Annotated in this window: 55 protein-coding genes (1 of these 55 only partly in view); 37 read left to right on the top strand and 18 right to left on the bottom strand. The window is 72.2% G+C overall.

The window, feature by feature from the left end:
* The first annotated feature begins 157 nt into the window (after nt 1–157).
* The 4 genes from ACWD0A_RS22300 to ACWD0A_RS22285 all read left to right on the top strand — a co-directional run bounded on the left by ACWD0A_RS22300 (nt 158) and on the right by ACWD0A_RS22285 (nt 3,752).
* Nucleotides 158–490 carry a hypothetical protein gene (locus tag ACWD0A_RS22300; RefSeq protein WP_451300613.1) on the top strand — a complete coding sequence of 111 codons (333 nt, stop codon included), beginning with the start codon at nt 158–160 and terminating at the stop codon, nt 488–490.
* Nucleotides 474–1,037, top strand: a complete 564-nt coding sequence (locus ACWD0A_RS22295) for a shikimate kinase (protein WP_451300611.1) — start codon at nt 474–476, stop codon at nt 1,035–1,037. Before ACWD0A_RS22300 ends, ACWD0A_RS22295 begins: the two co-directional genes overlap by 17 nt.
* 5 nt (nt 1,038–1,042) lie before the next feature.
* On the top strand, nt 1,043–2,152 hold the full coding sequence (locus tag ACWD0A_RS22290; protein WP_451300623.1) for a 3-dehydroquinate synthase family protein: 1,110 nt from the start codon (nt 1,043–1,045) through the stop codon (nt 2,150–2,152).
* 400 nt (nt 2,153–2,552) lie between these two features.
* Complete coding sequence (locus ACWD0A_RS22285; protein WP_451300609.1) at nt 2,553–3,752, top strand: IS701 family transposase; 1,200 nt, start codon at nt 2,553–2,555, stop codon at nt 3,750–3,752.
* Nucleotides 3,753–3,912: 160 nt separating this feature from the next.
* On the opposite strand, the gene ACWD0A_RS22280 is transcribed toward ACWD0A_RS22285, so the two are convergent.
* Entirely contained in the window at nt 3,913–4,752 is an 840-nt protein-coding gene (locus ACWD0A_RS22280) for a shikimate dehydrogenase (RefSeq protein WP_451300607.1), read from the bottom strand.
* Nucleotides 4,753–5,219: 467 nt separating this feature from the next.
* Between ACWD0A_RS22280 and wrbA the strand changes: the two genes are divergently transcribed.
* From wrbA to ACWD0A_RS22230, 10 genes are all read left to right on the top strand, one after another.
* Nucleotides 5,220–5,837 carry an NAD(P)H:quinone oxidoreductase gene (wrbA, locus tag ACWD0A_RS22275; protein ID WP_307714222.1) on the top strand — a complete coding sequence of 206 codons (618 nt, stop codon included), beginning with the start codon at nt 5,220–5,222 and terminating at the stop codon, nt 5,835–5,837.
* Nucleotides 5,838–6,317: 480 nt separating this feature from the next.
* Nucleotides 6,318–7,367: a DUF6081 family protein gene (locus ACWD0A_RS22270; RefSeq protein WP_451300605.1), complete on the top strand. Its 1,050-nt coding sequence runs from the start codon at nt 6,318–6,320 to the stop codon at nt 7,365–7,367.
* Between the two features lie 289 nt (nt 7,368–7,656).
* Complete coding sequence (locus ACWD0A_RS22265; protein ID WP_307714220.1) at nt 7,657–8,400, top strand: SDR family NAD(P)-dependent oxidoreductase; 744 nt, start codon at nt 7,657–7,659, stop codon at nt 8,398–8,400.
* Nucleotides 8,400–9,668: a 3-phosphoshikimate 1-carboxyvinyltransferase gene (gene aroA / locus ACWD0A_RS22260; RefSeq protein WP_451300602.1), complete on the top strand. Its 1,269-nt coding sequence runs from the start codon at nt 8,400–8,402 to the stop codon at nt 9,666–9,668. Before ACWD0A_RS22265 ends, aroA begins: the two co-directional genes overlap by 1 nt.
* Nucleotides 9,669–9,815: 147 nt before the next feature.
* Nucleotides 9,816–11,030, top strand: coding sequence for a 3-hydroxybenzoate 6-monooxygenase (locus ACWD0A_RS22255; protein ID WP_451300600.1), 1,215 nt, complete (start codon nt 9,816–9,818; stop codon nt 11,028–11,030).
* Between the two features lie 2 nt (nt 11,031–11,032).
* Nucleotides 11,033–12,217, top strand: coding sequence for a chorismate synthase (aroC, locus tag ACWD0A_RS22250; RefSeq protein ID WP_451300598.1), 1,185 nt, complete (start codon nt 11,033–11,035; stop codon nt 12,215–12,217).
* 278 nt (nt 12,218–12,495) lie between these two features.
* Nucleotides 12,496–13,584, top strand: a complete 1,089-nt coding sequence (locus tag ACWD0A_RS22245; RefSeq protein WP_451300621.1) for an LLM class flavin-dependent oxidoreductase — start codon at nt 12,496–12,498, stop codon at nt 13,582–13,584.
* A 207-nt stretch (nt 13,585–13,791) separates the two neighbouring features.
* Complete coding sequence (locus ACWD0A_RS22240) at nt 13,792–14,541, top strand: DsbA family oxidoreductase (RefSeq protein WP_451300596.1); 750 nt, start codon at nt 13,792–13,794, stop codon at nt 14,539–14,541.
* A 136-nt stretch (nt 14,542–14,677) separates the two neighbouring features.
* A complete protein-coding gene (locus tag ACWD0A_RS22235) occupies nt 14,678–15,775 on the top strand; it encodes an acyl-CoA synthetase family protein (RefSeq protein WP_177149579.1) in 1,098 nt (365 codons plus the stop codon).
* Nucleotides 15,775–17,163, top strand: a complete 1,389-nt coding sequence (locus tag ACWD0A_RS22230) for an aldehyde dehydrogenase family protein (protein WP_451300594.1) — start codon at nt 15,775–15,777, stop codon at nt 17,161–17,163. The genes ACWD0A_RS22235 and ACWD0A_RS22230 overlap by 1 nt, the downstream gene beginning before the upstream one ends.
* 94 nt (nt 17,164–17,257) lie before the next feature.
* Here the strand turns inward: ACWD0A_RS22230 and ACWD0A_RS22225 are convergent, their stop codons facing one another.
* The gene (locus tag ACWD0A_RS22225; RefSeq protein ID WP_451300592.1) at nt 17,258–18,238 is read right to left on the bottom strand and encodes a ScbA/BarX family gamma-butyrolactone biosynthesis protein; all 981 of its coding nucleotides are present in this window, start codon (nt 18,236–18,238) and stop codon (nt 17,258–17,260) included.
* A 155-nt stretch (nt 18,239–18,393) separates the two neighbouring features.
* Here ACWD0A_RS22225 and ACWD0A_RS22220 point away from each other — a divergent pair, with 155 nt between their 5' ends.
* Together ACWD0A_RS22220 and ACWD0A_RS22215 are read left to right on the top strand one after the other, a co-directional pair.
* Entirely contained in the window at nt 18,394–19,092 is a 699-nt protein-coding gene (locus tag ACWD0A_RS22220) for a ScbR family autoregulator-binding transcription factor (protein ID WP_451300590.1), read from the top strand.
* A gap of 97 nt (nt 19,093–19,189) precedes the next feature.
* Nucleotides 19,190–19,954 (top strand): SDR family oxidoreductase, encoded by a 765-nt coding sequence (locus tag ACWD0A_RS22215; RefSeq protein ID WP_451300588.1) that lies wholly within the window; start codon nt 19,190–19,192, stop codon nt 19,952–19,954.
* Between the two features lie 67 nt (nt 19,955–20,021).
* Here ACWD0A_RS22215 and ACWD0A_RS22210 read toward each other — a convergent pair whose 3' ends face one another.
* A complete protein-coding gene (locus ACWD0A_RS22210; protein ID WP_451300586.1) occupies nt 20,022–20,741 on the bottom strand; it encodes a ScbR family autoregulator-binding transcription factor in 720 nt (239 codons plus the stop codon).
* Nucleotides 20,742–21,025: 284 nt separating this feature from the next.
* On the opposite strand from ACWD0A_RS22210, the gene ACWD0A_RS22205 reads away from it, so the two are divergent.
* Nucleotides 21,026–21,934: a quinone oxidoreductase family protein gene (locus ACWD0A_RS22205; protein WP_451300584.1), complete on the top strand. Its 909-nt coding sequence runs from the start codon at nt 21,026–21,028 to the stop codon at nt 21,932–21,934.
* Nucleotides 21,935–22,132: 198 nt separating this feature from the next.
* Here the strand turns inward: ACWD0A_RS22205 and ACWD0A_RS22200 are convergent, their stop codons facing one another.
* Both ACWD0A_RS22200 and ACWD0A_RS22195 read right to left on the bottom strand, forming a co-directional pair.
* Nucleotides 22,133–23,791 (bottom strand): bifunctional 3'-5' exonuclease/DNA polymerase, encoded by a 1,659-nt coding sequence (locus tag ACWD0A_RS22200; protein ID WP_451300582.1) that lies wholly within the window; start codon nt 23,789–23,791, stop codon nt 22,133–22,135.
* A gap of 48 nt (nt 23,792–23,839) precedes the next feature.
* Nucleotides 23,840–24,400 (bottom strand): sugar O-acetyltransferase, encoded by a 561-nt coding sequence (locus tag ACWD0A_RS22195; RefSeq protein ID WP_451300580.1) that lies wholly within the window; start codon nt 24,398–24,400, stop codon nt 23,840–23,842.
* 111 nt (nt 24,401–24,511) lie between these two features.
* Here ACWD0A_RS22195 and ACWD0A_RS22190 point away from each other — a divergent pair, with 111 nt between their 5' ends.
* Nucleotides 24,512–25,174 (top strand): lipoprotein, encoded by a 663-nt coding sequence (locus tag ACWD0A_RS22190; protein WP_451300578.1) that lies wholly within the window; start codon nt 24,512–24,514, stop codon nt 25,172–25,174.
* Nucleotides 25,175–25,220: 46 nt separating this feature from the next.
* Here ACWD0A_RS22190 and ACWD0A_RS22185 read toward each other — a convergent pair whose 3' ends face one another.
* Together ACWD0A_RS22185 and ACWD0A_RS22180 are read right to left on the bottom strand one after the other, a co-directional pair.
* Nucleotides 25,221–27,353 (bottom strand): FtsX-like permease family protein, encoded by a 2,133-nt coding sequence (locus ACWD0A_RS22185; protein ID WP_451300576.1) that lies wholly within the window; start codon nt 27,351–27,353, stop codon nt 25,221–25,223.
* Complete coding sequence (locus ACWD0A_RS22180; RefSeq protein ID WP_451300574.1) at nt 27,347–28,126, bottom strand: ABC transporter ATP-binding protein; 780 nt, start codon at nt 28,124–28,126, stop codon at nt 27,347–27,349. Before ACWD0A_RS22180 ends, ACWD0A_RS22185 begins: the two co-directional genes overlap by 7 nt.
* A gap of 95 nt (nt 28,127–28,221) precedes the next feature.
* Between ACWD0A_RS22180 and ACWD0A_RS22175 the strand changes: the two genes are divergently transcribed.
* Nucleotides 28,222–29,343, top strand: coding sequence for a DUF2786 domain-containing protein (locus tag ACWD0A_RS22175; protein WP_451300572.1), 1,122 nt, complete (start codon nt 28,222–28,224; stop codon nt 29,341–29,343).
* 53 nt (nt 29,344–29,396) lie between these two features.
* On the opposite strand, the gene ACWD0A_RS22170 is transcribed toward ACWD0A_RS22175, so the two are convergent.
* The 7 genes from ACWD0A_RS22170 to rpmB form a co-directional block, all read right to left on the bottom strand.
* Nucleotides 29,397–30,047 (bottom strand): LutC/YkgG family protein, encoded by a 651-nt coding sequence (locus ACWD0A_RS22170; RefSeq protein ID WP_451300570.1) that lies wholly within the window; start codon nt 30,045–30,047, stop codon nt 29,397–29,399.
* On the bottom strand, nt 30,044–31,603 hold the full coding sequence (locus ACWD0A_RS22165) for a lactate utilization protein B (protein ID WP_451300568.1): 1,560 nt from the start codon (nt 31,601–31,603) through the stop codon (nt 30,044–30,046). Before ACWD0A_RS22165 ends, ACWD0A_RS22170 begins: the two co-directional genes overlap by 4 nt.
* The gene (locus ACWD0A_RS22160; RefSeq protein WP_451300566.1) at nt 31,600–32,367 is read right to left on the bottom strand and encodes a (Fe-S)-binding protein; all 768 of its coding nucleotides are present in this window, start codon (nt 32,365–32,367) and stop codon (nt 31,600–31,602) included. The genes ACWD0A_RS22165 and ACWD0A_RS22160 overlap by 4 nt, the downstream gene beginning before the upstream one ends.
* 53 nt (nt 32,368–32,420) lie before the next feature.
* On the bottom strand, nt 32,421–33,170 hold the full coding sequence (locus ACWD0A_RS22155; RefSeq protein ID WP_451300564.1) for a FadR/GntR family transcriptional regulator: 750 nt from the start codon (nt 33,168–33,170) through the stop codon (nt 32,421–32,423).
* 428 nt (nt 33,171–33,598) lie between these two features.
* The gene (locus ACWD0A_RS22150; protein ID WP_451300562.1) at nt 33,599–34,060 is read right to left on the bottom strand and encodes a hypothetical protein; all 462 of its coding nucleotides are present in this window, start codon (nt 34,058–34,060) and stop codon (nt 33,599–33,601) included.
* 85 nt (nt 34,061–34,145) lie between these two features.
* Nucleotides 34,146–34,451, bottom strand: coding sequence for a 30S ribosomal protein S14 (gene rpsN, locus ACWD0A_RS22145; protein WP_451300560.1), 306 nt, complete (start codon nt 34,449–34,451; stop codon nt 34,146–34,148).
* Complete coding sequence (rpmB, locus tag ACWD0A_RS22140) at nt 34,451–34,687, bottom strand: 50S ribosomal protein L28 (RefSeq protein ID WP_365992601.1); 237 nt, start codon at nt 34,685–34,687, stop codon at nt 34,451–34,453. Before rpmB ends, rpsN begins: the two co-directional genes overlap by 1 nt.
* A 61-nt stretch (nt 34,688–34,748) precedes the next feature.
* On the opposite strand from rpmB, the gene rpmG reads away from it, so the two are divergent.
* The 5 genes from rpmG (at nt 34,749) to ACWD0A_RS22115 (ending at nt 36,957) form a co-directional block, all read left to right on the top strand.
* Nucleotides 34,749–34,913 carry a 50S ribosomal protein L33 gene (rpmG, locus tag ACWD0A_RS22135; RefSeq protein WP_030361075.1) on the top strand — a complete coding sequence of 55 codons (165 nt, stop codon included), beginning with the start codon at nt 34,749–34,751 and terminating at the stop codon, nt 34,911–34,913.
* 5 nt (nt 34,914–34,918) lie between these two features.
* Entirely contained in the window at nt 34,919–35,173 is a 255-nt protein-coding gene (locus tag ACWD0A_RS22130; protein ID WP_177149561.1) for a type B 50S ribosomal protein L31, read from the top strand.
* Nucleotides 35,173–36,306, top strand: coding sequence for a CobW family GTP-binding protein (locus tag ACWD0A_RS22125; protein ID WP_451300558.1), 1,134 nt, complete (start codon nt 35,173–35,175; stop codon nt 36,304–36,306). The genes ACWD0A_RS22130 and ACWD0A_RS22125 overlap by 1 nt, the downstream gene beginning before the upstream one ends.
* A gap of 1 nt (nt 36,307) precedes the next feature.
* Nucleotides 36,308–36,550, top strand: a complete 243-nt coding sequence (gene rpsR, locus ACWD0A_RS22120) for a 30S ribosomal protein S18 (protein WP_451300556.1) — start codon at nt 36,308–36,310, stop codon at nt 36,548–36,550.
* A 170-nt stretch (nt 36,551–36,720) separates the two neighbouring features.
* Nucleotides 36,721–36,957 carry a DUF397 domain-containing protein gene (locus ACWD0A_RS22115; protein ID WP_177149558.1) on the top strand — a complete coding sequence of 79 codons (237 nt, stop codon included), beginning with the start codon at nt 36,721–36,723 and terminating at the stop codon, nt 36,955–36,957.
* 45 nt (nt 36,958–37,002) lie between these two features.
* Here the strand turns inward: ACWD0A_RS22115 and ACWD0A_RS22110 are convergent, their stop codons facing one another.
* Nucleotides 37,003–37,497 (bottom strand): ATP-binding protein, encoded by a 495-nt coding sequence (locus tag ACWD0A_RS22110; RefSeq protein WP_451300554.1) that lies wholly within the window; start codon nt 37,495–37,497, stop codon nt 37,003–37,005.
* Between the two features lie 324 nt (nt 37,498–37,821).
* Here ACWD0A_RS22110 and ACWD0A_RS22105 point away from each other — a divergent pair, with 324 nt between their 5' ends.
* The 5 genes from ACWD0A_RS22105 to ACWD0A_RS22085 all read left to right on the top strand — a co-directional run bounded on the left by ACWD0A_RS22105 (nt 37,822) and on the right by ACWD0A_RS22085 (nt 41,893).
* Entirely contained in the window at nt 37,822–38,721 is a 900-nt protein-coding gene (locus ACWD0A_RS22105) for a helix-turn-helix domain-containing protein (RefSeq protein WP_451300552.1), read from the top strand.
* A 91-nt stretch (nt 38,722–38,812) separates the two neighbouring features.
* Nucleotides 38,813–40,270, top strand: a complete 1,458-nt coding sequence (locus ACWD0A_RS22100; RefSeq protein WP_451300550.1) for an aldehyde dehydrogenase family protein — start codon at nt 38,813–38,815, stop codon at nt 40,268–40,270.
* Between the two features lie 113 nt (nt 40,271–40,383).
* Nucleotides 40,384–40,935: a DinB family protein gene (locus tag ACWD0A_RS22095; protein ID WP_451300548.1), complete on the top strand. Its 552-nt coding sequence runs from the start codon at nt 40,384–40,386 to the stop codon at nt 40,933–40,935.
* Nucleotides 40,936–40,977: 42 nt separating this feature from the next.
* On the top strand, nt 40,978–41,196 hold the full coding sequence (locus tag ACWD0A_RS22090; RefSeq protein WP_177149553.1) for a hypothetical protein: 219 nt from the start codon (nt 40,978–40,980) through the stop codon (nt 41,194–41,196).
* A gap of 55 nt (nt 41,197–41,251) precedes the next feature.
* Nucleotides 41,252–41,893, top strand: a complete 642-nt coding sequence (locus ACWD0A_RS22085) for a PadR family transcriptional regulator (RefSeq protein WP_451300546.1) — start codon at nt 41,252–41,254, stop codon at nt 41,891–41,893.
* A gap of 9 nt (nt 41,894–41,902) precedes the next feature.
* Here the strand turns inward: ACWD0A_RS22085 and ACWD0A_RS22080 are convergent, their stop codons facing one another.
* Nucleotides 41,903–43,321, bottom strand: a complete 1,419-nt coding sequence (locus ACWD0A_RS22080) for a glutamate decarboxylase (RefSeq protein ID WP_451300544.1) — start codon at nt 43,319–43,321, stop codon at nt 41,903–41,905.
* A gap of 86 nt (nt 43,322–43,407) precedes the next feature.
* Here ACWD0A_RS22080 and ACWD0A_RS22075 point away from each other — a divergent pair, with 86 nt between their 5' ends.
* Together ACWD0A_RS22075 and ACWD0A_RS22070 are read left to right on the top strand one after the other, a co-directional pair.
* Nucleotides 43,408–44,166 carry a MerR family transcriptional regulator gene (locus ACWD0A_RS22075; protein ID WP_451300542.1) on the top strand — a complete coding sequence of 253 codons (759 nt, stop codon included), beginning with the start codon at nt 43,408–43,410 and terminating at the stop codon, nt 44,164–44,166.
* 202 nt (nt 44,167–44,368) lie between these two features.
* The gene (locus tag ACWD0A_RS22070) at nt 44,369–45,061 is read left to right on the top strand and encodes a DedA family protein (RefSeq protein WP_451300540.1); all 693 of its coding nucleotides are present in this window, start codon (nt 44,369–44,371) and stop codon (nt 45,059–45,061) included.
* An 84-nt stretch (nt 45,062–45,145) separates the two neighbouring features.
* On the opposite strand, the gene ACWD0A_RS22065 is transcribed toward ACWD0A_RS22070, so the two are convergent.
* On the bottom strand, nt 45,146–46,813 hold the full coding sequence (locus tag ACWD0A_RS22065) for a threonine/serine ThrE exporter family protein (RefSeq protein WP_451300538.1): 1,668 nt from the start codon (nt 46,811–46,813) through the stop codon (nt 45,146–45,148).
* Nucleotides 46,814–46,949: 136 nt separating this feature from the next.
* Nucleotides 46,950–47,444, bottom strand: coding sequence for an inorganic diphosphatase (locus ACWD0A_RS22060; protein WP_017949744.1), 495 nt, complete (start codon nt 47,442–47,444; stop codon nt 46,950–46,952).
* Nucleotides 47,445–47,541: 97 nt separating this feature from the next.
* Between ACWD0A_RS22060 and dacB the strand changes: the two genes are divergently transcribed.
* From dacB to folE, 6 genes are all read left to right on the top strand, one after another.
* Nucleotides 47,542–48,945: a D-alanyl-D-alanine carboxypeptidase/D-alanyl-D-alanine endopeptidase gene (gene dacB, locus ACWD0A_RS22055; RefSeq protein WP_451300536.1), complete on the top strand. Its 1,404-nt coding sequence runs from the start codon at nt 47,542–47,544 to the stop codon at nt 48,943–48,945.
* A gap of 169 nt (nt 48,946–49,114) precedes the next feature.
* Nucleotides 49,115–50,260, top strand: coding sequence for a zinc-dependent metalloprotease (locus ACWD0A_RS22050; protein ID WP_451300534.1), 1,146 nt, complete (start codon nt 49,115–49,117; stop codon nt 50,258–50,260).
* Between the two features lie 210 nt (nt 50,261–50,470).
* Nucleotides 50,471–51,514 carry a tRNA lysidine(34) synthetase TilS gene (tilS, locus tag ACWD0A_RS22045; protein WP_451300532.1) on the top strand — a complete coding sequence of 348 codons (1,044 nt, stop codon included), beginning with the start codon at nt 50,471–50,473 and terminating at the stop codon, nt 51,512–51,514.
* Between the two features lie 40 nt (nt 51,515–51,554).
* A complete protein-coding gene (gene hpt / locus ACWD0A_RS22040) occupies nt 51,555–52,094 on the top strand; it encodes a hypoxanthine phosphoribosyltransferase (RefSeq protein ID WP_177149689.1) in 540 nt (179 codons plus the stop codon).
* Between the two features lie 187 nt (nt 52,095–52,281).
* Complete coding sequence (gene ftsH / locus ACWD0A_RS22035) at nt 52,282–54,315, top strand: ATP-dependent zinc metalloprotease FtsH (RefSeq protein ID WP_307714184.1); 2,034 nt, start codon at nt 52,282–52,284, stop codon at nt 54,313–54,315.
* A gap of 110 nt (nt 54,316–54,425) precedes the next feature.
* Nucleotides 54,426–54,899 carry the 5' portion of a GTP cyclohydrolase I FolE gene (folE, locus tag ACWD0A_RS22030; protein ID WP_451300530.1) on the top strand. 132 nt of this gene lie beyond the right edge of the window, so the window shows 474 of its 606 coding nt (coding positions 1–474); it begins with the start codon at nt 54,426–54,428; its stop codon lies beyond the right edge, outside the window.

Below are 54,899 nucleotides of genomic sequence, written 5' to 3'. Positions count from 1 at the left end.
TCGGCACAGGCGAAGTGCGACCACAGACCCGTGATCTCGACCAGGCCCTCGTCCTGCCTCCCCCTGGCACCGCGCCCGCGGCCGCTGCCGCCGGATCGCACACAGACCGCACAACAGACCCGACACAGGCGGGTGTTCACCGCCGAGGAGGACAGCCATGCATGCCGTAGTCGTCTGGTGGGAGCTCGCGGGCACCGGCCGCACCATCGCCGAGCTGCGCGACTTCCTCCGGGACGAGGCCGTGGACCGGTTCGCGGCCGTACCCGGACTGGTGCTCAAGACCTGGATCTCCGACGAGGCCGGCGAGCGGTGGGGAGCGATCTTCCTGTGGGAGTCCGCCGAGGCGGCCGCCCAGCCGATCCCCACCCGCGCGGCCGAGATCATCGGGGCACCGCCCGGACACCGCCACGCCTTCGAGGTGGAGGCCACCGTGCAGGGTGTGCACACCCTGGACTCGCTCTCCGGACACGGCCTTGCCTTCGCGTCCTGAGCGCCGGCCGGCCGCCGTGCTGATCGGCGCGCCCGGCGCGGGGAAGACCACGGTGGGGCGGCTGCTCGCGGGCCTGCTCGGCGTCGGCTTCCGGGACACGGACGCCGACCTGGAGGCGGCGGCGGGCACGGCGATCGCCGACATCCTGCACCGCACGGGCGAGGCGCACTTCCGGCTGCTGGAGCGGGCGGCGGTGCACCGCGCGCTCGCGCGGCACGCGGGGGTCCTCGCGCTGGGCGGGGGATCCGTCCTGGACGCCTCCGTCCAGCAGGCGCTGCGCTCGCACACGGTCGTCCATCTCGCCGTGCCGCTGGAGCAGTTGCTCGACCGGATCGGCGACGCGGCGAGCCGTCCGCTGCTGGCCGACGACCCGGCCGGCCGACTGCGCACCGTCCTCGGCGTGCGCACACCGATCTACCGCAGACTGGCCCGCCACACCGTGACGGTGGCGCCCGGGGAGCGCCCCGACGAGGTCGCCGGCCGGATCGCCGCCCTGCTGCCGGGCAGGCCCTCGGGGGCCTTCCCACGAGCGAAGGAGCCCGTGTGAGCACCATGTTCCCAGGTCTCGTGCCCGCCTCTCCCGAAGCGCTCGGCGGGCGTCATCCGCTGCGCGTGAGGGCGGGCGGTGAGCGGCCGTACGACGTCCTGATCGGCCAGAAGGCCGCCTCCGCGGTGATCGGCCTTCTTCCGGAGAAGGCGAAGACGGTCGCCCTCGTCCACGACGAGTCCCTCAGCTGTCAGGTGCGGTCGATCCGCGCGGCGCTGGACGCCGACGGCCGCCGTGTCGCCGTGCTGCAGATCCCGCAGGGCGAGGCGGCCAAGCAGATCGGTGTCCTGGCGGGTGTGTGGTCCCGGTTCGCGGCGGCCGGGATCACCGGCGCCGACGCCGTGGTCGCCTTCGGCGGCGGCGCGACCCTGGACCTCGCCGGCTTCGCCGCCGCGACCTGGCGGCGCGGTGTGCCGCTGATCCTGGTGCCGACGACGCTGCTCGGCATGGTCGACGCGGCCGTCGGCGGCGCCGCGGGCATCAACGTGCCCGAGGGCCGGGAGCTGGTCGGCGTGTGCCGCCCGCCCGCCGGGGTGGTCTGCGATCCGGACCTGCTCGGGACGGTGCCCGAGGGAGGCCATCTCGGCGGGCTCGCCGAGCTGATCAAGGCGGGCTTCGTCGGGGACCCGGTGATCCTGGACCTGATCGCCGCCGATCCGGCGCGGGCCACCCGTCCGTCCGGCTGCGACGCCGCCGGTCTGATCGAGCGCGCGGTACGGGTGAAGACCGCCGCCCTCGACCGGCCGGACGGCGAGGCGGCCTGGATCCTCGCGTACGGGCACACCCTCGGCCGCGCGATCGAGCGCGTGGGGCACTACCGCGTACCGCCGGGGCACGCCCTGGCCGTCGGCATGGTCTTCGCCGCCGAACTGGCCCGGCTCGCGAACCGGCTGGACGACGATTCCGTGGAACGCCACCGCGAGATCCTCGCCGCCGTCGGGCTGCCCACGTCCCACCCTCGTGAGGCGTGGGACGGGCTGCGGAAGGCCCTGACGGCCGGCTCCGGGGACGCCGCGGCGCCGCTGGTCGTGCTCGACGCCATCGGCAGGCCGGGTCTGCTCCACGACCCGGAGGGCGCGCTGCAGGACGAGGCGTACCGCCGGATCGGTTCCTGAGCCGTGCGCAGGCCGCCCGACCGCCGTCCCCCGGACCGCCGCCCGCCGGCCACCGGTCGGCGCGGGCACAGCACGCGCGGTACGGAAGCAGTCGACGACGACTTTCCGGTGACGAGTTGCTGACAGAAAACCGACCATCTCCCTTGTTTGTGAGCCCCGAGAGGTGCCCGTGGTGGCAGTCCTCCCGGGGCTCTCAGCTGCCCCTTCCTTGTGATTGACCTTCCTCCTCCTGCATATGCCACTGGCTTGCTCCTCTGACCTGACGGAGTGTCGTTGGCCTGTTTCGAATAAAAACCGACTGCGTGGTTTGGTATGGTGGTCGAGTTGGCCAGGTCTGGCACTCCGCGCGGCGAGCTGTGCGGTTTCGGCGGACCAGGTCGCATCCAGGGAAGGGGGCCCTGTGGAAGGGACCAGGGACAGGGAAGGACGACCGGACATCGCTTGGGGCGATGTCGACGACGACTTCGTGACCGAGTTCTCGAAGCGCATGCTCACGTCACTGCCGCGCCGGGATCAGCGCGAACGCGGTGAGTGGTACATCTCCGGACTGCTCTCGATCCCTGGGCGCAAGTCCATGCGGTCGATCGCGTCGGTGATCGGCGGCGGCGCGGCCGAACAGCGGCTGCACCACTTCATCAGCAAGTCCTCGTGGGACTGGCTGGCGGTGCGCAGAGCACTGGCCGGTCACCTGGACCGCACGCTGCTGCCGCACGCCTGGGTGGTCCGGCCGATGTACGTGGTCAAGACCGGCGAGCACACGGTGGGGGTGGAGGAGTCCTTCGTGCCGCAGCTCGGGCGGGTCGTCAACAGCCAGAAGTCGTACGGCGTCTGGCTGGCCAACGAGGAGCAGAGCGCACCCATCAACTGGCGGCTGATCCTTCCAGCGGACTGGCTGCAGGACAAGGAGAGGCGCAAGCGCGCCGAGATACCCGAGGGCGAGGGCGAGGCCGATCCCGGCGCCGTCGCCCTGCACGCCGTCCTGGAACCGCTGCGCGCCTGGGGGCTTCGCTGCCGTCCGGTGGTGATGGACGCGCGCGACCACGACGCCGCCCTGCTCGCACGGAACTTCGCGCGCAAGGGGGTCCCGTTCGTCCTGCGCATCGGCGGCACGACGCTGCTGGTGCCGAGCGAGACGCTGTCCACGGGGCACGGCGAACGCCGGCTCCAGGCACAACAGTTGATCGAGTGGGTGAAGAAGGCGTCCCGGCAGGTCGGGTGGGTCGATCCGCACAGCTCGATCAACCGCTCGGCGCTCGTGACCGGTACGCGGGTCAGCCTGCCCGCTCCGGGCGGCGGGCTGCCGCTGCAACTGGCGGGCGCCTGGTCGGGATGGGAGCGGCAGCCGGGGGAGCTGTGGCTGACCAACCTGGTCGAGGCACCGCCCGCCGTGCTCCTTCGGCTCGGCAGGCTCACCGAACGGGTCGAGCGCGACTTCGCCGAGATCAGCACGCGCGTCGGCGTACGGGACTTCGAGGGCCGTACGTTCGGGGGCTGGCACCGGCATGTCACGCTCAGCTCCGTGGCACACGCCATCGTGGCCCTCTCGGCCGCACGCGTCCGGGAAGAGCGCACCGCACGCAGTCTGATCCGCTCCGCCTGAGCGAGCGGGGCCGACGGCCCCGTGCCGGCCCGCGGCGTTCCCCACGCTGCGGCCCCGGCGTGCTCCGTGACACGAGAGCAGGCGCCGGTGCCCGGAAGCCGCACCGCTTCCGAAGCCGACCGTGCGCCGTGGTTCCGTGCGGAATGCGGCGGTCCGTGGTCTAGGCGGCCCGGAGGCCGATCTCCGCCCGCACCGCGCGACGCATCTCCTCCACCGGCACGTCCGAGCGGCCGGTCATCAACTCGACCTGGCGCACGGCCTGGTGCAGCAGCATCGCGTGCCCGCCGACCGCCCGCGCACCGCCGAAGCGGGCGGCCCTCGCGAGCCGCGTCGGCCAGTCGGCGTACACGACGTCGAAGACGTCGGCGCCGCTGCGCGCGATCGCCCCGGCGTACGGATCCGCCGCGCCGGCCGGCAGCGTGGAGAGGACGAGGCGCGCGCCGTCCAGTGCGTCGCCCAGCTCGTCGAACGAGTGGTACCGCACGGCCACCCCGAGCCGTGTGGCCGCCGCGCACACCTGCCCGCCGCGGCTGCTCTCCCGTACGACGACCGGGATGTCGGTCTGTCCGAGTTCCTTCAGCGCGGCCAGCGCCGAGCACGCGGTCGCCCCGCCGCCCAGGATCACGGCGTCGGGCCGGCTGCCGCCACCCAGACCCTCCTCGCGCAGCGCGGCGAGGATGCCGTAAACGTCGGTGTTGTGGCCGTACCGCCGGCCGTCGCGCAGGATCACCGTGTTCGCGCCGCCGACGTCGAGCGCCAGCGGCGTCACCTCGTCGACGAGCGGCAGCACCGCACGCTTCAGCGGCATGGTCAGGGACAGGCCCGCCCACGAGTCGTCGAGCGAGTCGAGCAGCGCGGGCAGGCGCCGTTCGTCGCACTCCATGGCCGTGTAGGACCACGTCAGGCCGAGGGCGGCGTAGGCGGCGCGGTGCAGGACGGGGGAGAGGGAGTGGGCGACGGGGGACCCCAGGACGGCCACGCGCATTCCGCTGCGGGGCATGGGGTCTGAGGGTTGCCGTGGGGAGAGGCGAGCGTTGCTCATCTCGTGGCTCCTTGTCGGATCGGCCGGACGGAAGACGGCGGCGGCGCGGCCGTGGGGGCGCCGGATCCGGGCGATCACAAGGTCAACGGCCGCGGGGGGACCACCCGGCGGTCGAGGGCCGGGGGTGTGCGAGCACTTCCGGGAGGCGGGAGCGACCGCACGGATTGCCGGCTTCCGTTATCTGACACAGGGTGACGCCTGCCACACGGGAGCGTGTATCCAGCACCCGATACTTCGTCAGATGAACAGCGCCGGGCCCGGTGTGCCGTCTTGACAGCGTCGGTCCGCCTGCGCGGCCGTGGACTCCCGGCGCCACACGTGACGAAATCGCCGCGAATCGATTGAGGACTCAATGACCCCTGCGGGATGGTCAGGTGCGGTTCCGAACCGTCCATGCCCCGCATTCCGACAAGGAGCGCACCACCGTGACGAATGTCGCAGTCATTTACTACTCGTCCACCGGCAACGTCCACAAGCTCGCCCTGGCCGCCGCCGAGTCGGCGGAGAAGGCGGGCGCCGAGGTCCGGCTGCGCCAGGTGGCCGAGCTCGCTCCGGAGGCCGCCATCGCCTCCAACCCGGCCTGGTCCGCGCACCGCGAGGCCACGAAGGACATCGCGGTGGCGAGCCTGGACGACCTCGAGTGGGCCGACATCATCCTCTTCGGCACGCCGACCCGTTACGGCCTGCCGGCCGCCCAGCTCAAGCAGTTCATCGACACCACGGGCGGCATCTGGGCCAAGGGCAAGCTGGTGAACAAGGTCGTCTCCTCGTTCACCTCGACCTCGCAGACCCACGGCGGCCAGGAGAGCACGATCCTGGCGCTGAACAACACCTTCTACCACTGGGGCGCGATCATCGTTCCGCCCGGTTACGCGGACGGCATCCAGTTCGACATCAAGAACGGCAACCCGTACGGCGCCAGCCACGTGGGCTACAACAACGAGGCCCCCGGGACGGAGAACCTGGCGGCGGTCGAGTTCCAGGCGCGTCGCGCGGTGGAGATCGGCACGGCGCTGAAGCGCGGCCTCGAGGCAACGGCCTGATTCACCGAGGGCTCCGCCCCCACGCCCCCACGCCCTCCGGGGCGCGGGCGTCCGCCCCCGGAGCCCGGCCCGGAACCTCGCGCCTCCGGGCCACGCGCCCCGGCCTCCGTGCCCCCGGGTCTCCGGGGCACGGGCCCGGGGCTCCTGCCGTCCTTCGGGCGGAGCGGCTTCTCCGGCTTCGCCGGGCGATCGACCGGAGGTTTGCTCGTGCCCCGGCCCCGCGCCCGCTGTGACGCCCAGGGGCTCCGCCGGTCCCCGGCTCGGCATGAACCGTCCTTCGGCCCCGTGCCGCCCCGCTTCGCGGGCACACACGCGCCGCCGTGCGCGAGGCGGCCGTAGTCCCTGCCTCGTGCCCGAACCACCGCTCGGGAGGATGGGCGGGGTCCGGGCCTTCGTCCGTGCCCTTCCGCCCGTCCTTGCCGGGCATTCGGGCCGGCTGGTCCCGGCCCTCCGGCCGACACACCACAGGGAGCCACTGCAGTGAAACGCGCCATGTTCCACCTGCCGGTCGTGCTGACGGTCGCCCTCGCCATGGCCCTCGTGCCCGCCGGCCCGGTCGGCGCCGAGACCGGAACCCGTACGACCTGGGACGACTTCAGCGGCGGATTCGACCACACCGGTGACGACGCCAAGTGGTCCGTGACGCCGCTCGGGTCGTTCCCCCACGGCGACGGCAGGACCTCCACCTCACGGGCGGGGCTGCGCGTCGTGCCCACGGGGACCGACCCCGTGACCGGCGCGCCCGCCTTCGCGTACACCACGGGCAAGGAGTCCGCCGGCGGTGACGGCGCGCTCGACCACATCAAGTGGTTCGCCCTCGCGAGCCACCGGGCCTCCAGCGGAGTCCTGGGCTTCGACGCCACTCCCGGGACCGTGCTCACGTTCCACTCCTCGCTCAGCGCCCGGACGTTCGGGACCGAGCGGCATCCGTTCGGCGACGCGGTGGCCGACCCGCGCGCCGACCTGCGGCTCGCGGCGGGCGCGATGACCACGATCGACCAGGAGTCGAACATGGTCTTCGACTTCTTCGTCACCAACAGCCGGATCTACGCGCTCTACGAGCGGCTGCCCACCCCGGGCGCCGACCACGCGGCCTTCTCCTACGCCCTCCCGGTGGCCCGGCGCTCCAGCCCCGACCAGGCCGACGACCTGGCCATCTCCTACGACCGGGCCGCGGGCACGGTGGTGTGGACGGTGAACGGCCGCGAGGTCCACAAGGTCGACAGGATCGGCTTCCGCCCCACGGACCGCACCCATCTCGTCATCGACCTGGGCGGCCGCGAAGAGCTCGTGACCCCGCGTCAACTCGCGCCCGGCTTCGGCATGTTCACGCTCCTGGACGCCGAAGGACCGCAGGCCGACGGCGCCCTCGTGAAGCTCACCGACACCACCGCCTACCACGACCCCGATGCGGGCGCGCCGGCGCCGCAGACCTTCGCCGACCCGGACAGCCGGCCCGGCAGCCGGCTCTGGGGGCAGGGGGCGCGGCTGGACGTGCGCCGTCTGAGCGTCACCGGCGCCCGGTTCTGACGACGGGCAGCTGCTCCCGCGCCGAGCCCCGCATTCTCTATCCACGGTCCGCCCGGGAAAGAGAATGCGGGGCTTTCGCATGGCCACGGGCATATCCCGTCAACTGACGAAGTAGCCGGACGCACATTGATCGGTGGCCACGGCACCGCGCAGAGTTAAGGGGACTCCAGAGGTGATTCGCATCGCGTTCTTGTGAACGGAATGAATTGCTCGCGGTAATCCATCGACGGGGAACCTTTTTCCCGTCCGCCGAGCATCGCCCCTTCAGCCCGCTACCAGGAGAATCCTGATGACAGCACGATTCACCGGCAAGGTCGCACTCGTCACCGGAGGCGGCTCCGGCACCGGCAGAGCGACCGCGCTGGCCTTCGCCAGGGAGGGCGCCACCGTGGTGGTCGCCGGGCGGGAACCCCGGGACCTGACGGACACCGTCACCCTGATCGAGAAGGAAGGCGGCAAGGCCGACGCCGTCATGGCCGACGTGACGCACGCACTGGACGTCATCCGGCTCGTGAAAACGACGGTGGAACGCCACGGCGGACTGCACATCGCGTTCAACAACGCCTGCTGGGTCCCCCACCCCCATATGATCGCGGAAACCTGCGAAGCCGTATGGGGCGAAGTCCTTTCCACCAATCTCACCGGCGTCTGGCTGCTGATGAAGCACGAGATCGCCCATATGCGGGAACACGGTGGCGGTGTGATCGTCAATCACTCCACGAATGTCAGCGTGAACGGCCGTCGGCTCGGATTCGGCGCCTACGCCTCGACGAAAGCGGCGCTGTCCGCGCTCACCCGCACCGCCGCGCAGGAACACATCGGCGACGGCATCCGGATCAACTCCATCAGCCCCGGCGACGTGGAGGCCACCAACGGCCGTGCCGAGTGGGAGGAGCACGTGAAGACGTCGGCCCCGGCCGGCCGGGTCGCGCGCACCGAGGAGATCGCCGACACCGTGGCGTGGCTCGCGAGCCCCGAGTCGAAGTTCGTCGTCGGCCACGACCTGGTGCTGGACGGCGGGGTGACCCTCTGATGTCCGGGATACGTGCCCGCGCGGCCCGTATCCCAGGGTCCAAGTCGCTGACCAACCGGGCCCTGCTGCTGGCCGCCGCCGCCCAGGGGACGAGCGTCCTGACCGCCCCCCTGGTCAGCGACGACACGGTCGCCTTCCGCGAGGCGCTCACCGCCCTCGGCGTCGACGTCGACGTGCGCGACGACCGCTGGACGGTGACCGGACTCGGCCGCGCGCCGCGGACCGGAGCGGCCGTGTGGTGCGCCGACGCGGGCACCGCGGCACGCTTCCTCCCCGTCCTTGCGGCGGCGGGCGAGGGCGAGTTCCACTTCGACGGCTCCGACCAGCTCCGGGCCCGGCCGCTCGGCCCGCTGACCCGCGCCCTGGTCGACCTGGGCGCCCGCGTGGAGGCGGGCGACGGCGGCGGGCTGCCGCTGCGCATCACCGCGCGCGGCCTGGCGGGCGGCGAGCTCGCGCTGGACTCCTCCGTCAGCAGCCAGTACCTCACGGGCCTGCTGCTGTCGGCGCCGCTGATGCGCGAGCCGCTGACCGTCGCCGCGCACGGGCTGGTCAGCCGCCCGTACATCGACATGACGACGGCGCTGATGCGCCGGTTCGGGGCCGAGGTCGGTATCGACGCCGAGGGCCGGCTGCGGGTGGGGCGCGGGGGCTACACCGGCACCGGGCTGCGCATCGAACCGGACGCCTCCACCGCCTCGTACGTCTTCGCCGCCGCCGCCGTCACCGGTACGTCCGTCACCGTGCCCCACCTGGGCAAGGACAGCCTGCAGGGCGATCTGCGCTTCGCCGAGGTGCTGGCCCGCACCGGCGCCGAGGTCGAGATCGGTCGGGACGCCACCACGGTCACCGGCACCGGACGGCTGCGCGGCGGCTTCGACGTCGACATGGGCGACATCTCGGACACCTTCATGACCCTGGCGGCCGTGGCCCCGCTCGCCGACGGTCCGATCACCGTCCACGGCATCCGCCACGCGCGGTTCAAGGAGTCCGACCGGATCACCGCGATCGCGGCGAACCTGCGCGCGGGCGGCGTCCGGGTCGAGGAGGGCGAGGACCGGATCACCGTCCACCCCGGACGGATGGCGCCGACCGAGATCGCCTGCCACCGCGACCACCGCATCGCCATGGCCTTCTCGGTCCTCGGGCTGTGCACCCCGGGCATCACCCTCGACGACCCGGGCTGCGTCGCCAAGACCTTCCCCGGCTTCCACGAGGAGCTGTCGAGGCTCTTCGGACCGCAGGCGAGCTTTCCCCCGCCGGCCGGCTGAGCACCGAGCAGCACCGAGCAGCACCGAGCAGCATTGCGCGGCACGCACGCGCGCGGCACGCACGCGCGCGGCACGGCCCGTACGGCATTGCACGGCACAGCAGCGCCCAACGACCAGCAGACACACGTAGCGAGAAATGAGAGCGAGATGTCGGACATCATCATTGCGGGCGGCGGGATCGGCGGTCTGGCGGCGGCCCTGAGCATCTCCCGTCGCGGCCACCGGGTCACCGTCCTGGAGGCCCGCGACACCTTCACCGAGATCGGCGCCGGCATCCAGCTCGGCCCGAACGCCTTCCAGGCCCTCGACCAGCTCGGCGTCGGCGACGAGGTCCGCGCCCGCGCCGTGCACATCGACGAACTGCGCTTCATGGACGGCACCACGGGGGAGAAGGTCGCCTCCATGCCGCTCACCGGCGACTACCGCCGCCGGTTCGGCAACCCGTACGCCGTCGTCCACCGCATCGACCTCTACGCGCCGCTGCTGGAGGCGTGCCGCGGCGTCGACACGATCGAGCTGCGCACCGAGGCGTCGGTGGTGAGCTACGAGCAGAACGACGGCTCGGTCACCGTGCGTCTCACCTCCGGCGAGGAGGTCACCGGCGCGGCGCTCATCGGCGCCGACGGCATCAACTCCTTCGTCCGCAAGAAGCTCGTCGGCGACGGCTTCCCGCGCGTGTCCGGGCACACGATCTACCGCTCGGTGATCCCGATGGAGCAGGTCCCCGAGGAGCTGCGCTGGAACACCGTCACGCTGTGGGCCGGGCCCAAGTGGCACTTCGTCCACTACCCCATCGGCGAGGGCAAGTTCCTCAACCTGGCCGCCACCCGCGACGACGGCGCCACGAAGGCCGTCCTCGGCGAGCCGGTCGCCAAGGACCATGTGCTCGGCGAGTTCCCCGAGCTGGGCGACACCGCGCGGCGCCTGCTGAACCTCGGCGAGGACTGGCGCAGCTGGGTCCTGTGCGACCGCGACCCGGTCGACACCTGGGCCGACGGCCGGGTCGTCCTCGTCGGCGACGCCGCCCACCCGATGCTCCAGTACGCGGCCCAGGGCGCCTGCCAGGCGGTCGAGGACGCGGTCGTGCTCGGCGAGCTGATCGGCACCGAGGAGTCCGAGTTCGAGGTGAACTTCCAGAAGTTCAACGCCGAGCGCCGCGAGCGCACGGCCGCGACCCAGCTCGTCGCGCGCGAGATGGGCCGGCAGCTGTACCACCCGGCGGGCGAGGCGGCCAAGGAGCGCAACGCGATGCTGGCCTCCCTCAGCGCCGAGGACATGTACGACAAGGTCGCCTGGCTGCACGGCAGCAAGGTCGGCGTCGCCGGCCACGTCGCCCCGCCCGTGCCCGCCGGACTGGTCTGATCATGGGTGGTCTGCGCTGGCTCACCGCGGGTGAGTCGCACGGCCCCGCGCTGGTCGCGACGCTGGAGGGGCTGCCCGCCGGTGTGCCGGTCACCACGGACGTGGTGGCGGACGCCCTGGCGCGGCGGCGCCTCGGGTACGGACGCGGCGCGCGGATGAAGTTCGAGCGGGACGAGGTGTCCTTCCTCGGAGGCGTCCGGCACGGCCTGACCCAGGGCGGGCCCGTCGCCGTCATGGTCGGCAACACCGAGTGGCCCAAGTGGGAACAGGTGATGTCGGCGGACCCGGTCGATCCGGAGATCCTGGCGGGTATGGCCCGCAACGCTCCGCTGACCCGGCCGCGGCCCGGTCACGCCGATCTGGCCGGCATGCAGAAGTACGGCTTCGACGACGCCCGCCCGGTGCTGGAGCGGGCGAGTGCCCGGGAGACCGCGGCGCGCGTCGCGCTCGGCGCGGTCGCCCGCGCGTTCCTCGCCGAGACGGCCGGGATCGAGATCCTGTCCCATGTCGTCGAGCTGGGAGCGGCGCGGACCCCGTCCGGGCTGCTGCCGGTCCCCGGGGACGTGGAGCGGCTGGACGCCGACCCGGTGCGCTGCCTGGACGCGGCCGGGAGCCGGGCGATGGTCGCCGAGATCGACCAGGCCCACAAGGACGGCGACACGCTCGGCGGCGTCGTGGAGGTGCTGGCGTACGGGGTGCCGGTCGGCCTGGGCAGCCATGTCCACTGGGACCGGCGCCTGGACGCACGGCTGGCCGCCGCGCTGATGGGCGTCCAGGCGATCAAGGGCGTCGAGGTGGGCGACGGGTTCGAGCTGGCCCGGGTGCCCGGCTCCAAGGCGCACGACGAGATCGTGGCCACGGAGCAGGGCGTTCGGCGCACGTCGGGCCGTTCGGGCGGCACCGAGGGCGGCATGTCGACGGGCGAGGTGCTGCGGGTACGGGCGGCGATGAAGCCGATCGCGACCGTGCCGCGTGCGCTCGCCACGTTCGACGTCCGCACCGGTGAGCCGGCGCAGGCGCACCACCAGCGCTCCGACGTGTGCGCGGTGCCCGCGGCCGGGATCGTCGCCGAGGCGATGGTCGCGCTGGTGCTGGCGGACGCCGTCGTCGAGAAGTTCGGCGGCGACAGCGTCACCGAGACCCGCCGCAACGTCGGCTCGTACCTCGACGCGCTCGCGGTCCGCTGACGTAGGGCAACAGGCCGGATATGTAACCGACCTGACGGAGTAGCAGCGCCGCGGTTCGGTGCGGGGACCCGCGCGGGAACACTGGGCGCCGTGAGGCAGACGGCGGAGGAAGGGCGGCGAGCCCTTCCTCCCGCGGGTACCCGGACCGGCAGGCCGGCCACCGCACGGGCCGGCGGACGGGCGCATGCGGGCCCGGCCCGGTCCGGGAAGCCGGAGGAAGCGGCCGCCGGGACCGGCGGCATCTCTCAGTGAGTCCGGGCGGAGATGGGATGGACAGCATGCAGTTCGGCATATTCAGCATCGGGGACGTGGGCAGGGACCCGCACACCGGCCGCACGCCCGGCGAGCACGAGCGCATCAAGGCGATGGTCGCGCTCGCCGAGAAGGCGGAGGAGATCGGCCTGGACGTGTTCGCCACCGGCGAGCACCACAACCCGCCGTTCGTGCCGTCGTCCCCGACGACGCTGCTCGGCCACATCGCCGCGCGGACGCAGCGGATCATCCTGTCCACGGCCACCACGCTGATCACCACCAACGACCCGGTGAAGATCGCCGAGGACTACGCGATGCTCCAGCACCTCGCGGACGGCCGGGTCGACCTGATGATGGGCCGGGGCAACACGGCTCCCGTGTACCCCTGGTTCGGCAAGGACATCCGGCAGGGCATCCCGCTCGCCGTCGAGAACTACGCGCTGCTGCACCGGCTGTGGCGCGAGGAGACGGTGGACTGGGAGGGCCGGTTCCGTACGCCGCTGCAGAGCTTCACGGCGACGCCCCGGCCGCTGGACGGGGTGCCGCCGTTCGTCTGGCACGGCTCCATCCGCTCCCCGGAGATCGCCGAGCAGGCCGCGTACTACGGCGACGGCTTCTTCGCGAACCACATCTTCTGGCCGAAGGACCATTTCGTCCGGCTGGTCAACCTGTACCGGGAGCGTTACGCGCACCACGGACACGGCGCGCCCGAGCAGGCGATCGTCGGGCTGGGCGGCCAGTTCTTCCTGCGGAGGAATTCCCAGGACGCGGTCCGGGAATTCCGTCCCTACTTCGACAACGCCCCGCTGTACGGCGGCGCCCGTCTGGAAGATTTCATGGAGCAGACACCGCTGAGCGTCGGCTCCCCGCAGGAGGTCATCGACAAGACGCTGGGATTCCGGGAGACGTTCGGCGACTACCAGCGGCAGTTGTTCATCGTCGACGCGCACTCGATTCCGCTGAAGACCGCGCTGGAGCAGCTCGACCTGTTCGGCGAGGAGGTCCTCCCGGTGCTCCGCAAGGAGTTCGCGTCGGGCCGCGCCGCCGATGTGCCGGCCGGGCCGACGCACGCGGAGCGCGTCGCCCGCCGGGACCAGGAGCGTGCCGCGCGGTGAGCCGCGACGTCCGCACGTGAGAGGGGCCCGCCGGACAACCGGCGGGCCCCTCTTGCCTGTTCACCGCGGGGAAGTGACGAAGTCCCCCGCGCGCGCTGCGCACCGCGGCGTGCCGCCCGTCACACTGACGGTGCCGCGCCACGGCCGGCGGCGGTGGTTCTCCCCGGCCTCTGGGCACGGCCCGGACTCCAGGAAAGAGGACCCCTGATGAACCCCTTGGCCGACGCTCGGACCCTGCCCGTGACGGCGGACGACTCGCTCTTCTCCTCCGACGCCCGCACCGTGACCGTGTGGTCGGACATCGGCTGCCCCTGGGCCACACTGGCCCTGCATACGCTGCACGCGGCCGCCGAGCGGCGCGGCGCCGAACTCGTCGTGGACCACCGGGTGTTCCCGCTGGAGCTGTTCAACAGCCAGTCGACGCCGAAGCCGATCATCGACGCCGAGGTGGTCGCGATCGGGGCCAAGGTGCCCGCGCTGGGCTGGCGCCTGTGGACCTCCCCCGAGTACACCTACCCGGTGACGACCCTGCCGGCGATGGAGGCCGTCCAGGCGGCCAAGGACCCGGCCGTCGGCGGCCTGCGCGCGTCCGACCAGCTCGACACCGCGCTGCGGCACGCCTTCTACGGCGAGGGCCGCTGCATCAGCCTCACGGCCGAGATACTCGCCGTCGCCGCCGCATGCCCCCTCGTCGACGAGAAGGCCCTCGCCTCGGCCGTCGAGCGGGGCGAGGGGCGTGCCGCCGTGTACCGCGACTGGGCGGTGGCGCGCGGTCCGCGGGTGCAGGGCAGCCCGCACCTGTTCACGGCGGCCGGCGTCGACGTGCACAACCCCGGCGCCGACTTCCGCTGGACGGCAGACCCGCAGCAGGGCGGCTTCCCGGACTTCCGTGCCTACACCGCGGACTGGGCGGACGGTGTCCTCGATTCCGTTTCCCTTTCGGCGCAGGACCGATGACGCTCCGTCAATTCAATTCGCCGGTCACATGACAGAGTAAAACGGCTGCCTTTGCGGGGTCGATGCGCGGGCATTTGAATGATGTGGACAAGCTGACTTCTTCTTTCTCTTGTTGTTTCCCGAAGGGAGCACATCGGTGTCCGCCATCGATCCCATTCTCGAGCTGCCGTACGGTGTCACGCCGGACCCGGACGAATTCCTCCGCGCGGCGCTCCGCTGGCACTTCTCGCCGGAGACCGGTTCGCCGTTCTGGCTGGCACAGGCGCAGAAGCTGGAGTTCGACCCCATAGCCGATGTGCGCGGGTTCGACGACCTCAAGCTGTTCCCCAACGTGGCGAACTCGCTGCGCGACGTCCGCGCGGAGGACCTGATCCCCCGGGGCTACGGCCCCCGCCCGAAGGTCGTCGGTGTCTTCGACAGCGGCGGCACGACGGGCGCGCCGAAGCGCGTGGTCATGCTCCAGGAGTGGCTGGAGATGCTGATCGCGCACAGCAACGCGCAGCTCGACGCCCACGGCGTGCCGCGCGATGTGAACTGGCTGCTGTCGATCCCGTCCGGCCCGCACATGGTCGGCGCGACCTTCCAGCAGCTGGTGGCGGCCCGCGGCGGCCTGTCGTTCACGATCGACGTGGACCCGCGCTGGGTGAAGAAGATCATCGCCCGTGGCGCCGAGACCGAGGCCGACCTCTACACCGACCACCTGGTCGACCAGCTCTCCCACGCGCTGGCCTCCCAGGACATCGGCGTCCTGATGCTGACGCCGCCGGTGCTGGAGCGGCTGAGCCGGCGCGACGACCTCGTCGAGCTGGTCCGCAAGAAGGTCAAGGCGATCATGTGGGTCGGCACCCAGCTCGACCCCGACACCCGTCATCTGTACCGCACCGAGCTGTACCCGGGCATCGCCCTCTACAGCGGCTTCGGCAACACGATGACCCTCGGCCACGTCAGCGAGCGCCCCGGTCTGAGCGACGACGAGCCCTGCGTCTACGACCCGTTCTCGCCGTACATGACCTACAACGTGATCGACCTGGAGGCCCGCAAGCCCGTCGAGTACGGCGAGCGCGGCCGGGTCGTCATGAACTACGTCGGCAAGAGCCTGTTCCTGCCGAACAACCTGGAGCGGGACTTCGCCACCCGTATCCGCCCGCTGGAGGGGCAGGTCGGCGACTCGGTCGCGGACATCGCACCGGTGCGCGAGTTCGACGACGAGAAGGTCATCGAGGGGGTTTACTGATGACCGCCGAACCGGTCGCCCTCGACGCGCTCGGCCCGAACGGGCCCTACCGGTCCCGCAAGCGGCTCACCATCCCCGACGTGGCCGGCGCCCCCACCGCCGAACTGAGCCTCGTCCCCGCGCTGTTCGTCGGCCGCGCCATGGTCGCGCTGCGCAAGGCGCGTCCGCTGCCGCAGGAGCAGCGGCTCGCCGCCCTCTCCCGCGCGGGCCGCGTCTTCCGCGAGCAGGAGGTCGGCGGCCTGTCGTACGAGGAGTACGAGCGGACCGTCTCGCGGATCTGCGGTGTGCCCCTGCAGGCCGTGCGGTCGGCGGCCGACGAGATCGCCGACTCCGCCGAGCGCGTGCTGACCCCGTCGTACAACGCGCGCCCCACGGGCGCCGTCTCCGACTGGCGACACCCGCTGACCCGCATCGGCCGCGCGGTGTGGACGCGGCGCGGCGAGGTCCTCGCCGTCAACGCGGCGGGCAACCACCCGGCCCCGCACGCCCTGTGGCTGGAGGCACTGGCCCTCGGTTACCGGGTCGCCGTACGGCCCTCGCGCCGTGAGCCGTTCACCCCCCACCGGCTGGTGACCGCGCTGCGGGCCGCGGGCTTCGGCGACGACCAGGTCGTCCTGCTGCCCACGGACCACTCGGTCGCGGACGAGGTCATGGCCGGGGCCGACCTGAGCATCAGCTACGGCGGCGACGACGTGGTCCAGAAGTACGCGGCCGACACGACGGTGCTCGCCCAGGGCCCCGGACGTTCCAAGATCCTCGTCACCGCGGACGCCGACTGGCGCGAGCATCTGGACACGATCGTGGACTCGGTGGCCCACCACGGCGGCGTCAAGTGCGTCAACACGACCGCCGTGTTCGTCGAGGGCGACCCGGCACCGCTGGCCGCGGCGATCGCCGAGCGGCTGGCCGCGCTGCCGTCGCTGCCGCCCGAGGACGAGAAGGCCGTCCTGCCCGTGCAGCCGGCCGAGACCGCGCGGAACCTCGAGCGCTACCTGCTGGCCCAGGCCGCCGGGACCACCGCGCACCTCGGCGGGGACGGTGTCGTCGAGGAACTGCCGGACGGCAGTGCGGTGCTGCGGCCCGCCGTGCACGAACTCACCGGAACCGAGGGCGGTCAGCACCGTGTCGAACTGCCCTTCCCCTGCGTGTGGGTGGCGCCGTGGAGCCCCGCCGACGGCATCGCGTCGCTGCGCGAGACCCTCGTGCTCGGCGTGATCACCGGGGACGAGGAGGCACACGCCGGCCTCATCGACGCGCTGGTGGAGGACCCGAGCATCTGCAACGTCCACCTGGGGGACCACCCGACCCACTGGATGGACCGCAGCGTGCCGCACGACGGCTACCTGGGCGAGTTCCTGATGCGCACCAAGACCGTCATCCGCGGCTGAGGGGCACCCCCCCAGGCCGGAGGCCCTGTCCATACCCCGGACAGGGCCTCCTCCTTGTCGTCGGTCACACACCTGACCGACAGGTCGTGCGCTCCTACCACTCGCCCACGGCGGGAGGCCACTTGACGCAGGACGTGAGGACACAGCGGAAGGTGAGTTCACCGTGCTGGATCCCGGTCACCTCGATCGCCCTGCTGCCGGGGAGCGCGCTCTGGACGTCGCGCGCCTCGATCCAGCAGGGGGTGTCGAACTCCACGTACTTCGTGGGCACGATGGAGGTCGACGTCGGCACGAAGCCGTCGGGCCCCGCGTGGGCGAACGCCGCCTGGTGGGCGGCCTCGACCAGAACCAGGCCCGGCACGTGGTCGACCGGGTGGTCCAGCAGGGCCAGATGTCCGGTGTCGCCGCGCAGTTCCCACCGGCTGGTCCTGTCGGTGGGGGCGAGCGTCACCTCGTCCTCGGCGCGCCGGCCCACGAGGGCCGGAGCGACGGGGGCCGGGGCACCGGCCGGCCGGGCGGAGGCGTACGCTCCACGCAGCCGTCCGTACACGTTCGCCGGCACCCAGCTGAACGCGGCGCTGCAGGTCACGAAGATCGTGCCCTCGTGCGAGAACACGAAGTGCATGTCCAGGCTGCGGCGTCCGGACGGGACGCACCGGACGTCGATCTCGATGGCATCCATGGTCCGGTCCACCGTGGGGTAGTCCGGATCCGAGGAATACTGGAGCTTGTTCATGAGGTACTGGTCGGCGGTGGGGGTCTCGAACCCCGCGTGCGCCAGCAGCAGACCCGCCTGACGGATGGTCTGCACCACGAGCATTTCGTTGTGCCGTGCCCTCGGTGCGGGGGTGAAGAACCCGTGGGCCACCGTCCAGTCGGCGGAGAGGTGGAATCGGTCCTCGCCCAGTCGCGTCCACGAGGTGATCAGGATGTCGTCCTCGGCGACGCGGTGCACGAACTTCGGAGTGATCGGTCCGCTCGGCCGGGTGCCGACCGTGGAGACCACCGCGGAGGTCGGCGACGAAACCGACCGGCGGATCTTGCGCGTGGTCCTTTTTCGGGCATGGATGGACAACTGAGACATAGAACCCCCCAGGCTCGTAGACCTTCTACGTGGGAACGGCCGTCCGTTCCCCTGCTAAGATACGGACTGCCCGGTTTGTTTTGTCAATCGATCCGCGGCAAACTCAAGAAGAACTTGAAAGCGAACGGGGAGTGAGAGGAGGCCTGATGGCACGTCAGGAACGCGCGACCAGGACTCGCGCGACCATCCTTGAGGCAGCCGCCACCGTCTTCGCGGAGCGGGGCTACGAGGCCGCGACCATCGCGGACATCCTGGCCCGCGCCGATGTGACGAAAGGCGCGCTGTACTTCCACTTCTCGTCCAAGGAAGACCTGGCCAGAGGGGTCCTCGCCTACGCGGTGACCACCGAGGGCGTCCCCGAGCAGCCGTCCAAGCTCCAGGAAGTCGTGGACGTCAGCATGGTGCTGGCCTACCGGCTGCCCCGCGAGGTCGTCCTGCGCGCGGCCGCACGCCTCGCCGCCGACCAGAGCTCGCGGGACCTCTTCGGCGCCCCGTACAGCGAGTGGACCGAACTGATCGCGAGCCTGCTCGGCCAGGCCAAGGCGCAGGGCGAACTGCTCCCGCACGTGCTGCCCGAGGAGACGGCCGGGATCCTCGTCGGCGCCTTCACCGGCCTGTCGCTCACCTCGCAGGCGTCGTCGGACATCTCGTGTCTGGAGCGCCAGGTGGGCCTGATGTACGACCACATGCTGCCCGCCATCGCCGTCCCCGGGATCCTCGGCCGGCTGGACACCGGTCCCGACCGCGGCGCCAGGGTGTCCGCCCAGGCCACCGAGGAGGACGGACCGGCCGAGGGGGACGGCGAGGGTGCGGCACTCACGGCGGGTGCTTCGGCGGGCGCCTAGGCACTGCAGCCAGGCCTTGCGGCGGGCTCACGCCGGCCGGAAGGCCGCCACAACATCACGCGCGAAATCGATCACTTCGAAGGGGAGGGGCGGTCGCATGACTGCTTCGGGTGCAAGGACAGCGCTGGTCACGGGAGCGAGCAGGGGGATCGGCCGCGGCATAGCGCAGCGGCTGGCGAGGGACGGATTCCTCGTCGCGGTCCACTACGGGAGCAACGACGCGGCCGCGAAGGAGACGGTCGAGTCGATCATCGCGGAGGGCGGGCAAGCCTTCGCCGTGCGCGCCGATCTGGCCGCCGGCGACGGTGTGGCCGCGCTCTACGAGGGGTTCGGCGAGGGCCTGGCGGCCCAGGGAGCCGAGCCGGGGCTCGACGTGCTGGTCAACAACGCCGCGCTCGGGCCGACGGCCCGGATCGACGAGGTGACCGAGGCCGACTTCGACCTGCTGTTCGCGGTGAACGTCAAGGCGCCGTTCTTCCTGGTCCAGCGGGGTCTCGGGCTGCTGCGCGACGGCGGGCGCGTGGTCAACATCTCCTCGGGCGTGACCCGGATGGCGTTCCCCGAGGCCATCGCGTACTCGATGACCAAGGGCGCCGTGGACACCTTCACCCTGGCCCTGGCCAAGGAACTCGCCGGACGCGGGATCACCGTGAACACGGTCGCGCCGGGCTTCGTCGAGACGGACATGAACGCGCCACTGCGCTCGACCCCGGAGGGCGCCGCCTTCCTGGAGAGCTTCTCCGCCTTCGGCCGCATCGGGCAGCCGGCCGACATCGCGGACGTCGTGGGCTTCCTGGCGTCCGAGGAGTCCCGCTGGGTCACCGGGCAGTACATCGACGCCACGGGCGGCTCACGGCTCTGACGCGGGTCCGTCAGGCCCCTGTCACGGCCTGACGGGGCAGGGGGCGGGATGCGGTGGCCGCGGGCTTTCAGGGCTCCGCCGCGTGCGGTCCCAGCGGGCACAGGGCGGTGTCCCGGCCGTCCCTGGTACGGGTGCCGTCCGCCATCAGCACCGGCAGGTGCCCGGCGGCGGCGACCTCCGGCAGCACGAGCTCCCAGATCCGGCTGAGCCACGCGCGGGGCGGCTCGGGGGGATCATCGGCGCCCTGCGGCGGTACCAGTTCGGCCAGGACGCCGTGGTCGCGCACGGTCGTCTCCAGACCTGACATCAGGTACGCCACGAGTACGGCGACCGTGTGGACGTTCGCATCAGGGATCAGGGACCCGTCGGTCCGGGCGTGGCGCAGCAGCCGGCGTACGGCCTCCGCCCAGGCCGCGTTCCAGTGGTGCGGGAGCTCGGTGCTCGCGGGACGCTCCCGGGCCAGCCGGGCACCCGCCCGCGCGACGGGGTCCCTCTCCAGCAGGGCGGCGAGCTCGTGCGTGATGTCGATGACGGACTGCAATGCCGGGCCGGGGCGGCGGCGGACGTCGTCGACGACGGTCCGGGCGGCGAGGTGGGCGGACTCCTGGACGGCGTCCGCGAGTTCGTCCTTGGAGGCGAAGTGGAACGACAGCGCGCCCTTGGACACACCGGCGGCCTCGCTGATCCGGGTGAGGGAGGAGCGCTCGTAGCCGACGTCGTCGAAGGTCAGGGCCGCCGCGCGGATCAAGGACCGCCGGGTCTGTTCCGCCCGCTCCTGCTTGGCCACCGCCGCCACCCCTTCCTCGCGATCAGCAATACGAGGGACATCTCCCACCACAGAAACCTACCATGCGGTTTCTTTACTGGCCCTTGGCGTGCGTGGTCCGACTGGATTTCGCTCTCATTGGCCGCTGAAACTACCCCGAATCGGGAGGTGGGAGCCGTCTCGAGGCCCAGACATTGTCATCTCCACAGGCGTACATGAAGAAAGAAACCGTTTAGTCGGTTGTTTATTCGAGCCCGCGCTCCCTCGGTGGGCGGGCACACCGGACAGAAGGGTGGGAATCGAGAGTGCGTGCGATCCAGTTCAGTCGATTCGGCGGTCCCGAGGTGCTGGAGACCGTCGAGGTGCCCGATCCCGTACCGGGACCGGGCGAGCTGTTGCTCACGGTGGAGGCGGCCGGCGTGAACTACGCCGACACCCTTGTCGTCGACGGCTCCTACGCCGTAGCGGAATCGCTGCCGCGCATCCCGGGCAGCGAGGTCGTCGGCCGCACCGAGGACGGCCGCCGGGTGCTCGCCCGGGTGGCGAACGGGTACGCCGAGCTGGCCGTCGCCAAGGAGCCGGCCGTCATCGCGATACCGGACGAACTCGACGCCGGACAGGCGCTGGCCCTGTTGATGCAGGGCCTGACCGCGTGGCACCTGCTGACATCGGCGGCTCGCCTCCAGCAGGGGGAGACGGTGGTCGTGCACGCGGCGGGCGGGGGTGTGGGCAGTCTCGCCGTACAACTCGCCGGGATCTTCGGCGCCGGCCGGGTCCTGGCCCAGGCGTCGACACCCGAGAAGCGCGAACTCGCCCTGAAACTGGGGGCGGACGCGGTGGCGGAGTACCCGCTCGCGGAGCGCGCGGACGTGATCCTGGACGCGACGGGCGGGGAGCTGTTCGCGCAGGCGCTGTCGTCCCTCGCGGACTTCGGCCGCCTGGTGACGTACGGGGACGCGCGGGGGGAGGGGCTGCCGCCCCTGGACCCGGCGCGTCTGCTGCGGCTGAACGCGGCCGTGGTCGGCTTCTGGCTCCGCCCGACGCTGGCGCGGCCGGGGGCGGTGTCGGGCCCGCTGGCGGAGATGCTGCGCCTGGTGTCGGAGGGACGCCTGAGACCGGTGACGTCGCCGCCGTACGCGCTCGGCGAGGCGCGCCGCGCCTTCGAGGACCTGCGCGGGCGGCGCACGACGGGCAAGGTGCTGCTCGTGCCGTGACGCCTTTTCAGCCCGTCCGGCATGACCGCCGGCCTCGCCGGCGTTTGAGGCGCGGGGTCCGGCAGAGCCCGGGCGACCCGGTCGAGGCATCGGGCCCTGCCGCCCCCCGGTGGCACGGCACGCCCCTGGATCGGCCCGGTCCGCCGGCGCAGCGGTCCGGCGGGGCTGGATCGGCCCGGTCCGCCGGCGCAGCGCGAACTACTTCGCGTCCGCGTAGCGCTCCACCACCGCCACCGTGAACGGGAACCGCACCGGGGTGTCGCCGAAGGCGAGGCGGCCCGCGAGGGTGCCCGCCTCGCGGATCGCGCGGGTCACCGCTTCCGTCTCCTCCAGCGGGCAGTGCACGATCACCTCGTCGTGCTGGAAGAACACCAGCTCCGCCCGCATCCCCGCCGTCGACCGCCGCAGCGCCGCCAGCATCAGCAGGGCCCAGTCCGCGGCGCTGCCCTGCACCACGAAGTTCCTCGTGAAGCGGCCCCTCGCGCGGGCGTCCGAGGAGGAGAAGCGGCCGCGGTCCTCGTCGTCCTCCTGGGGGATGCCCGCCTCCTCCGCCCCCGCCTCCTCCGCCCCCGGGCTCGTCCGGCCGAGCCAGGTGCGGACGCGGCGGCCCTCCTCGCCCGCCTTCGCCGCCTCGTCCACGTACGCCACGGCTCGCGGGAACCGGCGCCGCAGGGCCGCCAGGTTCTTCAGGCCGTCGCCCGACGTCTGCCCGTAGATCGCGCCGAGCAGCGCGAGCTTCGCGTGCGCGCGGTCGCCGGAGAACCCGCGGTCGGACAGCGCGGTGTACAGGTCGCCGTCGTGACCGGCGACCTCCATCAGCCCCTGGTCACGGGAGATCGCGGCCAGCACCCGCGGCTCCATCTGGTCCGCGTCGGCCACCACCAGCCGCCAGCCCTCGTCCGCGACCACCGCCCGCCGGATCACCTTGGGGATCTGCAGCGCCCCGCCGCCGTTGGTCGTCCACCGCCCCGACACGGTGCCGCCGGGCTGGTACTCCGGCCGGAACCGCCCGTCGCGCACCCAGTCCTGGAGCCAGCTCCAGCCGTGCGCGGTCCAGATGCGGTACAGCTTCTTGTACCGGATCAGCGGATCGACCGCCGGATGGTCGATCTCCGCCAGCTCCCAGCGGCGGGTCGACCTCACTTTGATCCCGGCCCCCGCGAACGCCTTCACCACGTCCGCCGGCAGATCCGGCCTCACCCGCCGTCCGAACGCCGCCGAGACCTCGTCCGCCAGCTCCGCGAGGCGGCGCGGCTCGCCGCCGCCCGCGTACCGCTCGCCGAGCAGTTCGTGCAGGACCTCGCGGTGCACGTCGGCCCGCCACGGCAGGCCCGCCCGGTGCATCTCGGCGGCCACCAGCATCCCCGCCGACTCGGCGGCCGTCAGCAGCCGCATCCGCCCCGGGTGTTCGGCGGCGTCGTGCCGTCTCTGCTGGCCGGCGTAGACCTCCAGCAGCGCCTCCAGCGGCAGGGGCGCCGGCTGCGGCTCGAACAGCGGGGCCTGGGAGCCCGGGACGGCCGCGCGCGCCGGGGGATCGGGAGGCACGGGCGCGTTCCGCAGGCGCGCCCACGCGGCCGCCGCCGAGCGCGGCTCGCCCAGCCGCCCCGCGTGGCCGAGCAGCAGCAGCTCCGCGTCCTCGATGTCGTAGCACCGCTCGACCCTGACGCCCGCCGCGAGCAGGCGGGGATAGATCTCCGCCGTGGACCGCCACACCCACCGGCCCACGGCGGGCCGGGAGCGGACCGCCTCGACGAGGTCGGGCTCGGTGACGACCGGCCCCGCGGGCAGGCCGTCGGGGCCGAGGGGGACGAGCCGTGCCCCGTCCCCGTCCGCCGCCACGGCCCACCGCTCGCTCACGGGTTCGAGTGTGGCAGCAGGGGCGGACAATGCGCCGTGCCGCCGCCGTCAGCCGGTGAGACGGCGGACGACGCGGGCCGGGCTGCCGACCGCGAGCACCCCGGCCGGCAGGTCCCTGGTGACGACGGCCCCGGCGCCGACCACGGTGTTCTCGCCGATCGTCACCCCCGGGCACACGATCACGCCGCCGCCCAGCCACACGTTGTCGCCCACGGTCACCGGGTCCGCCCGCTCCCAGCCGGCGCGGCGGCGTTCGGTGTCCAGCTCGTGGGCGGGCGTGAGGAGCTGGACGTTCGGACCGATCTGCACGTCGGCGCCGATCGTGATGGGGGCGGCGTCCAGGAAGACCGCGTTGAAGTTGACGAACGTCCGGTCGCCGATGCGGATGTTGTAGCCGTAGTCGCACTGGAACGGCGGCCGGATGCGCACCTCCCGGCCCAGGCCGCCGAGCAGTTCGGCGAGGATCCGCTCCCGGTCCGCGGGCGCAGCGCCGCCGCCCGCGTTGTACGCGGCACACAGCGCGAAGCGCCGCCCCGTGTCCTCGGTCAGCTCGGGATCGTCGGGCAGATACCACTCGCCGGCCAGCATCCGGTCCTTGTTCACGCCCATGCGCGGTCCGCCCCTCGGCTCCGGTCGTCGCCTCCGTACGATTGGTCCTTACTACGCGGACGGTCATGGCCGCGAGCACATTCACAGGGTGGGGATCCTCCGGTGCGAGAAGTGAGGCAGGGGCGTGCGCGCGGCGCGGCCCTCAAGGCGGCGACGGCGGTCCTGGCGCTGGGCGCGGTGACCGGCTGCTCGTCGGAGCAGGCGGCGGACGCCGAGGCAGGGGCCAAGAGCACGGCGGACGCCACGGCGACGCCCGCCGCGGCGGGCTCCGCGAAGAAGGGGGCCACGATCGGCGGCCCCGGCTCGCCGTGCCCGATGCCGGTCACCTTCGACGTCGCGGCCGACTGGAAGCCCGAAGCGGTCGAGAGCGGCGGCGCGGACGACGAATTCGGCGCTCTCCTGCGGCAGGGTCCCGTCACGCTCGTCTGCGAGATCGACGCGAAGCCCGCCGGGAACATCGGCTTCCTCCGCGTCTGGGCGGGCGGCAAGGCGGGCGACGACGCCCGTGAGGCGCTGCGGGCGTTCGTCGCGGACGCGGCGAAGAGCCGCGAGAAGGAGACGTACACCGCCACGAAGGCGGGCGAGCGGGACGCCGTCGAGGTCACGTACGTCAACACCGACGACCTCCTCGACGAGCCGAAGAAGGAGCGCGCCTTCGCCGTGGCGACGCCCGAGGGCGTCGTGGTCGTGGACCTCGGCGGACTCGACACCCAGGAGCACGAGGAGATGCTTCCCGCGTACGAGCTGGCCAGGAAGAGCCTGCGCACGGGCTGACGCCGATGCCGAGCAGAACATCGCCCCGTAGGCGCGTCCGGCCGGCTCACCGCCGGACCGCCCGCGGGCAGCCGGCCACCGCCGAGAGCACCGCGACCACTGCGCACGCACCGAGCGCGAGCCCGGCCGTCCCCCACGGCACCGTGACCGCCACCGGCGCCGACAGCGCCCGCAACGCCCCTGCGAGACCGGCGAGGTTGACGGCGGTGACCGCCGCTCCCAGCACCGCGCCGACGGCGACCGAGAGCAGCGCCTCGCCCGCGACGACGCGCAGCACCTGGGTGCGGGTCGCGCCCGCCATGCGCAGCGAGGCCAGTTCGCCGGTCCGGGCGGACGTGGCCATGAGCAGCGTGCCCGCGAGCGCGATCGCCGTGTAGACGAGGGCGATGCCGAGGACGACGAGCAGGCCCGTCCGGGTCTGCGGGTTCGTGCGCGGATGGGCCGCCGCCGCCCAGGCGTCCCGGTCGCGGACCGAACCGCCGGTGGCGCGCCGCAGTTCCGCCGCCGCGGCCGCGGGCCGCACGCCGGACCCGAGCCGTACGTCGATGCGGTCGACGGCCGCCCCCGGTGCGTTCGCGGCGGTCACGTACGTCGTGTCGCCGCCCGCCCCGACCGCGAGCACGGCGGCGATCCGCAGCCGGGCGGGCCGCCCGTCGCCGAGCCACACGTCGACGCTCTCGCCGACGGTGTGCCGCTCCCACTCCTCGCTGACGACGATCGACCGGTCGTCGAGGTCGCGCACATCGCCCGCCACGACCGCCGGTCTCGCCAGAGCCGCGAACGCCGCATGGTCGGCCACCGCCCGCGCCGCGGACCTCACCAGCGCGGTGCCCTCCTCGCGGACGAAGACGGAGGTGGCCGCGGTCGCCGAGAGCGTCATCCCGTCCCGCGGCGCGGGCACGGTCACCTCCTCGCCCGTGACGACCAGGTGGGCGGCGGTCCCGGCGCGTGCCTCGGCCGCCCGCGACGCGGTCACCGTCTCCGCCGAACCGAGCAGCGACCCGGCGAGCGCGACGGTGACCAGCACGGGCGCCGCGACGGCGCAGGTCCGGCGCACGGAGGCGGCCGTGTTCTCCCGCACGAGCAGCCCCGCCGCACCGCCCGGCACCGGCAGCAGCCGGGCCGCGCGGCGTACGAGCAGCGGGGCGAGGAGCGCCACGGCGGTGATCAGGACCATCGGCCGGGTCGTGTACGTCTTGCGTTTCAGCAGGTCGGCCGGGTCCGTCGCCAGACCCCACAGCAGCAGCCCGGTACCGGCCGCGGCCAGGAGGAGGCCGGTGACCAGCCGCCCGCGCCCCAGCACCCCCGTGTCGACGTCGGCCTCGCGCAGCGCCTCGGCCGGTGCGACGCGTCCCGCCCGCCGCGAGGCCGCCCACACCCCGGCGAGGGAGACGGCCTGACCGGTCCAGAAGGCGGCGTGGAACGGCCAGTGCACACCGGACCTGATGGCGAACCACTCCGGGGCCGCCTGACCGTCGACGAGCAGCCGCGCCAGCGGGGGCGCGCCCCAGGCGCCGATCGCGCAGCCCGCGGCCGAGGCGAGGACGCCGACGACCAGCGACTCGGTCAGCAGCAGCCGCCGGACCTGGCCGGGCGTCGCACCGGCCGTCCGCAGCAGCCCGAACTCCCTGCGGCGCAGCGCGACCGCGAACGCGAACGTCGAGGCGACGACGAAGACGGAGACGAACGCGGCCACGCCGCCGGCGGTCCCGAGCAGCGCGTTGACCGAGACGAGCGCCTGCGCGTCGCGGTCCGCGCCGGGGTCGGCCCGTCGGCGGTCGTCGCCGGTGAGCACCTGCGCCCGCCCGCCCACGGCCTCCCGTACGGCCTCCACGGGCGCGTCGACGCCGACGGCGTCGGGCCCGCCCCGGACCACCACCGGTCCGAGCCTGCGCAGGTCCCGCAGCACTGCGGCGTCCACAGGCTGTGGACGGTCGAGCTTCTTCGACACCTCGGCGGTCTCCGGTCCGCGCCGCACCGTCACGGTGAGGCTGTCGCGGCCCATCACCACGACCGGTGACGCGGCGAACCGCTGCGGCGCCCGCTCCGGCGGGTCGAGGGTCGAGGCGAGCCCCAGTCCCATCGTGGTGAGCAGCCCGACGCCGAGCGCGAGGGCCACGGCACCGGCGACGAAGGTCGCCCACCGGGCACGCAGCGCGGCCCACGCGACGATCAGCATGCTCGGGCTCCCGTCCCCGTGACCGTCCTGGCCACGGCATCCGGCCCGGCGCCCCGTGTGGGGTCCAGGGCGGCGAGCCGGGCCGCGACCTGTCCGGCGGACGGTGTCGTGAGCTCCCCGGCGACCCGGCCGTCGACCAGGAAGACGACCCGGTCGGCGAACGAGGCGGCGCCCGGATCGTGCGTGACCATCACGACCGTCTGGCCCTCCCCGTCCACCAGCCGCCTCAGCATCGTCAGCACCTCCCGGCCGGTGACGGTGTCGAGCGCGCCGGTCGGTTCGTCGGCGAACAGCACCGCGGGCCGCGTGATCAGGGCCCTCGCCAGGGCCACGCGCTGCTGCTGCCCGCCGGACATCTGCGCGGGCCGGTGCCCGGCGCGCCCTTCGAGACCGACCCGGGCCAGCGCCTCGCGCACCGCCGCACGCGACGGCCGCCGGCCGGCCAGCCGGAGCGGCAGCGCCACGTTCTGCGCCGCCGTCAGCGAGGGGATCAGGTTGTACGCCTGGAAGACGAAGCCGATCCGGTCCCGCCGCAGCAGGGTGAGGCGGCGCTCGCTCAGCCCGCCCAGCTCGGTCCCGTCGATCTCGACCCGTCCGGACGTGGGCCGGTCGAGACCGGCGGCGCAGTTCAGCAGCGTGGACTTGCCGGAGCCGGAGGGCCCCATGACGGCGGTGAAGGACCCGTGGGCGAAGGCGAGGTCCACGCCGTCGAGGGCGGTGACGTCGCGGTGGACGCGGCGGAGCGCGGTGAGTCGTACGGCAGTCGGTTCCATGCCCTCAAGGCTTCCGCCCGCCCGCCCGCCGGTCACGGCCACCAAGGGGCGTCCAGGAGGTGGGGCAGGCACTACCCCGTGACACCATCTGGTGTGTGAGCACGGTCGAGAAGGCGCTGGCGGCGGCGCTGTACGCGGACGGCGACGAGTCGCTGGACACCGCCGCCTCCCTCCTCGCCGCCGACCCGTCCGCCGACGCGGAACTGCGCCGGCGCGGCGAGGAGTTGCTGCGCCGCGCCTGGGAGCGCGGCTGGCAGCCCGCCGACGTCCTGCGCCTGGTCCGGCGCGACCTCGACGACGCCCACGAGCGCCTGGCCGCCGGTCTGGTCACCGCCGAGTCGCGGGCCTACGGCGACCGGCTCGCACCGCGCTGGCGGGCCCAGCTCGCCGACGTCGCGGACCACGAGCCGTACCGGGCCGACCGGTTCACGCAGGCGACCTCCGTCCTGGAGCTGTACCGCCTGCTCGCGCGTCTCCCCGCGATCGAGCCCGTCGCCCCGCCGCCGGGTGCGCCCCTGACAGCGATCGCCTCCGCGCACGAGCCGCGCATGCTCACCCGCGTCCGCGCCCTGCTGGCCAAGGCGGAGGCGACGGGCTACCCGGAGGAGGCCGAGGCGCTCACCGCCAAGGCGCAGGAACTGATGGCCCGTCACAGCATCGACGAGGCCGTCCTCGCCCACGGCGCGCACAGCAAGGACGCGCCGTCCGCCTGCCGCATCGGCGTGGACGCCCCGTACGAGACGGCCAAGGCGGTGCTGCTCGACGCGGTCGCCTCCGCGAACCGCTGCCGCGCGGTCTGGAACAGCGCCTTCGGCTTCAGCACCGTCGTGGGCTTCGAGGGCGACCTCGAAGCGGTGGAACTGCTCTACACCTCGCTGCTCGTCCAGGGCGCCGGAGCCATGACGAAGGCGGAGTCCGCCCAGCGCGCGGGCGGGCGCAGGCGCACCAAGACCTTCCGGCAGTCGTTCTGGACGGCGTACGCCTCCCGCCTGGGCGAGCATCTGGCGGCGGTGGCCGGGGAACAGGTCACGGCGGACCTGCTCCCGGTCCTGGCGACCCGCGACGTGGCGGTGGCGGACCACGCGGACCGGATGTTCCCGGAGACGACCAGGACCCGTGTCCGCGGCGCGACGGACCTCGACGGCTGGCGCGACGGCACGTCGGCGGCCGACCGGGCCCGCCGGGAGCCGCACTCGCCCCGCAAGCCGCTGCGCTAGGCCCTCCCAAGGTGGCGGGTCCACCCGCAGCCCTCCGACCGCCCCCGGACGTCTCAGACGTCGGTGCGGACGATCACGTCCAGGGTGCGCGGACCGTGGACGCCCTCCACGCGCTCCAGCTCGATGTCGGAAGTGGCCGACGGGCCGCTGATCAGCGTGGTCGGCCGTCCCGGCACGAGCCGGGCGAGGGCCTCGGGAACTCCCGCCTCCACCGTGGACAGGTCGACCACGCAGACATGGAGGTCCGGTACGAGCGACAGCGCCCGGCGGCCCTGGTCCGGCGAACCGTCCAGGAAGACGGTGCCGGTCTCCGCGCAGCCGGCGGCGGACGCCGTGACCACCGCGTCCAGCGCGTCCAGTCCGGCCGCCGGCACGTCGGCGGAGTCGACGCGCACCTCGCCGTCGTGGCCGGTCAGCCAGCCCGGGTCGAGCCCCGCCGGGACGCCGATCATGCGGGCGCCCCGCTCGCGCAGGACGCGGGCGACGACCCCGGCGGTCCGGCCGGCCGTGCAGGGGTGGACCCGCGCCCGGTAGTCGGTCAGCCGGTCGGTGAAGAGCGCCAGGCGCTCCCCGTCGGGCAGGGTGCGGCCGGTGCGGTAGTCCCGGGGCACCGTCACCTCCCGCCGGGGCGCCAGCGCGCGGGCGTCGCGGACCCGGCCGAGCACGATGTCGCGGGCCGACGGCCCGCCGGCCGGTGCGGTCACTGGTCCTCCTCGGGGCGGGCGGGGCCGGCCGGCCGCGGCCGTTCGCCTTCGCGGGCCGCCTCGCGCAGGGCCTCGCCGCCCTCCTGCGAGGCGAACCAGGCACGGAACGTCTGCTTCGGCGGGGCGGGTGTGTCCCGGCTGTCGCTCCAGCCCGAGAACGGCGGGGGAAGACGCCGGATCGTGCCGTCGCGTCCGGCGGCCATCCGGCCGAGCCGGGCCGCCTTCTGCGCGGCGGTGTAGAGCGTCGGCCGCTTCATCACGGCCGCGGCCGCCTTCATTGCCAGCCGCTCCCCGCCGCCCCGCGACTGCTCGGTCTTCTGGTGGCGCAGCTCGACCAGCAGCGACGGGATGTCGATCTTCACGGGGCAGGCGTCGAAGCAGGCTCCGCAGAGGCTGGAGGCGTACGGCAGCGAGGCGTTCGGGTCGTCGTCGACGGCGTGCATCCCGGCGAGCTGCGGGGTGAGCACCGCGCCGATCGGGCCGGGATACGTCGATCCGTAGGCGTGGCCGCCGACGCGCTCGTACACCGGGCAGACGTTCAGACAGGCCGAGCAGCGGATGCAGTTGAGCGCCTCGCGGCCGGCCTGGTCGGCGAGGGCGGCGGTGCGCCCGTTGTCGAGGAGGACGAGATGGAAGTCCTGCGGCCCGTCGCCCTCGGTCACGCCCGTCCACAGCGAGGTGTACGGGTTCATCCGCTCTCCGGTCGAGGAGCGCGGCAGCAACTGGAGGAAGACCTCCAGGTCCTGATGGCGCGGCAGAACCTTCTCGATGCCCATGACGGTGATCAGCGTCTCGGGCAGGGTCAGGCACATCCGGCCGTTGCCCTCGGACTCCACGACGCACAGCGTGCCGGTCTCGGCGATGCCGAAGTTGGCGCCGGACACGGCGACCTTGGTCGTCATGAACTTGTGCCGCAGATACGCGCGGGCGGCGGCCGCCAGGTGCTCCGGCCGGGAGTCGAGGTCCGGGTCGACGCCCGGGATCTCGCGCAGGAAGATGTCCCGGATCTCGTCGCGGTTGCGGTGGATCGCGGGGACCAGGATGTGCGAGGGCCGGTCGTGGCCGAGCTGCACGATCAGTTCGGCGAGGTCGGTCTCCCAGGCGGTGACGCCCTCGGCGGCCAGGTGCTCGTTGAGGCCGATCTCCTGGGTAGCCATCGACTTGACCTTGATGATCTCGTCGCTGCCGGCCGCCTTGACCAGGCGGGTGACGATCGCGTTGGCCTCGGCGCCGTCACGGGCCCAGTGGACGGTGCCGCCGCGTTCGGTGACCTTCCGCTCCAGCTCCTCCAGCAGCTCCGGGAGCCGGTTCATGGTGTCGGTCTTGATCGCGGAGCCCGCGTCGCGCAGCCGCTCCCAGTCCGGCAGTTCACCGGTGACCGCGAGCCGCTTGGCGCGGATGGTGCGGGTGGCCCTGCCGAGGTTGCGGCGCAGCTGCGCGTTGTGCAGCTCGCCCTCGGCCGCCTCGGGGAACGGGACGTCGCCGCGCAGGTTTCCGGCGCCGTAGGGGACGCGGGGCGGCCTGGCGGGCATGCCGAGGAAGGTGCTGCTGCTCATCGGGCGGCCTCCGAGGGGGCGTACGGCGAGGTGCGGGTGGCGGCGAGGATCTGGGCGAGGTGCAGCGTGCGTGTGCCCGCCCCGGTACGGGAGAGCCCGCCGCCGATGTGCATCAGGCAGGACGAGTCGCCGGCGGTGCAGACGTCCGCGTCGGTCGAGACGACGTGGCGCATCTTGTCCTGGAGCATGGCGGTGGAGGTCCCGGCGTTCTTCAGGGCGAACGTCCCGCCGAAGCCGCAGCACGCGTCGGCCTCCGGAAGCTCCACGAGGTCGATGCCCTCCACGGCGCGCAGCAGCCGCAGCGGCTTGTCGCCGACGCGCAGCATCCGCAACGAGTGACAGGTGGGGTGGTAGGTGACGCGGTGCGGGAAGTACGCCCCCACGTCCGTGACGCCGAGCACGTCGACGAGGAGCTCCGACAGCTCGTACGTCTTCGCCTTCACCCCGGCGACCGCCGTGACGAGCGCCGGGTCGCCGTACCGCCGGGCGACGGTCTCGTGCTGGTGGCGCACCGATCCGGCGCACGAGCCGGAGGGCATGACCACGGCGTCCATGGAGGAGTCGCCGAACCGGTCGGCGAAGTTCCGTACGAGCGGGAGGGATTCGCGCTGGTAGCCGGTGTTGATGTGCATCTGGCCGCAGCAGGTCTGCTCGGGCGGGAAGGCGATCTCGTGGCCGAGGCGGGCGAGCAGGAGGGCGGTCGACCGCACCGCGTCGGGGAAGAGCGTGTCTCCCAGGCAGGTGGCGAACAGTCCGATGCGCATCGAGCGAGCCCTCCTGGGGTCGGTATGGTCCGACCATACTGACGACGGGCCGCTCAGGGCGAGAGCTGTGCGCCGTCCTCGTCCGAGTCGTCGACCAGGGAACCGTGGAAACCGCGGATGTGCCGCTCGGCGAGATCGGCGGCCGCGCCGCCCTCGCCCTCCCGCACCAGCCGCAGCAGCTCCGCGTGCTCGGCGCCCAGCGTGGCGGCCGTGGCGGGCCAGTCCTCCACCGCCTCCAGGGCGCGCAGGATCAGCGGCCGCACCGACTCGCGCACCGCCGAGGTGAGCGTCGAGGTGAGCCGGTTGCCGGAGCCGCGGGCGATCAGGACGTGGAAGCGGGTGTCCAGGTCGTTGAACTCCGTGACGTCGATGCCCGGTTCCCGCAGGCGGGCCAGGAGGGCTTCTGCCTCCGCCAGCACCTCCCGCGAGGCGTGCCGCGCCGCGGCCTCGAAGCTGGAACGCTCCAGGACGACCCGGGCCTCCAGCATGTCCTGGAGGGTGTAGCTGCCGAGCGCGAAGTGCAGCCGCAGCAGCCGGCCGAGCGCGTCGTCCGGGTTGCGCACCATCCGGGCGCCGGAGTCGGGGCCCCGTCCGGCCTGTGCGGACAGCACGCCGATCGTCTCCAGCACCCGCAGCGCCTCCCGCAGCGCGGACCGGCTGACCCCGAGCACGGGAGCCAGCTCACGTTCCGGCGGCAGCCGGTCGCCGGCCTTGAGCTCGCCGGAGAGTACCCGCTCCTCGATGCTCTCCAGGACGAGCTCGTGCGTGCGGGACTGCCGTACGGGGCGCCACTCGGCAGTCATCGGTCGGCTCCTCGGCTCGGTGACAGGGGTCGGCCACCACGCTAGGCCACACCCGGCCGATGATCCGACCGCTCCCGCTCCCGCCCGCGGGGCCGGCCGGTCACGCCGCGTCCAGCCACCCCTCGTCCGCGTCCTCGGCCTCGTCGTCGGCGGCGTGCCGCCCGTCCCGAGGCCGCCGCCTCGGCCCGCGCGCTGCAGGTGACAGGCGGCGAAGGCGGTCCGGGAAGCGCAGGACCCCCGGGCCTGGGCCCGGTCCGCGACGCGCCTCGCCGCGCTGGAGGACGTGTCGGAGGCCCTGGACGAGGAAGGGCCGCGGACCCGTGAGGGTCCGCGGCCCGCCAGGGGTGTCCGGCAGTTCGGGCCGGACCGCCCCTCGACCCGTGCATCGGGAGGCCGGCGGCCCGGCCGCCGCGCCGGAGCCCGGTGCGTCAGGGGGACGGCACGCCCGTCGGCAGACCGGTGGGCAGCCCCGCCGGAGGCTCGCCGGCATCGCTCTTCTTCAGCGTGTCCTTCTTGCCCGCGTCCCAGGAGATGACCAGCGTCGTCCCGTCGTTGGACTCGACCGAGCCCGTCGTGCGGTCGGTGTTCCCGTCCGCGCACTTCAGCGACAGCGTCTGCCTGCCCGTGTCCTGCACCTCGCCGGTGCAGGCGTGACCGTCGGCGAGCAGCGCCGCCTTGCCCTGCGTGACGGACAGGGCGACCGGCTTGCCGTCGCTGAGGCCCGTCCAGGTGCCCTCGATGTCCCGGGGCCTGCCTTCGCCGCCGCCGGTGTCGCCGGACTCGGTGGGCGCGGCCGACGCCTTGTCGCCGCCGCCGGTGTCGTCACTCTCACTGCTGCCGCAGCCGGTCAGGGCGAGGGCGGCGACGAGGCCCGCCGCGGCGGCCGACATGCGTACGAGGTTGTGCACTGATCTGTCCCCCTGCGGCCACGGGCGACGCGCCCGCGTACCTGGTTGGTTGCAAGACCGCGCCAAGCTACCAGGACGATTTGCGCACCCCCGGGAGGAAGCCGGCGTGGGCCTGCTCACGCATCCGGACCCTGGACAGCCCGAACCTCCGCAGGTGGCCGCGCGGCCGTCCGTCGGCGCTGTCGCGGTTGCGCACCCGGGTCGCGCTGGCGTCCCGGGGCTGACGCCTCAACTCGGCCTGCGCGGCGGCGCGTTCGGCGCCGCTGCTGGAGGGCCTGCGGATGATCTCCTTCAGCTCCGCGCGGCGCTCGGCGTACCGCTCGACGACGCTCCTGCGGTGCTCGTTGCGGGCGACCTTGCTCTTCTTCGCCATCAGACCTTCACTCCCCGGGCGCGGATGCGGGCCACGGCGGCCTCGATGCCGATGGTGTCGACCGTCTTCACGGCGCGGGCGCTGAGCGTGAGGCGCACATGGCGTCCCTCGCTCGGCAGCCAGTAGCGCTTGCGCTGGATGTTGGGGTCGAAGCGGCGCGATGTGCGCCGGTGGGAGTGGGAGATCCGGTTGCCGAAGCCGGGCTTCGACCCGGTCAGCATGCAGTGGGCGGACATGGGTGATGCACCTCTCGTCGAGCTCATTTGGTAATGGAAACCATTTCCATATACTACCGGTATGGCTCGCAACGAACTCCGCCCGGTCATCAAGCTCCGCTCCACCGCGGGCACCGGCTACACCTACGTCACCCGCAAGAACCGCCGTAACGACCCCGACCGCCTGACGCTGCGCAAGTACGACCCGGTCGCCGGCCGCCACGTCGACTTCCGAGAGGAGCGCTGAGCTCGATGAAGCCCGGCATCCACCCCCCGTACGCGCCTGTCGTCTTCCGCGACAAGGTCGCGAACTTCGCGATCCTCACGCGCTCGACCGCCACCAGCGACAAGACGATCGACTGGGAGGACGGCAACACGTATCCGGTCATCGACGTCGAGATCTCCTCGGCGAGCCACCCCTTCTACACGGGCCAGGCCCGCGTCCTCGACACCGCCGGACGCGTCGAGCGCTTCGAGCGCCGCTACGGCCGGCGCGAGGCCCGCTGATGCTGCCCGTCGCGATCGTCGCCGGACTGCACGCCGACGCCCGCCGCGAGACCGTGGAGCGGCTGCTCGCCTCGGTGCCCGGCAGCGTCGCGCTCCACCACGACCTCTCCACGGCGGAGCGGGGCACCGTCGTGCGCACGGTGCGTGACGCGTTCCGTCTCCGCGACACCGGCGAGACGCCGCTGGTCAACGACTGCGCCTGCTGCGCACTGCGCGAGGACCTGGTGCCCGAGCTCGTGCGGCTCGCCGAGGACGGGGCGACCCGCCTCGCGATCGTCGAGCTGTGGGACTCCGTGGAGCCCAAGGCCATGGCCGAGGTCGTCGCCGCGCACGGCGGTGAACGGCTCGCCGTCACCTCGGTGATGTGCGCCGTCGACCCGGCGCTGCTCCTGCCCTGCCTCGGCAACGGCGACGACCTCGCCGAGGCCGGGCTCGCCGCGGCCGCGACGGACCGCCGCACGATCGCCGACACCTGGGCGCGCCAGCTGGAGTACGCGCCCGTGATCGCCGTGGTCGAGAGCGAGGACGCCGACGAGGAGGACCGCGCGCTGCTGACCCAGCTGCACCCGACCGCTCGCCGCGTCCCCGTCGGCTCGGACGAACTCGCCGCCGCGGCCACGGCCGGCTTCGACGTGGAGGCGGCCGCCGCCGCCCAGCACCCGGCCTGCGCGCTGCTGCCGCAGGAGGCGGACGACTGCGGTGTCACCACCTACGTCTGGCACCGCGCACGCCCCTTCCACCCGGGGCGGCTGTACGCGGCTCTGGAGGACCTGACCTGTGCGGCCGCCCGCAGCCGGGGCCGGTTCTGGCTCGCCGACCGGCCGGACACCCTGCTGGCGTGGGACGCCGCCGGCGGCGCGCTGTGCGTCGAGAGCGCGGGCCCCTGGCTCGCCTCGCTGCCGGACGCCGCCTGGGAGATGGTGCCGCCGGTGCGCCGGGCGGCCGCGGCCCTGGACTGGCACCCCGAGCACGGGGACTGCTGCCAGCACCTGGTCTTCACCTCGCCGGGCCTCGACCGCGACGGCCTGGAACTGCTCCTCGAATCCTGTCTGCTGACCGACGCCGAGTACGCCGCGGGCCGCGAGGCCTGGAAGCGGCTGCCGCCCGCCTTCGACTCCCTCCTGGAGGTCTGACATGTCCCCCCGTCGCACCGACCCGCGCAAGCCCGCGAAATCCCGCCCGAATCCCCTGGATCAGGCCGGCATCACCTACATCGACTACAAGGACACCGATCTGCTGCGGAAGTTCATCTCCGACCGCGGCAAGATCCGCAGCCGCCGGGTGACCCGGGTGACGGCGCAGCAGCAGCGGCTGCTGGCCCGCGCGATCAAGAACGCCCGGGAGATGGCCCTGTTGCCGTACTCGTCCACGCGCTGAGACCACCTCGCCTGGCACGCGTGCCGCCGGCGCGCGAGAGCGCTTCCGTAGTTGCGACACCACTGCCCGTGCACGTGCATCTGCCGGTGCATCCGCCCATGCATCGGCATACCAACACAGCTATGATCCCGGATGGTTGACACCTGCACCTTGCACCCCGGGAGCGACTTGTGCACCACGTGTACAACGGCATGACCGCCACGGAGCTTCAGGGAGTCGTCTGGCAGAAGAGCAGACACAGCAACTCCCAGGGCTCCTGCGTGGAATTCGCCAAGCTGCCCGGCGGTGATGTGGCGATGCGCAACTCACGGCACCCGGACGGTCCCGCACTCGTATACACGCCCGCGGAGATAGAAGCGTTGCTTCTGGGAGTCAAGGACGGGGAATTCGACCACCTGGTCGCGTGAATGGCCGGGGCGGGCCGGCCCCCGATCCGGCCCGCCCCCGCGAGGTCAGCCCAGGCGGAACAGCGCCCAGACGACCTTGCCGCGCAGCGAACCGGCGAGCGGGTGCCAGCCCCAGCCGTCGCTGAAGGAATCGACGAGAAACAGACCGCGCCCCGATTCCGCCGAGAAGTCCTCCTCGGACTCCCGGGCCATGGGCCCGTCGTGGCTGGGGTCGCGCACCGCGCAGACCAGCCGGCCCGTCCAGCGCATCAGATGCAGCCGCACCGGCGGCTCCTTGGCGTTCTCGCGCGGTGCCGTGTCGGAGGGCAGCGCGTGGCGCAGGGCGTTGGTCACGAGCTCGGAGACGACCAGGGCGACGTCGTCGAAGCGGTGGTTCAGCTCCCACTGGCCGAGCGTGGCCCGGGTGAACTGGCGTGCGCCGCGCACCGCTTCGTAACGGGCCGGCAGAGCGCAGGAGACGGAGCTGGAAACGGCCGAGGGATCGATCGGCGGAAGGCCCTGCCGTAACGGCTCGAGCATGGTCGATCCATTCGTCCCCATGCGAGGCACTCCCGGGAATCGCGGCTGTGACGCTACAACACGAACGAGCACGCAGGTGCGCGAGCACCATGGTTCCCAATGCGCAGGGCAGATGCAAGGGCAGATGCACGTGCACGCGCCGGACGTGTCCGACCCCGTGCCGGTTCTTGCTCATTTCTTCTGCGGGTTTCTTCCGCTCCGCCGTTCACCGGTTTCTCATTTCCGTAACCGGACGAGTACGGGCTGAAGCATTTTGGTGGCAGAATCCGGCTCTTGGGTTCGGGGGGACCCTCGTGGAGGATCGGTCCGCGCCGAACGGCGCGAGGAGTGGGGAGGGTTGGAGTCGTGGCAGCAGGCGAGGCGGCGCCGTGGGCGCACCCCGGCGGTGAGGGTCCGGGCGGAGGCTCGGTGGTGCGGCGCATCCTGCTGGGCTCCCAGCTCAGAAGGCTGAGGGAGTCCCGCGGCATCACCCGGGAGGCCGCCGGATACTCCATCCGCGCGTCCGAGTCCAAGATCAGCCGTATGGAGTTGGGCCGCGTGAGCTTCAAGGCGCGGGACGTCGAGGACCTGCTCACGCTCTACGGGGTGGCCGACGAGGCCGAGCGCAGGTCCCTCCTCGGCCTCGCCAAGGAGGCCAACGTCGCCGGCTGGTGGCACAGCTTCGGCGACGTGCTGCCCGGCTGGTTCCAGACGTACATCGGCCTCGAGGGAGCCGCCTCCCTCATCCGCATCTACGAGGTGCAGTTCGTGCACGGACTGCTGCAGACCGAGTCGTACGCGCACGCCGTCGTCACCCGCGGCATGCCCGACGCCCCCGCGGCCGAGATCGACCGCCGCGTCGCCCTGCGCCTGGAGAGGCAGAAGGCCCTCGTCTCCGAGCACGCCCCCCGCCTCCACGTGGTGCTCGACGAGGCGGCGCTGCGCCGGCCCTACGGCGACCGTGCGGTGATGCAGGCGCAGCTGAGGCATCTCATCGAGGTCTCCGAGCAGCCGAACATCACGCTGCAGGTGATGCCGTTCAGTTTCGGCGGGCACGCGGGCGAGAGCGGCGCGTTCACGATGCTGCGCTTCCCCGAGTCGGACCTCTCCGACATCGTCTACCTGGAGCAGCTGACGAGCGCCCTCTATCTGGACAAGCGCGAGGAAGTGGCCCACTACGAGCGGGTGATGAGGCGGCTCGAGGAGGACAGCCCGGACGCCGCGGAGACCCGCGACCTTCTCCGGGGTCTCCTTCAACTCACCTGAAACACAAGTACGATGACGCCACATCAGTCCCGGACCATCTGACTTCTGTGCTTCTGCCGGCCACAGCCGCGTATGCCTCTGGAGCGATCACATGTCCTTCTTCAGTGAACTGGCACTTCAGTACATAGACGGCGAGTGGAGGCAGGGCAGCGGCTCCTGGGACATCATCGACTTCAACCCGTTCGACGGCGAGAAGCTGGCGTCCGTCACCGTGGCCACCGCGGCCGAGGTCGATCAGGCGTACCGCGCCGCCGAGCGCGCGCAGGAAGCCTGGGCCGAGACCAACCCGTACACCCGCCGCCTGGTCTTCGAGCGCGCCCTGCGGATCATCGAGGACCGCGAGAAGGAGATCACCGAGACGATCATCGCGGAGCTCGGCGGCACGCATCTGAAGGCAGGCTTCGAGCTGCACCTCGCCAAGGAGTTCCTGCGCGAGGCGATCCAGCTCGCCCTGCGTCCCGAGGGCCGCATCCTGCCCTCGCCGATCGACGGCAAGGAGAACAGGGTCTACCGCGTCCCGGTCGGGGTCGTCGGTGTCATCAGCCCGTTCAACTTCCCGTTCCTGCTCTCCCTCAAGTCGGTCGCACCGGCGCTCGCGCTCGGCAACGCCGTCGTCCTCAAGCCGCACCAGAACACGCCGATCTGCGGCGGCTCCCTGGTCGCCAAGGTCTTCGAGGAGGCGGGCCTGCCCGCCGGTCTGCTGAACGTGGTCATCACGGACATCGCCGAGATCGGCGACGCCCTGCTGGAGCACCCGGTGCCCAAGGCCATCTCCTTCACCGGCTCCGACAAGGTGGGCCGCCACGTGGCCACCGTCTGCGCGGCCAACTTCAAGCACGCCATCCTCGAACTGGGCGGCAACAGCGCGCTGATCGTCCTCGACGACGCCGACATCGACTACGCGGTCGACGCCGCGGTCTTCAGCCGCTACGTGCACCAGGGCCAGGTCTGCATGGCGGCCAACCGCATCCTGGTCGACCGCTCGGTGCAGCAGGAGTTCACCGAGAAGTTCGTCGCCAAGGTGAAGACGCTGAAGGTGGGCGACCCGGCCGACCCGACGACCCACATCGGCCCGCTGATCAACGCCTCGCAGGCCGACGCGGTGACCTCGCTCGTCGAGCAGACCGTCGAGGCGGGCGCGACCGCGCTGCTGCACGGTGCGACCGACGGCAACCTGGTCGCGCCCTCGGTCCTGACCGACCTGCCGGCCGGCTCGCCCGTGCTCAGCCAGGAGATCTTCGGCCCGGTCGCCCTGGTGATCCCCTTCGACGGGGAGGACGAGGCGGTACGGATCGCCAACGACACCCCGTACGGCCTCAGCGGCGCCGTGCACACGGGCGACATCGAGCGTGGTGTCCGGCTCGCCAAGCGGGTCCGCACCGGCATGATCCACATCAACGACGGCACCGTGCACGACGAGCCGATCGTCCCCTTCGGAGGCGAGAAGCACTCCGGTGTCGGGCGGCTGAACGGCGACTCGATGCTCGACGCGTTCACCACCCAGAAGTGGATCTCGGTGCAGCACGGCCGCTCGCAGTTCCCCTTCTGACATTTTCCCGTGCCCCCGGACCTTTGAGGACAGAAGCTGTCCTCAAGGGTCCGTAGCGTGAGTCGTGTCGAAAGGGGAGAGGCCCTCTCCTCGCGGACCGGAAGGCGGACACCATGGTCACTCACGTTCCCGCGGAGGCCCACGGCGACGAGCGCGGCGCGCTGCTGAGCTTCGTCGAGGCACAGCGCGGCGCCATCCGGCGTTCCGTGCTCGGACTGACCGAGGAGCAGGCCGCGAGCCGCCCGAGCGCCAGCGAACTCTCGCTGTCGGGACTGCTCAAGCACGTCGCCGAGATGGAGCTCAACTGGCTGCGGATGGCGCAGCAGAAGCCGAACGAGAGGCAGCGCTCGGAGGAGACCTGGGGTGACAGCTTCCGTCTCGTGGACGGTGAGACGATCCATGCGACGCTGACCTTCTGGGCCTCGGTCTCGAAGGAGACCGAGGAGTTCGTCCGCTCGGTGCCGAGCCTGGACGACACCTTCCCGCTGCCGCCCGCACCCTGGTTTCCCAAGGACGGGAGGGTGTCCATGCGCTGGCTGCTGATCCACCTGGTCGAGGAGATCGCCCGCCACGCCGGCCACGCCGACATCATCCGCGAGTCCCTGGACGGCAACGGCGCCTTCGACCTGGTGGCCCTGGAGCAGGGCGGCGGCCCGGGCGCGTAGCCCCGACATGTGCCCGCCGTCGTGTCGGCACACCCTGGAAGCATGGCCCATGACGAGAGGACCCCGATCGTCGTCCACGCCGTCACGCCCGCCGATCCGCCGTTCCGCCTGGTGGAGATCAACGGCATCGTGGCCGGGACCGCCCGCGATCTGCTGGACGTGGTCCACCTGGCGCACGAGGCCGGTCTGCCCCACGTCGACCTCGACGATCCCGGGGTCGTGAGGTGGGTCGGCGGCGGCAAGTACAAGTGGACGCGCTGACCGGCGGATCGGGTCGCCCGCGTACCCTGGTCAAACTTGAACAGGAGGGACGCGGATGTCGGCGATCCGGCTGCTGGTCCTGGGGGCGGTGCGCCAGCACGGGCGGGCGCACGGCTACCAGGTCCGCAACGACCTGGAGTACTGGGGCGCGCACGAGTGGTCCAACGCCAAGCCGGGATCGATCTACCACGCGCTCAAGCACATGGCGAAGCAGGGACTGCTGTACGCGCACGAGACGGCGCCGTCGACAGCGGGCGGCCCGCCGCGCACCGAGTACGAGATCACCGACAAGGGCACGGAGGAGTTCTTCGCCCTCCTGCGCGCGTCCCTGACCGCCTACGACCAGAAGCCGGACGTGCTCTCGGCGGCGCTCGGCTTCATCGTGGACCTGCCGCGCTCCGAGGCGGTGGAGCTGCTCGGGCAGCGGGTGCGGAGCATCGAGGAGTGGCGCTCGTCGGTCACGGACTACTACACGCCCGAGGAGGGGCCCGAATCCCTCGGCCACATCGGCGAGATCATGAACCTGTGGGTGACGCAGGCCGACTCCGGCGCCCAGTGGACCCGGGGCCTGATCGAGCGGATCGAGTCCGGCGCGTACACGTTCGCGGGGGAGGGCGCCCCCTTCGTCGGCGTCCTCGCCGAGGGCGAGGAGAACCCCTACGCGACGGGCGAGCACCACGAGGGCGACTCGCGCTGACGCGACCCCTCAGTGGTGGAACGAGGTCGCCTTCGCCGTGTCCTTCTTCAGCGGCCCCGGCTGTTCCCGCAGCTCCGGCAGCAGCATCCGCAGATCCTCCAGCAGCAGTTCCGCCAGGTCCGCCGAGAAGCCGTTGCGGCACACCACCCGCAGCACCGACAGGTCCTCCCGGTTGGCCGGGAAGGTGTACGCGGGCACCAGCCACCCCCGCTCCCGCAGCCGCCGCGACACGTCGAACACGTCGAAGAGCGTGACGTCCGGTGCCGTCGTGAACGCGAACACCGGCAGTTCGTCGCCGTGCGTCAGGAGCCGGAAGTCGCCCAGCTCCCCGATCCGCCGCGCGAGCCTCCTCGCCACGTCCCGCGCCGTCTGCTGAACCGCCCGGTATCCCTCCCGCCCCAGACGCAGGAACGTGTAGTACTGCGCGACCACCTGCGCGCCCGGCCGGGAGAAGTTGAGCGCGAAGGTCGGCATGTCGCCGCCCAGGTAGGTGACCCGGAAGACCAGTTCCTCCGGCAGCTCGGCCGGCGAGCGCCACAGCGCCCAGCCCACCCCCGGGTAGACCAGCCCGTACTTGTGCCCGGAGGTGTTGATCGAGGACACCCGCGGCAGCCGGAAGTCCCAGACCAGCTCCTCGTCGAGGAACGGCGCCACCATCGCCCCGGACGCGCCGTCGACATGGACGGGGATGTCGAGGCCCGTGCGCTCCTGGAGCGCGTCCAGCGCGGCGCAGACGTCGGCGACGGGCTCGTAGGAACCGTCGAAGGTCGAGCCCAGGACGGCGACGACCCCAATGGTGTTCTCGTCGCACAGCGCGGCGGCGGCCTGCGGATCGAGGTGGAAACGGTCACCGTCCATCGGCACCTGCCGCGCCTCCACCTCCCAGAAGGTGCAGAACTTCTCCCAGCAGACCTGCACGTTCACGCCCATCACCAGATTGGGCCTGGCGCTCGCCGGATAGCGGTCGGCGTTCCTCGTCGCCCAGCGCCGCTTGAGCGCCATCCCCGCGAGCATGCACGCCTCGCTCGACCCGGTCGTCGAGCACCCCACGACCGCGGCCGGGTCCGGGGCGTGCCACAGGTCCGCGAGCATCGCCACGCAGCGGCGTTCCAGCTCCGCGGTTCGCGGGTACTCGTCCTTGTCGATCATGTTCTTGTCCCGGCACTCGCCCATCAGAACCCCTGCCTGGGGCTCCATCCAGGTGGTGACGAACGTGGCGAGGTTGAGCCGGGAGTTCCCGTCGAGCATCAGCTCGTCGTGCACGAGCTGGTACGCGGTGGAGGGCGGCAGCGGCCCGTCCGGGAGGCGGTGCGTGGGCGGGGCCGCCGTCATGCCGCCGACCGGATCCGCCTCGCCGAAGAACGGGTTGAGCGACAGCCTGCGCCGTTCCGGTCCGCCGTCACCGGACGCGCCCTGATGGAGTGCCATGGGACTCAGGCTCACCCGGGCTTGCACCTCACGCAACGTGAGGCAGCAGCCTGGGAGGCGTCACGGAAACGAAGGAGCGGAAGGCGATGAGCTACTCCGTGGGACAGGTCGCCCGTTTCGCCGGCGTCACGGTGCGCACCCTGCACCACTACGACGAGATCGGCCTGCTCAGCCCGGGCGGGCGCAGCCACGCGGGTCACCGGCTGTACGACGACGCCGACCTGGACCGGCTGCAGCAGATCCTGTTCTACCGGGAACTCGGCTTCCCGCTCGACGAGGTGGCGGCACTCCTCGACGACCCGGACGCGGACCCGCAGGCCCACCTGCGGCGGCAGCACGAGCTGCTGACCGCCCGGATCACCAAGCTGAAGGAGATGGCAGCCGCCGTTGAGCGAGCCATGGAGGCGAAGAAGATGGGCATCAACCTCACGCCCGAGGAGAAGTTCGAGGTCTTCGGGGACTTCGACCCCGAGGACTACGCGGAGGAGACCGAGCAGCGCTGGGGCGGCACCGACGCCTACAAGGAGTCGGCGCGGCGTAGCGCGTCGTACACGAAGGAGGACTGGCAGCGCATCCAGGCCGAGGCCGAGGAGATCACCCGGCGCTTCGTGGCGCTGATGGAGGCCGGTGAGGAGCCGGGCTCCGAGGCCGCGACGGACGTCGCGGAGGAGCACCGCCGGTGGATCTCCCGCAACCACTACGAGTGCACCCACGAGATGCACACCTGCCTGGCGGAGATGTACGTCTCCGACGAGCGCTTCACCCGCAACATCGACAAGGCGAAGCCGGGACTGGCCGCCTACGAGCGCGAGGCGATCATCGCCAACGCCGCGCGGCGCGCCTGATTCGAGTCGCCGGCCGTCCACCCGTCCGTCGCCCACCGGCCATGTGCCCCGGCCGGGACTTTGTCCCGGTCGGGGCACAGTGCATCCTGGGCGGGCCGGTGGAACGCTGCGGGGCCCGGTGCGTTGATAGCTTTGGCTCGTCCCCGCACGCTGTACGCCGCCCGGCGCATCGCCCGACTACCGACTCAGGAGCCCGGACCTCGTGAACACCCTTGCGCTCGGACCGAGCTGGCTCGACCCGGACTATCTGATCACCACCTTCGGGCTGATCGGTGTCCTGGTCATCGTCTTCGCCGAGTCCGGCCTGCTGATCGGCTTCTTCCTGCCGGGCGACTCGCTGCTGTTCACCACGGGCCTGCTGGTGACCACCGATGTGATCAAGCAGCCGCTGTGGGTGGTCTGTACCCTCGTCGTGCTGGCCGCGATCATCGGCGACCAGGTCGGCTATCTCTTCGGCCGCAAGGTCGGTCCTGCCCTCTTCAAGCGCCCCGACTCCAAGCTCTTCAAGCAGGAGAACGTGGAGAAGGCGCACGAGTTCTTCGAGAAGTACGGCCCGAAGTCCCTGGTCCTGGCCCGCTTCGTGCCCATCGTGCGGACGTTCACGCCGATCGTCGCCGGTGTGAGCCGGATGAACTACCGCTCGTTCATCACCTTCAACGTCGTCGGCGGTGTGCTGTGGGGCGCGGGAGTGACGCTGCTCGGCGCCGCGCTCGGCAAGGTCGAGTTCGTCCACAAGAACATCGAGGCGATCCTGATCCTGATCGTGCTGATCTCGGTGCTCCCGATCGTGATCGAGTTCCTGCGGGCCCGCTCCAAGAACAAGAAGGAGGCCGCCGCCTCCGCCGACGCCGCCGAAGCGCCGTCGACCGCGCGCGGCCGCCACGCCAAGCGCTGACCCCGGCGCCCCGGGCCTGACCGCCCGTTCCGCCGAGCGCTGAGCCTCGCGCCCAGGGCCCGACCGCCCGCCCCGCACCCGCCGTCAGAAGCCGCGCGTCCGCTTGGCCGCGCGGCGGCCGCCCGGGGCCTCCGCGCCCGGCACGCCCGCGGCTCCGGGCACCCGCAGGAAGAGCCGGGAGATCTCCCCGCCCAGGTTCACCCCGATCGCGATGGCCAGCGCCAGCGCCGCCGCCTTGCTGAGCGAGGCGAGCCCCGTGTTCAGCTCGCCCCGGGCGATCGACAGCAGCCCGAAGTACGTGGCGCTGCCCGGCAGCAGCGGCCCGATCGCGGCCGTGACGTACGGCAGGGCCGACGCGAAGCGGTAGCGGGAGAGCATCTGGCCGAAGAGGCCCACCAGCCCCGCCGCGGCGGCCGTGGCGGCGACCGGCGAGACGTCGGCGGTGTCGGCGAGAGCCGCGTAGACGACCCAGGCCACCCCGCCGTTGAGGGTCGCCAGCCACACCGTGTTGCGCTCCTGCTGGAGCATCACGGCGAAGCACAGGGACAGCATCATCGCCGCCAGTGTCTGGACCACCGGGCGCTCCACCGTGTGGATGGCCGTCTCCGGCTGGAGCCCGGCGTCGAGCGCGAAGCCGAGGTACAGCACGCTCAGCACGCCGACGACGATGCCGACCACCAGGTAGCCGACCTCCAGCAGACGGGCCGCGGCCGTGATGTAGAAGCCGGTCAGACCGTCCTGCACACCGGCGACGAGCGCCCGCCCGGGGATCAGCGCGAACAGCCCACCGGTGATCACCGCCGACGCCCGCACGTCCAGCGGCGACAGCGTCAGCGCCACGCCCACCGCGGCGGGCGGCATCGCCGCCGCCACGAACTGGTAGAACTCCGGCAGTCCGCGCCCGGCCGCCAGCCAGGCCAGCCGGTCGCCGAGCATCGCGCTGACCGCGGCCGCGAGGAACACCACGATGTCGCCGCCGACCAGCACGGACGCCGCACCGGCCAGCACGCCGCCGGCCAGGGTGAGCGCCCAGCCGGGGTACGGGTGCCGGTTCCTGCGGATCTCCGCCAGCCGCCGGTACGCCTCCTCCAGCGTGACGTCCGACTCGTCGACGCTGATGTCGTGGACCAGCCGGTAGACCGCGGCGAGCCGGGTGTAGTCGGTGCCCCGCCGCCGCACCGTGCGGTTGGCCGTCACAGGGTCGTCGACGAGGGACGGCTGATACGTGATCGACAGCAGCGTGAAGGTGACGGTCGGCTCGCAGCGGTCCAGACCGTACGCGCGCGTGATCGCGAACATCGCCGCCTCGACGTCCTCGGCCCCCTCGCCGCCCGCGAGCAGCAGCTCGCCGATACGCAGCGTCAGGTCGAGCACGCGCGGCACGGCGGGGCCGGCCTCGTCCTGCCGGTGCGCGGTCTCCGGCACGGGCCGTTCGCCCACGGGCATCCGCAGCATGGCCCGCATCCGGTCCTGCCAGGGCGCGTCCTTGGTGAGCCGCACCACGGGGACGCCGTGCGCGGGGGTGAAGGCCGGCGGGGAGCTCCTGGCGCTGTACGTGCTCGGCGGCGCGAAAGCCGACCCCTCCGGCTCCGGCGGCGGTTCCGGCAGCAGCCCCTCGGGAACCGCGAACTCCGAGCTGGGATGATCCTCTTCCGGTGCTCCCGGCTGCTCCACCCCAGGAGGCGGAGCGAAGGCGCTGTGCGCCTCGTCGGACTGAGGCTTCCGGTCTTCCGGACCCTCGGGCTCCGCCATATGTCGCCGTCCTCGCTCCCTCTCGTACCAGCCCTGTGTCCGGCCCTCCTGCCCAGTATGGGCACGCCCAAGGGTTGCTACGCGACGCGGGCGGACCGAGGTGTCCCGCCCGCGTCAGGGGTTCGTGCAAGCGGCGTCAGTGCGCGCCGCCCTGCGCCTCCAGGCGCTTGAAGGAGGCCTCGATCTCGGCCTCGGCCTCGGCGCGGCCGACCCAGTTGGCGCCCTCGACGGACTTGCCGGGCTCCAGGTCCTTGTAGACCTCGAAGAAGTGCTGGATCTCCAGGCGGTCGAACTCGGACACGTGGTGGATGTCGCGCAGGTGCTCCACGCGCGGGTCGGACGCCGGCACGCACAGCAGCTTGTCGTCGCCGCCCGCCTCGTCCGTCATCCGGAACATGCCGATGGCGCGGCACTTGATCAGGCAGCCCGGGAAGGTCGGCTCGTCGAGGATGACCAGCGCGTCCAGCGGGTCGCCGTCCTCGCCGAGGGTGTTCTCGACGAAGCCGTAGTCCGCCGGGTAGCTGGTCGAGGTGAAGAGTCGACGGTCCAGGCGGATCCGACCGGTCTCGTGGTCCACCTCGTACTTGTTCCGCGAACCCTTCGGGATCTCGATGGTGACGTCGAACTCCACGGGTGGCTCCTCCATGATCAAGACATAGCAAGACGTGATTGACGGTGATTAAGTGTCCCTCACGCACTTGGGTGATCGCGAAAGGGGCTGGTGCGGGGTGCCGAAGGTCACGACGTGGCAGCTCGCAGCGGGCGCCGCCGTTGCCGGCCTCGCCCTCGCCGCCGGGGCGGTGGCCGCGGCGGGTCCTTGGGACTCGGGCCAGCGTAAGGCCGAGAAGGAGTGGGCGGTGGCCCACGGGCGTACGGGTGGCGTACATCACGGGCGCCCGGCGCCCCGGCGCCCCGCCCCCGCGCCCAGCGCCCCTGTCGTGCTCGCCGCCGCCGACAGCCCGCGCACCGCGTCCGCGAAGGACCCCGCGACCGCCCCGGCCGACCTCGCGAAGGCCCTCGGACCGCTGCTCGGCGCCCCGGGCCTCGGCCCGTCGCCGACCGCCTGCGTCGTCGACCTCGGCACGGGGGAGCGGCTGTACGGGAAGGGGGCGACGGCCCCCATGACCCCCGCGTCCACCGTGAAGATAGCCACGGCCGCCGCCGCCCTGACCGCGCTCGGACCCGACCACCGCATAGCCACCACGGTCGTCGCGACCGCCGGGGCGAAGGAGATCACCCTCGTCGGCGGCGGTGACGCCACTCTCGACCGGGGCCGTCTGGCCACGCTCGCCGACCGCACGGCCCGCGCCCTGCGCGGCCGCGGCGCAGGCGCCGTCCGCCTCGTCCACGACACCTCGCTCTACACCGGCCCCCTGCTGCACCCCATCGGCCCCAACGACAACATCGCCCCGGTCAGCGCCCTGATGGTCGACCAGGGGCGGAACGACCCGCGGAGCACCGGCGCCGCGACCCGCACCGCCGACCCGGCCGGCGAGGCCGCCCGCGTCTTCGCCACGATGCTGGAGGAGCGGGGCGTGCACGTGAGCGGCGTCCCCCGGCCCGGCCGGGCGGCCGCGGAGGCCGTCCCGCTCGCGCAGGTCCTCTCCGATCCCCTCTCCGCGGTCGTCGAGCGGATGCTGACCAGCAGCGACAACGACATAGCCGAGTCGCTCGCCCGGCAGACCGCGACAGCCACCGGTGAGAAGGCGGACTTCGCGGGCGCCGGACGGGCCGTGACCGGACAGCTGCGCCGTCTCCAGCTGCCGCTGGCCGGCGCCCGGTTCGCCGACGGCAGCGGCCTCAACAGACAGGACAAGGTCTCCGCCGCCTTCCTGACGGCGCTGCTCGCCCGCTCAGGCGACCCGGCCCACCCCGAACTGCGCCCGGTCCTCACCGGCCTCCCCGTCGCCGGATTCACCGGCACCCTGGAGAACCGCTACGCACCGTCCTCGGCCGGCTCCGGCCTCGTCCGCGCCAAGACCGGCACGCTCACCGGCGTCAACACCCTCGCCGGCACCGTCGTCGGCCCGGGCGGCCGACTCCTCGGCTTCGCGTTCCTCGCGGGCGGCACCCCCTCGCGGGACGCGGCGCAGGACGCCCTCGACCGCCTGGCGTCGGCCCTCGCGAAGTAGCCACCCGACCGGCGTCCACCCGGGCGGGTCCTGCCGTTCCGCTTGGGCCTGGGGGGCCGGCGGCCCGTGCAGGACACCGCGGACGCCCGCGACCCGGCGCGGCCAGGGCGGGGCCGGCGGGCCACCCGACACCTGCACGTCCCGGCGGTCGAGAACGTACGGTTGTCGCATGACGAGCATCGGTGGTGCCGAGATGGTCGACTGGAACCTCGCCGCGGCGACCGCGACCCGCTTCGTGCGGCCCGGTCCCGACGTGAGCCGTGACGAGGCGCGAGCCGTCGTCGCCGAGCTGCGCCGGCACGCCAAGGCCTCCGAGGAGCACGTGCGCGGCTTCACCGCGATGATCCCCGCGGGCTCGCAGCCGCAGGACACCCCCGTCCTCGTCGTGGACCGGGCCGGCTGGATCAAGGCGAACGTCGCGGGCTTCCGCGAACTGCTGCGCCCCCTGCTGGACAAGATGCAGGAGCGCCGGTCCGGCACGCCGGGCGGTGCGGTGCTGGGCGCGGTCGGCGGCAAGGTGACCGGCGTCGAGCTCGGGATGCTGCTGTCGTTCCTCGCCTCGCGGGTCCTCGGGCAGTACGAGACCTTCGCCCCCGCCACCCGCGACCTGCCGGCCGGCGACCCGAACGGCAACGGCGGCGGCAGGCTGCTCCTCGTCGCCCCCAATATCGTCCACGTCGAGCGCGAGCTGGAGGTCGACCCGCACGACTTCCGGCTCTGGGTCTGCCTCCACGAGGAGACCCACCGCACCCAGTTCACCGGCGTGCCGTGGCTGCGCGACCATCTCGAGGGCGAGATCCAGTCATTCCTGGGCGAGACCGAGATGGACCCGATGACCGTCCTCGAACGGTTCCGGGAGGCCGCGCAGTCGCTCGTCGGGGCCCGCCCCGAGGGCGAGGACGACGAGGGCGGCCACTCCATCGTCGAACTGGTCCAGACGCCCGCCCAGCGGGAGATCCTCGGCCGGCTGACCGCCGTCATGTCCCTGCTGGAGGGCCACGCGGACTACGTGATGGACGGCGTCGGACCGGACGTGGTGGCCTCCGTGACCGAGATCCGGGAGAAGTTCCAGCAGCGCAGGGCCCGTGGCGCGAGCCGCCTCGACGTCGCGCTGCGCAAGCTGCTCGGCCTGGACGCCAAGCTGCGGCAGTACCGCGACGGCGAGCGTTTCGTGCGCTCCGTCGTGGACCAGGTCGGGATGGACGGGTTCAACCGGGTCTGGACGTCCCCCAACACGCTCCCGACCAAGGCGGAGATCGCCAAACCGGCGGACTGGGTCGCACGGGTGCACCGCAAGGCCGAGGGCGCACCGTAGAACAGTGTCGTGAAGGACGGGTCCATGACGGCAGAAGGGCGCCCCTCCAATCACCCGTCCGAGGGACCGTGGGGCATTGGGCAGGCGTGCAATGCTCGGACATTGGCTCGGTTCTGTCACCATCGACGCACTCTGAGTGACTGATTTCCCGTCGCTCTCGTTCACCTCGGACCGAGACACCCCTCCCGAACTTCACGAAGGGCACCGGACATGGGTCCCCATCCTGCGGTCGCGGCGATACGCCTGGCGGTCCGCCGCGTACTCCACGAAGTCCTCACTCAGCACGCAGAGCACGCAAAGCACGCCGACAGCGCCGAAGCCGCCGCCCGCGCCACGCGAGAGCGCCCGCTCGTCCTCGTCGCCTGCTCGGGCGGCGCCGACTCCATGGCGCTCGCCTCCGCCCTCGCCTTCGAGGCCCCCAAACTCTCCCTCCGCGCCGGCGGCATCACCGTCGACCACGGCCTCCAGGACGGTTCCGCGCAGCGCGCGGCCGACGTCGTCGCCCGCCTCACCGCCATGGACCTCGACCCCGTCGAGTCCGTCGCCGTGCGCGTCGGCCGCGAGGGAGGGCCCGAGGCCGCCGCCCGCGACGCCCGCTACGCCGCACTCGACGAGGCCGCCGAGCGCCTCGGCGCCTCGGCCGTGCTGCTCGGCCACACCCGTGACGACCAGGCGGAAACCGTTCTGCTCGGTCTCGCCCGCGGCTCCGGCATCCGCTCGCTGTCCGGTATGGCCGCCGTCTCGGGGACGGACGGCCGCTACCGCCGCCCCTTCCTCCAGATCGACCGCCAGACCGCCCGCAAGGCCTGCATGGTCCAGTCGCTGCCTGTCTGGGACGACCCGCACAACGCCGACCCGGCCTACACCCGCTCCCGGCTGCGCCACGAGGGCCTGCCCGCTCTGGAGAAGGCGCTCGGCAAAGGCGTCGTCGAAGCCCTGGCCCGTACCGCGAGCCTCTCCCGCGACGACGCCGACGCGCTCGACGACTGGGCCGCCGACGCGGCCGCCCGGGTACGGGACGAGAGCGGCGCCCTGGAGTGCGCCAAGCTCTTCGACCTGCCCGCCGCCGTACGGCGGCGGGTACTGCGCCGGGCCGCCATCGAGGCCGGTGCGCCGGCCGGTTCCCTGTTCGCCCGACACGTCGAAGAGGTCGACCGGCTGATCACCGGCTGGCGCGGTCAGCGGGCCATCAATCTGCCCGGCCGGGTGGAGGCGCGTCGCCAGGGTGGCAGACTGGTCATTCGGCAAGGCTGAACCGCCGAGACAGAAAGCGACGCGGGTGAACGAGAAGGACATGGGCAGCGACCTTCAGTCGGTGCTCATCACCAAGGAAGAGATCGACGCCAAGCTCGCCGAGCTTGCCGCCAAGATCGACGCGGAGTACGCGGGCAAGGACCTGCTCATCGTCGGTGTCCTCAAGGGCGCCGTGATGGTGATGGCGGACCTGGCGCGTGCGCTCGCCACCCCCGTCACGATGGACTGGATGGCCGTGTCCTCGTACGGCGCGGGCACGCAGTCGTCCGGCGTCGTCCGGATCCTCAAGGACCTGGACACCGACATCAAGGGCAAGCACGTCCTGATCGTCGAGGACATCATCGACTCGGGCCTGACCCTGTCGTGGCTGCTGACCAACCTCGGCTCGCGTGAGCCGGCCTCCCTGGAGGTCTGCACGCTGCTGAGGAAGCCGGACGCCGCGAAGGTCGCGATCGACGTGAAGTGGATCGGCTTCGACATTCCGAACGAGTTCGTCGTCGGGTACGGCCTGGACTACGCGGAGAAGTACCGCAATCTCCCCTTCGTCGGCACGCTCGCGCCGCACGTCTACGGGGGCTGAGGCACCGGCACGTCCCGGGGAACCCAGGCCGCCTTTCCGCCGTTGGAGCATGGGAAGGCGGTCTCCGGTGACAATGCTGAGGTACCGTCCGAAGAACAGTTGTCTTTTCTCATAGCAGTCTCATAGCAAGTCCCACAGCAGCATTTACCTACGGGCAGGAGGGACGGAGCGGATTCGCTCCGTATGGATGGACGTGAAGCGATACTTCCGTGGGCCGGTCATGTGGATCGTGCTGGCCGTCCTCGCCGTGGTCGTGCTGATGCAGGTCGTCGGCTCGTCCGGCGGCTACAAGACGGTTGACACCGGCGAGGTCGTCCAGGCGATCGACAAGAACCAGGTCAAGCAGGCAAAGCTGACCACCGGCGACGAGCAGATCATCAAGATCGAGCTCAAGAAGGGCCAGAAGGTCGACGGCGGCACCAAGGTGCAGGCCAGCTACATCGGCACCCAGGGCGCCGACCTGGCCGACAAGCTGCAGGAGAAGTTCGAGGCCGGTGAGATCGAGAAGGGCTACACGGTCTCGCCGTCGAAGCAGAGCCCGTTCGTCTCGGTGCTGCTCTCGCTCCTGCCCTTCGTCCTGATCGTCGTGGTCTTCCTCTTCCTGATGAATCAGATGCAGGGCGGCGGCTCCCGAGTGATGAACTTCGGGAAGTCCAAGGCCAAGCTCATCACCAAGGACACCCCCAAGACGACCTTCGCCGACGTGGCCGGATCCGACGAGGCGGTCGAGGAGCTCCACGAGATCAAGGAGTTCCTCCAGGAGCCCGCCAAGTTCCAGGCCGTCGGCGCCAAGATCCCCAAGGGCGTGCTGCTCTACGGCCCGCCCGGCACCGGCAAGACGCTGCTCGCGCGCGCCGTCGCGGGCGAGGCGGGCGTCCCGTTCTACTCGATCTCCGGTTCCGACTTCGTCGAGATGTTCGTCGGTGTCGGCGCCTCCCGTGTCCGGGACCTGTTCGAGCAGGCCAAGGCGAACGCTCCGGCGATCGTCTTCGTCGACGAGATCGACGCCGTCGGCCGGCACCGCGGCGCGGGTCTCGGCGGCGGCCACGACGAACGCGAGCAGACGCTGAACCAGCTGCTCGTCGAGATGGACGGCTTCGACGTGAAGGGCGGCGTCATCCTGATCGCCGCCACCAACCGGCCCGACATCCTCGACCCGGCGCTGCTGCGTCCGGGCCGCTTCGACCGGCAGATCGCCGTCGACCGTCCCGACATGCAGGGCCGGCTGGAGATCCTCAAGGTCCACCAGAAGGGCAAGCCGGTCGCCCCGGACGTCGACCTGTCCGCCGTGGCGCGTCGTACGCCGGGCTTCACCGGCGCCGACCTGTCGAACGTGCTGAACGAAGCCGCGCTGCTCACCGCGCGCAGCGACAAGAAGCTCATCGACAACCACATGCTGGACGAGGCGATCGACCGCGTCGTGGCGGGCCCGCAGAAGCGGACCCGGATCATGTCCGACAAGGAGAAGAAGATCACCGCGTACCACGAGGGCGGACACGCCCTGGTCGCGGCGGCCTCACCGAACTCCGACCCGGTCCACAAGATCACGATCCTGTCCCGCGGCCGGGCCCTGGGCTACACGATGGTGCTCCCGGACGAGGACAAGTACTCCACCACGCGCAACGAGATGCTCGACCAGCTGGCGTACATGCTGGGCGGCCGCGCGGCTGAGGAGCTCGTCTTCCACGACCCGACCACGGGCGCGGCGAACGACATCGAGAAGGCCACGGCCACGGCCCGCGCGATGGTCACGCAGTACGGCATGACCGAGCGGCTCGGCGCGATCAAGTTCGGCGGCGACAACACCGAGCCCTTCCTGGGCCGTGAGATGGCGCACCAGCGCGACTACTCGGAAGAGGTCGCGGCGCTCGTCGACGAAGAGGTCAAGAAGCTCATCGAGACGGCGCACAACGAGGCCTGGGAGATCCTCGTCGAGAACCGCGACGTCCTCGACAACCTGGTCCTCCAGCTGCTGGAGAAGGAGACCCTCGGCAAGGAGGAGATCGCGGAGATCTTCGCCCCGATCGTGAAGCGCCCGGCCCGCCCGGCGTGGACCGGTTCCTCCCGCCGTACGCCCTCCACCCGTCCGCCGGTGCTCTCCCCCAAGGAGCTCGCCCTGACGAACGGTGCCAACGGCAGCACGCCGACGGTCGCGGACGTGACCAAGGCGGTCCCGGCGGAGACCGTCGAGGCGGTCCCCGAGGAGCGCCCGGAGGCCTGAGCCCCCGGCTCGGCGCCGCCCCGGAATGAATGCCGCGTCCCCCAGGTTTTAGCCTGGGGGACGCGGCATTTTCGTATGCCCGCAGCCCGAGCAAGAGGAACGAGGCACAGATGACCGACCCGGTGACGCTGGAAGGCGAGCGCGCGATCGCCGAGTTCGACGAGAAGCGGGCGGAGAACGCCGTACGCGAGCTGCTGCTGGCGGTGGGCGAGGACCCGGACCGCGAGGGGCTGCAGGAGACGCCGGCGCGGGTGGCGCGGGCGTACAAGGAGATCTTCGCCGGGCTGTGGCAGCGGCCGGAGGACGTGCTGACGACGACGTTCGATCTCGGCCACGACGAGATGGTCCTCGTCAAGGACATCGAGGTGTACTCGACGTGCGAGCACCACCTGGTCCCCTTCCGGGGCGTGGCGCACGTCGGCTACATCCCCTCGACGACCGGGAAGATCACGGGCCTGTCGAAGCTGGCCCGGCTGGTGGACGTCTACGCCCGCCGCCCGCAGGTCCAGGAGCGGATGACGACCCAGATAGCCGACTCGCTGATGGACATCCTGGAGCCGCGCGGCGTGATCGTCGTCGTCGAG

This window comes from Streptomyces sp. NPDC002867, from assembly GCF_053591895.1.
Note: the sequence above shows the minus strand (reverse complement) of the source record. Positions and strands in the feature narration are given on the sequence as shown.

Coding starts and splice junctions, on each gene's coding strand:
- ACWD0A_RS22300 (WP_451300613.1), top strand. CDS start 158: ATGCATGCCGTAGTCGTCTGGTGGGAGCTCGCGGGCACCGGCCGCACC.
- ACWD0A_RS22290 (WP_451300623.1), top strand. CDS start 1,043: ATGTTCCCAGGTCTCGTGCCCGCCTCTCCCGAAGCGCTCGGCGGGCGT.
- ACWD0A_RS22280 (WP_451300607.1), bottom strand. CDS start 4,752: ATGCCCCGCAGCGGAATGCGCGTGGCCGTCCTGGGGTCCCCCGTCGCC.
- ACWD0A_RS22265 (WP_307714220.1), top strand. CDS start 7,657: ATGACAGCACGATTCACCGGCAAGGTCGCACTCGTCACCGGAGGCGGC.
- aroA (WP_451300602.1), top strand. CDS start 8,400: ATGTCCGGGATACGTGCCCGCGCGGCCCGTATCCCAGGGTCCAAGTCG.
- ACWD0A_RS22255 (WP_451300600.1), top strand. CDS start 9,816: ATGTCGGACATCATCATTGCGGGCGGCGGGATCGGCGGTCTGGCGGCG.
- aroC (WP_451300598.1), top strand. CDS start 11,033: ATGGGTGGTCTGCGCTGGCTCACCGCGGGTGAGTCGCACGGCCCCGCG.
- ACWD0A_RS22245 (WP_451300621.1), top strand. CDS start 12,496: ATGCAGTTCGGCATATTCAGCATCGGGGACGTGGGCAGGGACCCGCAC.
- ACWD0A_RS22240 (WP_451300596.1), top strand. CDS start 13,792: ATGAACCCCTTGGCCGACGCTCGGACCCTGCCCGTGACGGCGGACGAC.
- ACWD0A_RS22230 (WP_451300594.1), top strand. CDS start 15,775: ATGACCGCCGAACCGGTCGCCCTCGACGCGCTCGGCCCGAACGGGCCC.
- ACWD0A_RS22220 (WP_451300590.1), top strand. CDS start 18,394: ATGGCACGTCAGGAACGCGCGACCAGGACTCGCGCGACCATCCTTGAG.
- ACWD0A_RS22215 (WP_451300588.1), top strand. CDS start 19,190: ATGACTGCTTCGGGTGCAAGGACAGCGCTGGTCACGGGAGCGAGCAGG.
- ACWD0A_RS22195 (WP_451300580.1), bottom strand. CDS start 24,400: ATGGGCGTGAACAAGGACCGGATGCTGGCCGGCGAGTGGTATCTGCCC.
- ACWD0A_RS22185 (WP_451300576.1), bottom strand. CDS start 27,353: ATGCTGATCGTCGCGTGGGCCGCGCTGCGTGCCCGGTGGGCGACCTTC.
- ACWD0A_RS22180 (WP_451300574.1), bottom strand. CDS start 28,126: ATGGAACCGACTGCCGTACGACTCACCGCGCTCCGCCGCGTCCACCGC.
- ACWD0A_RS22165 (WP_451300568.1), bottom strand. CDS start 31,603: ATGAGCAGCAGCACCTTCCTCGGCATGCCCGCCAGGCCGCCCCGCGTC.
- ACWD0A_RS22160 (WP_451300566.1), bottom strand. CDS start 32,367: ATGCGCATCGGACTGTTCGCCACCTGCCTGGGAGACACGCTCTTCCCC.
- ACWD0A_RS22155 (WP_451300564.1), bottom strand. CDS start 33,170: ATGACTGCCGAGTGGCGCCCCGTACGGCAGTCCCGCACGCACGAGCTC.
- ACWD0A_RS22150 (WP_451300562.1), bottom strand. CDS start 34,060: ATGTCGGCCGCCGCGGCGGGCCTCGTCGCCGCCCTCGCCCTGACCGGC.
- rpsN (WP_451300560.1), bottom strand. CDS start 34,451: ATGGCGAAGAAGAGCAAGGTCGCCCGCAACGAGCACCGCAGGAGCGTC.
- rpmB (WP_365992601.1), bottom strand. CDS start 34,687: ATGTCCGCCCACTGCATGCTGACCGGGTCGAAGCCCGGCTTCGGCAAC.
- rpmG (WP_030361075.1), top strand. CDS start 34,749: ATGGCTCGCAACGAACTCCGCCCGGTCATCAAGCTCCGCTCCACCGCG.
- ACWD0A_RS22130 (WP_177149561.1), top strand. CDS start 34,919: ATGAAGCCCGGCATCCACCCCCCGTACGCGCCTGTCGTCTTCCGCGAC.
- ACWD0A_RS22125 (WP_451300558.1), top strand. CDS start 35,173: ATGCTGCCCGTCGCGATCGTCGCCGGACTGCACGCCGACGCCCGCCGC.
- rpsR (WP_451300556.1), top strand. CDS start 36,308: ATGTCCCCCCGTCGCACCGACCCGCGCAAGCCCGCGAAATCCCGCCCG.
- ACWD0A_RS22110 (WP_451300554.1), bottom strand. CDS start 37,497: ATGGGGACGAATGGATCGACCATGCTCGAGCCGTTACGGCAGGGCCTT.
- ACWD0A_RS22100 (WP_451300550.1), top strand. CDS start 38,813: ATGTCCTTCTTCAGTGAACTGGCACTTCAGTACATAGACGGCGAGTGG.
- ACWD0A_RS22095 (WP_451300548.1), top strand. CDS start 40,384: ATGGTCACTCACGTTCCCGCGGAGGCCCACGGCGACGAGCGCGGCGCG.
- ACWD0A_RS22090 (WP_177149553.1), top strand. CDS start 40,978: ATGGCCCATGACGAGAGGACCCCGATCGTCGTCCACGCCGTCACGCCC.
- ACWD0A_RS22085 (WP_451300546.1), top strand. CDS start 41,252: ATGTCGGCGATCCGGCTGCTGGTCCTGGGGGCGGTGCGCCAGCACGGG.
- ACWD0A_RS22080 (WP_451300544.1), bottom strand. CDS start 43,321: ATGGCACTCCATCAGGGCGCGTCCGGTGACGGCGGACCGGAACGGCGC.
- ACWD0A_RS22075 (WP_451300542.1), top strand. CDS start 43,408: ATGAGCTACTCCGTGGGACAGGTCGCCCGTTTCGCCGGCGTCACGGTG.
- ACWD0A_RS22065 (WP_451300538.1), bottom strand. CDS start 46,813: ATGGCGGAGCCCGAGGGTCCGGAAGACCGGAAGCCTCAGTCCGACGAG.
- ACWD0A_RS22050 (WP_451300534.1), top strand. CDS start 49,115: ATGACGAGCATCGGTGGTGCCGAGATGGTCGACTGGAACCTCGCCGCG.
- tilS (WP_451300532.1), top strand. CDS start 50,471: ATGGGTCCCCATCCTGCGGTCGCGGCGATACGCCTGGCGGTCCGCCGC.
- hpt (WP_177149689.1), top strand. CDS start 51,555: ATGGGCAGCGACCTTCAGTCGGTGCTCATCACCAAGGAAGAGATCGAC.
- ftsH (WP_307714184.1), top strand. CDS start 52,282: ATGGACGTGAAGCGATACTTCCGTGGGCCGGTCATGTGGATCGTGCTG.